The sequence below is a fragment of the uncultured Campylobacter sp. genome (assembly GCF_937980635.1).
Taxonomy (GTDB): Bacteria; Campylobacterota; Campylobacteria; order Campylobacterales; family Campylobacteraceae; genus Campylobacter_B.
In genome coordinates this window covers 1-56,177 of sequence record NZ_CALJPG010000023.1, presented here as the reverse complement: position 1 = coordinate 56,177, position 56,177 = coordinate 1, and the positions used below count along the sequence as shown (strand labels likewise).

The following is a 56,177-nucleotide window of genomic DNA, read 5'->3' as shown; positions in this document are numbered from 1 at the left end:
TTCTCCTGCGGAGCGGAGGAAATTTCTTCTTTTTGATTTTGAGATTTTTCGGTTTTTACCTCAAGCTCTTGCGTACGCGCTTTTTCATCGCTAGGCTCTTTGGCGCTCTGCAGGGACTCTTTGGATTCGGAAGCTTTTAGGCTTTCCGCCTTTTTAGGGCTCTCTTTTTTAGCGGTTTTTTTAGTTTCGCTCTGTTTTTTAGCGGGCTTATTCTCGTCTTCTTGCGCTTTTTCGGAGCTTTTCTTTGCGGGCTTTGACTTTTTCCCGGGTAAAGTTCCCGTCTGGATATAATCGTAAATAGCGGCAGCTTCCTCTTCGCTTACTTTATTCGACGCGGTTTTTACCTTTTTAAAGCCCATCTCCTGCGCTTTTTCGATTATCTCTTTGCTTGCGTATCCAAGCTCGTCCGCGATATCTTTAATCAGAACACCCATTTAAAACCCTCTCCTTGATATGTCCCAAATCTGCGCTAGACGCAAATTTAGATAGATATTTTGAAATTTTCTCTTTTTGATTTATGCAACCGTCGCAAATATAAAATTGTCTGTTTGAGCTTATATTTTTAAAATTTTGCAAAAAGGCGTGGAGCTCGCGCTTGGCAAAGCGCCCTTTGCAAATAACGCACATTCTAATCGGTTCGCTCATGCGATTATATCTTTATTTTTCTTAGTCAATATTAAAGCCGCCGTTGTCGATCTCTAAAATTTCGACGCGGAAGTTTTTAAAATTTTCGCTAAGGCAGGCTTTAAGCTTTGCGGCGTCGGATCTGTAGACTAAATTTAAAAAGCTTGAGCCGCTTCCCGAGAGCGAGCTCATAAGCGCGCCGTTATCATAGGCGATCTCGCGCACCCCAAAAAGCTGCGGAAGCACGCCCATGCGCATCTGTTCGTGCATCTTATCGATACAGGCATAGCGCAAGCTGTCGTAGTCGCGTCGCATAAAGCAAGCGGTCAGAAACGCCGCGTGCGAGAGATTGCTAACGCAATCTTTGATCGAAAAGCTCTTAGGCAGCTTGCCACGAGATTCGTTCGTAGGCATCGGCGTATCGGGGATGACGACGACCGCTTGCAGATCTTGCGAAATTTCGCATTTTTGCGTGCGAACCGTCTTGCCGTCCACGACGCTGCTGACAAAGCCACCGAGCGTTGCGGGCGCGATATTATCAGGGTGATTTTCATATTCCAGCGCCGTGTTTAAAATTTTAGCGCGATCGATCTCAAAGCCGCAAATTTTATAAGCGCTTGCGATGGCGCCTACGATCACGGCCGAGCTGCTGCCCAGCCCGCGCGAAAACGGGATGTTATTGTGAAAAGCGAATTTAAAATTTATCTCTTGCCCGCCGCCTAGTTTTCTGTAAATTTCATTGAAAATGTTCAAAAAAGCGTTGCCCTTCTTAAGCCATGCTCTGTCGCTACCCTCGCCGCTAAGCGATACGCAAAAAAACTTCTGCTCGGTAATCTCTACTTCGTTAAATAGCCCTAGGCTAAGGCCGAGCGCGTCGAAACCGGGGCCTAAATTTGCGCTCGTCGCAGGAATTCTTATAATCAAGCTCTCTCCTAAACCGCTTCTATGATGTAATTTGGAAGTATATCATCGCTTTTATTTAAAACCGATAAATCCTGCGGCAAAGATAGCGCGGCGGGGGCACATTTTTTCATTTTGATTTCTCCGTTCTCATAAACGTAGCTGAAGTTTTTATTCGCTCTGATCGGTCCGAAGCCGCTTAGATCAAAGCCGCTGATTGCGTATAGCGGCACATCAAGAGCGATGCTAAGCGTGCGCAATATCACGTAGCTTACCTTCATGCCCATAAAGCTGCCTGGAGTATTTGCATAGATAAGCTCTTTGATTTTATAAGTTTTCAGAATTTCGCTAAATTTGCGGATCAGAAATTTATCGGCTTTTTCGCCCTCAACGCTTGAAAATTCCGCTATCTTAGCGCCGTTTTCATACACACCGAGCAGGCACGGAGCGCTAAGGGCGGCAATTAGAATTTCAACCTCTTTGATTTTGCAGCCTTAAGCAAAGACTTTTTGATATTCGCGCACAACCTCGGCGGTAAGATCTACTAGCTCGAAATTTTTAGCGTCGGCAAGGACTGCCAAAGTGAGTTTATGATTTAGATCGTGGCTTCCCGCAAACGCTGTATAATCGCCCAAAATCGGAGCGCCCACGAGCGCAAGATCGCCGATAGCGTCTAAAATTTTATGGCGAACAAACTCGTTTTCAAAACGCAATCCCTCGGGGTTTAAAATTTTATTCTCATCGATTACGACGGCGTTTTCTAAACTGCCACCTAGAGCCAGCCCCATGGAGCGCAGCGCCTGTACGTCTTTCAAAAAACCAAAAGTTCTGGCGCGCGAAATTTCTTTAAGATAGGCTTTTTTGCTAAATTCAAAAACATGGTGCTGAGTGCCGATGAGCGGATGGCTAAATTTAATCGTATAATCAAATTTCGGGCTCTTGCTAGGACTTAGCCGTACGAGTTTATCGCCCTCGCGAATCTCCACGGCTCGCTTGATAATGAGGGCTTTTTTATTCGCGTCGAGCTCTCTTACTCCCGCTTCGTCCAAAAGCATACAAAAGCTCGCGGAGCTTCCGTCCATTACAGGAATTTCGTTGGCATCGACGATGATACGGATATTATCGATACCATAGGCATTAATGGCACTCATTAGATGCTCGATCGTAGATATATAGCCCTTCTCGCTTCCTACGACGGTTGCCATTTGCGTATTTATGACGTTTTTCGGCTCGGCTTTAAAACTAATGCCAAGATCACTTCTATAAAATACGATTCCACTACCCGCCTCTAAAGGCTCTAACGTAAGTCTGATAGGCTCACCTTTGTGCAGCCCGATGCCGACGTTATGGACTTTCTTAGCTATCGTTGTCTGTCTCATTTCTATCCTCGTTTTCATTAACCCGCGCATTATAGCGAAAATTTTAAAATTTACTTACCTTTTTCTATTACTTTTTTTGACGATTCTAAGACGTCGGTAATGTTATCTTTCATCCACTTAGGATCCATCCACTCCTCAGGCCTTACGTCCACGCCCTGAACTACGATGCCAAAATGCAGATGATCTCCAAAAGCAAAGCCGCTTGAGCCCGTCTGTGCTAGAATGTCGCCTGGCTTTACGTCGCCGCCCACACTTAACTGCGTCGCCGAGCAGTGTCCGTATATGCCGTATAATCCAAAGCCGTAATAAATTCCTAAATTTAATCCAAAAATTCCGTTTTCCTGCGCAAAAACTACCTTGCCGTAGTTGCTCTCTTTGATATCGGCGTTTGCGACGCTTGCTAGATCGAGCCCCATATGCCACGACTCGCTTACCTGTTCGTCATTCATAAAAAATATCCGATGATCGGCAAAGCTTGCTACCGCTGCGCCTTTAGCAAGCGGATAAAAAGGCTTTAGCTCAAATCCATTTATTTTATCCTCGTGCACCGCGCTAGTAGCGGCGTGCAGGTCATCTCCGTTTTTCTTACGCAAAGTTTCGTTTACGAATTTAAATTTTTCCAAATCGCTCATCGAGTTAAAATTCTGCGCGTATTGGCTAGCCAGATCACTTACTTTGCCGTTAATAAAACCCGGATTTAGCTTGATAGTAGAGACTTTATATTTTTTGTCCTGATAAAAATATTTGATCTGCGAAATGCTTTCATTGCCTGCACGATCGGTGGCGACCGCTTCTGCGCGAAATTCCTCTAAATTTGCAGGCCACGCTACGAGAGACGCATAATAGCCCTCTTTTACGAAAGGAATCGCTTTAAAAATTTTGCCATAGTTGGTTTTGACATAAACTTCGTTTAGGCGCTCGTCTTTAGCTGAGAATACAACCACGGCGCTACCGCCTTTGGTGATTTTATAGGATTGATTGATGATATTTATGACGGGCTTTTTGTCATCTATTATTATATTTGCCGTTTTTGTGCTCTTATTTCCTTGCGCAAAATTCCACGAGCTAATGTCGTTTGCAAAAACCTCGAGCTTGTAGTTTTTATCTTTATTAAGCATCAAATTTTTAGGAAATTGTACGGCAAGCTCTAGCGTCGTTTGCGGAACGTTCAGCTCCTCATTTAGCAGCGGTATCGTGCTAGCTCCGTCGTTTAAGTTTACGCGGACAACCTTAATGCCGGTATCGTCTGAAATTTTAATCTTTAAAGGCGAGGTTAAATTCCAATAAATTTCATTTTCCAGCGCAATTTGCGGAGGATTTTTTTCAAATTTAGGCGAGGTGAAAATTCTAAAAATTCCATAAACCAAAGCGCATATTATAATAAGAAATATTAAAATTTTAAGCTTCGTTCCATTGCCATTTCTACGCATAAAAGAGCCTTTGATATGATTTTAGAGCGCGATTTTACAAGCTTAACTTAAATTATCGGTAAAGCGAGGCAAAATTTAACGCAAATGTTTAGCGATTTACGAGGCAAATTTCAGATTTTAAATTCTAGCGATTTTAGAATATCAAAATTTATTAGCTTTAAAATTTGGTGGCGCGCTAAATACTAAGCAGTGAAATTCTGCGCGCGACAAAGCGACGTTTAATCGTTTATATCGTGATCTTTAAAATTTCAATATTAGAATTTCTTTAAATAAAGTATGCAAATGGCTTGTATTGATTTTTTAGAACTCTTGTACTTAAAATTTTACCATACGAATGAAATTTTAAACTATCTTGATAATTAAAATTCTAAAAAATCCAAAGCAAGCTACGCGTTTAAATTCATCCTAAGCCGAGCGGAATTTCAATTAAAATTTAGATCAAACCGCCTACAATAGCTGCAAATAAGCGCTACATAAAAAGCTAAAATTGCGAGCATTATTAAATTTAAGGCGTGCGGTAGAAAATTCTACGCACGCCACAGCGTTCGCAAGTCGCCGCGCTTAATTAAATCTAGCACCGATACTAAATTCGAAGCTATTTGTGTCGTCGTGCGGCTTTTTATTAAGCGGCTTTACGAAATATAACTGCAAAGGCCCCATCGGAGTCATCCACTCGATACCAGCACCCGTGCTGTAGCGCTCCTCCTCGTTCCAGTCATGATCGCCGATCATCCCGTAATCAAAAAACGTTACAAAGCGCATTTTAAGCCTATCAACTACCGGAAAGCTTAGCTCAAAGGAGTTATTGAAGCTCTGCATACCGCCCGTTTCTATATAGCGGCAATTATTTGCATTTAAGCAGATCTCCTTTTTCGGGATACTGCGACCTTCATAGCCTCTAATGCTTTTCATTCCACCCAGGAATAGCTTTTCGTTGATCGGGATTTTTTTATTACCTTCCCACATATAGCCAGTTGCAGCTTTGTATCTAAAGATAATGTCGTGATCGATATAATCTCGCAAGCCAAAGTAGTAGTTAAACGATCCTCGCGCCTTGGTATAGTCCATATCGCCGCCAAGACCCGCGTATTCTAAGCTAGCACTTGCGATCATACCGCTTCTTGGCAAGTAATAATCATCGGTGCTATTATATGTAATAGAGGGGATGATCGAGCTTTTTAAATTCTTACCATCCAGATAGCCCGCCTTGGCGTAATATTCGTTTAAGCCCTTAATCTCGCTTTTTTCAAGATAATACGTAAGGCTTACATCGGTATTGCGTCCGATTTTGCGACCGCCCGTGATTGAAAATCCGTAAGATTTCTCATCGTAATCGTCCCAGTCGTAATCGTTGGCAAAGATCGATCCACCCAAGCTATACTCAGAATCAAACACTCTAGGATTGGTTAAGCTCAAACGTCCGCTTAGCTGATCGTCGCTCTTTTCAACCGAGAACGCGCCGTGAAGGCCGGTGCCAAATACGTTTCTATCGCTGATACCGCCGCTAAGTAAAATTCCATCCTCACTGCCATATCCGATACCACCCGTGATAGAACCTGTAGGAGCTTCTTTAACTGCGACTTCAAGATCGATCTGATCATTAGAAACGCGGTTTTCTTTAATCTCCACCTCATCGAAATATCCCGTGCGTTTTAAAGAATTTAACGAATCGTTGTAGTCGGTCTTGCTATATAAATTTCCCTCGGTCAGATACATCTCGCGGCGGATGACCTTATCCTCGGTCTTATCGTTGCCTGAGATCGTTACGTTTCTAATATAGACTTTATCCTCTGGGATAACCTGATACGTGATAGCGACTGTACGAGCTTCTTTGTCCTGTTTAGTCTTAGGCACGATACGCACATAGGCGTATCCCTGATCCGCGACTAAAGTCTCTAGCGTATTCATATCGCGGCGCAAACGCTCGGAATTCATTGTATCGCCCTTTTGAAGCTTAAAATCGTCCAAAACTTTTTCTTTATCAAGCTTGATTATATCTGCAGGATACTCGATATCTACGGAGCTTACGGTATATTGCTCGCCCTCGCTGATATAGTATGTAAGATCGGCAGTGTAATTATCCATATCGGCATTAAGTAGTGGCGCCGAAACCTGCGCGTCTAAGTAGCCTTTTTTATAATATTCTTCTTGAATTCTATTTGCGTCGTTAGGAAGCTCGGCGGTTTTTACCTTACCATCATTAAAGCCCCACATCCAGCCCAGCATCTCGCGTTCTTTATTGGCAACGGATGGCTCTATATCGTCATAGTCGAGCTTGTCTGCGCCTACTAAATTTACCTTATCTATGATGATATTTTCGCCGCGATTTACCTCGATCGTTAGCAAGATGACCGATTTATCGTCGTTGATCGGCTTTGGATAAAATTCCACCACGGTGTCGAAAAAGCCCTTGACTTCGTAGTATTGCTTGATGCGGGTCTCCGCTTTTTTAGCAGCCACCTCATCGTAAACCTGACCCGGACGCAAACCGATGAGCTCATTGATCTTGTCGCGATCATTGGTAACTACGTTTTTGATCTCGACCTTAGCGATAGTCGGTTTTTCGGTTACGTTGATAGTGACCGCACCACCTTGTTCGCTGATATAAACGTCGCTGAAATAGCCCTGCTCAAATAGCTTCGAGATCGCAGCATTGGTGTTTTCGCCGTTAAGCTCATCGCCTACCTTAAGTCCTGAAATTTGCTGCGCGACCTGTGGAGAAAGATGCCTTAGCCCTTCAAATTTAATGGATTTGATCTGTGCGGCGCACGCCACGGAAATCCCGCCTACTAAGAGTAAAAAAACGCTTTTTTTCATAAAATTTTACCTAAAAACGAAAATAATTTGCGTATAATACCACATTAAAATTAAAACTTGCATATATCAAAAAGGAATTTTATGAAGATAGGAATTATCGGCCTGGGTCTCATCGGCGGCTCTCTTGGGCTATGTCTAAAAAGCACCAAAATCATCAGCGCCGTCTATGGCTGCGACATCAGCCGCGAAAACGAAAAGGAAGCTCTGCGACTTGGGCTCGTGCATGAAATTTTAAGCCTAGAGCAGATGAAGCAAAGCTGCGACGCGATCTTTCTTGCAATCCCCGTGGAAGCAATTATTGAGACGTTACAAAAACTAAGCGACTGCAGAAGTGAAACGACGATCATCGATCTGGGAAGCACGAAATTTAAAATTTTGCAAAACTGTCCTCCGCAGATCAGACGAAATTTCATCGCAGCTCACCCGATGGCGGGCACTGAAAATTCCGGCCCGCAAGCGGCGTTTAAAGAGCTTTTAAACGGCGCAGTAGTCGTTATCTGCGACGATCACGGCGCAGACGAAGTGCATATCAAACGAGCGGTCGAAATTTTTTCGTTCGCGGGGATGAAGATCGTATTTATGGACGCAAAAAGCCACGATCACCACGTGGCGCTCATCTCGCACCTACCGCATGCGATCAGCTATTCGCTCGTAAACAGCGTGCTAAAAGAGGAAAATCGCCGCAACATCATAAATTTAGCCGGCGGTAGCTTCTCGGGCATGAGCCGTATCGCCAAAAGCTCGCCGCAGATGTGGGTCGATATTTTCAAGCAAAACCGCACGAACCTACTGGGCGCGATCAACGCTTTTAAAAATGAGCTTGAAATTTGCGTGGGGATGATTCGTGATGAGCGCTGGGATGAGCTTGAGGCGTGGATGTATGAAGCGCGTAAGCTAAGGGATATTATTTAAAATTTCACGCGGTTTGGCTGCGCGACGGACGCTTTAGGAACGCGCCTTTAAATCCTAAAATTTCGCCTTCAAACAGCCCGCTTAAATTTAAATTTTAATCCGCGCTATCCCGATACAAACTCAAAAATCTATGCATTCTTGCGTAAAAATTTTCTTTGAGGGAAACTCCAGCGCGCAAAGCTTCGCCCTCTCGCCCCAATAATTTTTATAAACGCAGCCCAGATCGATATTTGCGCTAAATTCCGTAATGACGGGCTTTTTCACCGGCGTGTGTCCGTAGACGTTAAAAATCCCGTCATTCGCGCTATCGTCTCCGCGCCCGCTTAGCACGTGAGCTGCGAAGCTTTTTGCGCGCTCTGCATCGTGTCTGAGCCGCCACATACGCCCTACCGCGGAGTGCGATACGACGAGGGCGCGACCGCTTTCATCACGCAAATCATACTCTAGGTAAATCGGCAGCCGCGAGACAAACCGCAGATGCTCCTTGCATTGCTTCGCGCCTCCGTGACGATAATACGACGCTAGCGTCGCCTTGCCGCCATTGTTAAACAGCCAGCTTTCATCCAGGCTAAAAAACGCACAAGGGTCGTTTGAGCTCGTAAATTTGCCCGTTTTTGCGCACCTTAGGGCGGTTTTTGCATTGCGTATGAAGCGCCTTTCGTGATTGCCCATCACTGCGTCGTATCCGCGAGCGCGCACTAGCTCCACCACATCCGCGCTCGCAGGACCTCGGTCGATCAGATCGCCCGCAAAGCAAATTTTACTATCAAATTTACGCGGCAGCTGTTCTATTAACGCCAAAAGCGATCTGTAGCAGCCATGCACGTCGCCTATGATGTAGATATTTTCCATAATTTTTCCTTAAATTTTAACGCCATCGTCTTTTAATGCGCGGGCTATGATTGTCGTCCGAGCTCTAAATCCTCTAGGCTCTAGCGATAGATACTGAAATTCTGCTTACGCCGCCTTCCGCAAACGAAAGCGCTTCCGCTAAAACGATTACCGCGGCGGCTAGTAGAATTTCAAGACGAAATTCTACGCGAATTTTAAAATTTTGTGCGCTAGGTTTTAGGCGGATAAACTTGTTTTAAGACTTCGGCTACGACGATCAGAGCTAAAACATAAGCCGTGCAGATGCCGATTAGTATATCGCCTCCATGCAATTCAAATGCCGCAGCGATCGTTATCCCCAAAAACGGCGATATTATCCAAATCGCCACGGTCGGCAAAAACAGATTGACGAAAAAATTCACAAGCCTATCAAAATCCTTTAACTTTGCGGCAAGTATCACGCAAATTCCGCAGAAAAATATCCAAAGAACTACAAAATATATACACCTTTCCTGCAACCATTCTGAAAGATAGCCATATCTATCGCTAAAGGCGGCGAAAAATAGCTCTACTGACAAATCTGCTAAAATTAAAACGCTTGTGAAGCAAAAACCCATCGAAAACGCGCAGGCTATAATTTTTAAAATAATCATCAGAGTTCCTAAAATTCTAAATTTAGCTAAAAAATTCCTCGATCAGCCGAGTCATTTCGCTCTCGGCGGCGACGTGGTTGATCTGCTCGCGAAAGCTTGCGGCATTTTCGCGCCCCTTGGAGTATTCGTGTAGATGCTTGCGAAATATCGCTACGCCGTGGCTACTGTAATGGCTTAGCATTTGAGCGAAATGATAGAGCACGACCTCTCTTTTTAGCGCGTCGCTTGCCTGCTCGCCTGTTTTTATCTCGCGAAAGATCCACGGCCTGCCGATTACCGCGCGACCGATCATCAGCGCGTCTGCGCCACTAAGGTCTCGCACTGCTAGCGCATTGGCGGAGTTTATGTCGCCGTTTGCGATCACGGGGATTTGCAGCGCGCGCTTAGCTCTTGCGATCGCGCCGTAATCCACCGCCGCGCTGTATCCGCCCGCTCTGGTGCGGCCGTGAATCGCGATAAAATCGGCTCCTGCGCTTTGTACGGCGCGCGCGATATTTTCGATATCCACAGCACCAAAGCCCAGCCGCACCTTCGCGCTCGTAAATTTTTTATTCGAATACTTTTTGATAGTCTCAACCAGGCGCGATAGACGAGGTAGATCAAGCAGCAGCGCCGAGCCGGCGCCCTGCTTTACGACCTTGGGGACAGGGCAGCCGCAGTTTAGATCGATGCCGTCGATACCCTCAAATTTATTGATGAGCAAAACCGCCTTTTTGATAATTTCCGAATCGCTGCCTGCGATCTGCACGAAAAATGGGGTTTCGGCGGCATTTTTTTCAAGCATCTTTAGCGTTTTTTCGCCCTCAAAAACAAGGGCGTTTGCGCTTATCATCTCGCTTACGGTCGCGTCGCAGCCGAATTTTTTCACTACGCCCCGCAGCGGTGGATCTGAAAAGCCCGCCAAAGGCGCCAAAAATAAAGGGCCCCTTTTAAAAAAATCTTTCGTCATTTTAAATTTCTCATTTTGATTTCGTTTGAATTTAAACCTTTAAATTTAATACCGCAGCGCTTGCAGCGGCTTCTACAACGAGCTTTAAAATTTTAAATTTCATAGGCTACGTATTCGCATTTAGGCGCGAATTTTATTTTTAAGCTTAGCTAATTTGAGTGGTGGCAAAACGGCAGCAAGGATGATCACCACTAAATTTTATTTGCACGGCAAACCTGGCAAGCAGCTTGCAAAACGCCGCACGGATTTTAAAATTTCAGCACTTTATTCGGCTAGCAAGTCTTGCGCTTTATGTTTAAATTCTAAATTTCATCGCATAAATGCAAAACCCGTTTACACGCGCACTACGCAAGCAAATCTTTTAAATTTTACCGCTTGCGCGCATTAATTCTTTCGATAAATTCTAAAATTTTAAATTTGCGCGAGTTAGATTTTACCCGCACTTTAAATTTTATCGCGCAGGCTGTGTTTGATAGCCGCAAAGAGCGTAAAAAGCAGCCTCTCTTACCCGCACAAAACGAACTGGTAAAATTACCGAGCTAAAATAACAGCGACGCAGGGACGTTTTTGCCGTTGTCACGCAAAAATAGCAGAATTTTAAACTTCTCAAACTCGTCGCCGTCGGCAAGACTTAGCTGCTCTCTAAACTCGTCGATCATGCCAAGCTCATATAGCGCGTACAGATATGCCTCGGTCGCTTCTTGATTCTCGTTTTTGAGCCGCTCGAAAAAGGCTTTGTATTGCTCTGGAGCGAGATGATTTTTTAGCTTTTTAGCAAAGCCGATAAAATCCTGCTCGCTAAATTTTTCATTATTTACGAGATCGAAAAGTTCCTCGCTGCTGATCTCAAAGCTCGCGTCATTCACCGCGCGATCCACTAAAATATTTACCTCGGCTATATCTTGAGGAATTTTATAGGCTTTGATCTTATCGTAGCTTCCTTTGGCAAGCGCTACGGCATAGGCTTTTTTAGTGATATTTTCGCTATAAACGCCCTTGGTTTTTAAAATTTCATACGCATACGCAGGCTCAGCGTCGAGGCGGTTGAGCTCGTTTTGCAAAAATAGTCCGTTATCTTTAGGGAGTTTATATTTTCGTAGATCCGCAACTTCGCCGTTTTTAACCTTCTCGATAACGCCTATGACCTCTTTTAGATCCTCATTTTTGACATCTATTCCGGTGCTATCGTACCACGGAGATAAAATTTTAGTAAGCTCGCTCGGGTCTTTAAAATACTCGGTTTTAAAGTCTTTATTGGTGTCAAGACCCAGCAAAACCTCTTTACTCATCGCATCGTATGCGCTTAGATCCTTTGCGATCGCCCTTTTTGTGCGGTAAAACGCGAAGCTATGAAAAACAATATGAAAAATCGCTAAAATCATATATAAAATTAACGGCAGCACGATCCACACCGCCACAGGAAGCGTAAGCGTAAAACCGAAAAGCCCCAGCGTATAGCTACTGCTTTGCTGCGTAAAAACTAAAATCGCGACGATCGCGATATAGACGATCGAATATAAAAAGAATTGCTTGGTTTTCATAGCTAACTCCTATTTTGCTTTTCCGCCTGTTCCTTGCACGAAATGCACAATCTCGCCTCCGGATTTACCTTAAGACGCTCTAAGCTTATCTGCTCGCCGCAACTCTCGCAAAGCCCATAGGTTCCATTTTCGATGCGCTTAAGCGCGCTTTCGATCTCTAAAAATGCCTTTTGTTGATTAACATTGAGCGAGTATTCGATGCTTAAATCCGTATTCATGCTCGCTACGTCAAAATCATCCGCAGCTTTATTTTCGCGCAATTCCGAAATTTCATTTACAGAGCTATTAATATTGGCGATGAGTTGCTCTCTTTTTTCTTCTAAAATTTTCTTGTAAAATTTCAACTCGTTTTTCTTCATTACTTCCCTTTATTTGTGATATGGATGGTTTGCGTTAATGCACAGTGCGCGAAAAATTTGCTCAAAGAGCAAAAGTTTAGCGATTTTGTGCGCTAACGTAAGCCTGCTAAGACTAATTATTTTATCGGCTTTTGCCTTAAAATTTTCACTAAGCCCGTAAGCGCCGCCGATGAAAAATGACACGCTGCTTTTATCCTTTAGCATACTCGCAAATTCCACGCTATCTAGCTCCTGTCCGCGCTCATCCAAAGCTACGACGTATCCGCTAAGGCGTGGTAGATAAGCTTCATCGTACGCCATAAGTGCGAGCTCGCGAGACGCACTCTGGGCACGAGCGATATTAGCATTAAAAAACGTCTGCTCTCTCACCGCGGCAAATTTAGCCGCCATTTTTTTATAATCGCTTATCGCGCCTGCGAACTCGTCCGCGCCTTTTTGGATGGAATTTACCGTTATCTGCACTACTCTTCGCTTCCCTCTTCGTGCAGCGACTTATCGCTCGTGTCATCGATCTGCACGGCGTTTTTGCTAAGCACGTTGATTATATCGCTTAGATACTGCCTCATCTCGGCTCTAGGCACGATCGCATCAATTAATCCATGCTCGAGCAGAAATTCCGATCTCTGAAAGCCCTCCGGCAGATCTGCGCCTATAGTTTGCTTGATGACGCGCTGTCCGGCAAAGCCGATAAGAGCGCCGGGCTCTGCGATGATGATATCTCCCAGCCACGCAAATGACGCGCTTACGCCGCCCATCGTAGGATCGGTAAGAACGGAGATGAAAGGAATTTTATGCTCGGATAAAATTTTAAGCGCGGCGGAGGTTTTGCTCATCTGCATCAGTGAAAAGGTGCTTTCTTGCATCCTTGCGCCGCCACTTGCGCTTACGATGATTAGCGGCTCGTTTTTATCAAGGCTACGTTTTACGGCACGCACGATCTTTTCACCCTCCACAGAACCTAGGCTTCCGCCCATGAAGTTAAAATCAAACACCACGAGCTGAATTTTTTGGCGACTTATAGCGCCCTCGCCCGCGATCACCGCGCTAAACCTGCCTGTTTTTTCCTTGCTCTCGGAGATGCGCTTTTTGTAGGATTTTTTATCGACGAATTTTAGCGGATCGACGGGTTGTAAATTTTGATCGTACTCCACGAAAGAGCCTTCGTCGCAGATCAGATCGATACGAGCCTGCGCGTCAAAACGAAGGTGATAGTTACACTTGGGGCAAACGCTATGATTTTGCTCGACCTCTTTGCTATACATCAGTGCGCCACATCCCGGGCACTTTATCCAGTGCGTAGGTGCTTCGCTCGGCGCAGGTTGCGTCCTGCGTATTTTTGAAAATAGATCTCCAAAATTCATATGATTTCCTTTAAATTCTATGAAATGAAACTTCTGATTATAACCTAAAATTCTTTATTTAAATTTATATGTGAATTTCGCTAAAATAGGAAAATGCAAGGATTTATATTAAAAACGACCAAGGTTAGGGATGAGGACTGCATCGTAGATGTGCTAAGCGAAAGTGCGCTCATGCGTGCGTATCGCTTCTACGGCGCGCGCCACTCAAACATCATCCAGGGCTATAAAATCGACTTCGAGCTCTCGCAAAATCAAAACTTCCTGCCGCGCCTTAGCGGCGTGATGCATCTGGGATACGCGTGGCTCGGAAACCGCGAGAAGCTGCTATTTTGGCAGCAGTTCATGCGGCTTTTACACGCGCATCTAAAAGATGCCGAGCATCTGGATAAATTCTATTACGAGCTGCTAAACCGGGCTGCTGCGCACTTCGGCAAACAAAACCCGCGCCGCATAATCGTAGAAAGCTACGCCGAAATTTTAAAATTTGAGGGGCGGTTGCACGACGAGCCGTATTGTTTTTTATGCGACGAAGAAATTTCGGAAAATATCGCACTATGCCGCGGCTTTTTGCCTGCGCACGAGCATTGTGCACAAAGAGCGGGCTTTGCGCAGGATGAAATTTTAGAATTTTTACAAAGCAAAAAGACACTAAATTTAAACGATGAAACGGTAGAGAGGCTCTACGACATAACGCTTGAGGGGCTTTGATTCGCAACGCACTTGATGAAGACGTGAAATTTCAAAGTTCAAGAGCTAAATTTAAATTTCAAAATTTCATGAACGGGCGGTTTTGTACTTTATCTGCCTTTTCTCGCGCAAAGCCAAACAATCGCATTGCGCGGGGTTTGCATTAAATTTTAACTGAACTAGCTAAAAAGCTTTTTCATCGCCTTAAAAAACATTGCGGTAAGCGGATTTGATTTGCCCGATACTTTTGCTATCCAGCTCTCGTAGGTCTCGCCTTTGCTTTTTAAAAAGTCCACGAGCGCCTTTTGACTAGCCTGCATACCGCCGTTTCTTTCAGCATCCAGTAGTGCCCTATAAATTGGCTCTATAGTTTCGATCGCAGATCTTGGCGGAGCCTTACGAAATGCCGTGTATTCGGTGATCTGCCCTGTCACAGGATCTTTTTTAGAAGTAAATTCCGTAATGACCCAATAAAAGCGCCCATCTTTGGCTAAATTTTTTACCACGGCGGTAAAATCCTTGCCTTGCTGTATCGTATCCCACATAAGCTTAAACGCTATTCGCGGCATATCCGGATGTCGTATGATGTTGTGTGGCTGCCCCAAAAGCTCAAGCTCACTATAGCCGCAAATCATACAAAAATACGGATTTGCAAACGTGATAATGCCCTTCGGATCGGTTTTGGAAACGATATAGCGCTTCTCATCAAGTTTGATTTCCTGATTAATCGGAGTCGGTCTTTGCATTTTTAATCCTTTGCTTAAAAATTTATTGCAGAGTATATAAAATTTTTCTTTTCAGAAATATTAAATTTTCGTTAAATTTTTATAAATGTTAAATCTTTAAGTGAATTTTTAAAATTTAATGTATAATCTCAAATCAAAATTTCAAAAGGCAGCGCGTTGAAAAATCCCTTCCTATCGCTTAAATACTCAAATTTTAGAATTTATTGGATCGGGATGAACCTCTCGCTAATCGGTTCTTGGATGCAAAGCGTCGCGCTGCCGTGGCTAGTGCTAAGCATCACCGCAGACGCTTTTAAGGTCAGCCTTGTAGCCGCGGCACGGTTCTTGCCCGCGCTACTTTTCACGCCTTTTTCCGGTGTACTGCTCGATAAGTTTAATCGCAAAAAGATCCTTCTGCTTGCTCAAATAGGCATGGCGGTGACTGCCTCAATTTTCGCGGTTATGAGCTTTTGCGAGCTATATTCTTTCGGCAAAATTTTATTTTGTGCTTTTGCAAGCGGCATCTTTACCAGCATGGATGCCCCGAGCCGTCAGTCGATGGTAAAAGACCTCATCGACTCGCCCCGCGATCTAGCCAACGCCATAGCATTAAATTCTATGTCCTTCAACGTCGCTCGTATCGCAGGACCCGCACTTGCGGGGATCGTGATGGCGCTATGGGGCGTGGGTTTTTGCTTTTTATTCAATGCACTTAGCTTTTTAGGCATCATCGTTTCGCTGTTTTTCATAAAAATTCCGCCATCCGTTACTATGCTATCTAGCAGGAGCGGAGGCGTTTTCGCCTCGATCGGTGCTGGAATTTCGTATGTATCGCACAAAAAAACTCTAAGCGAGCTAATGATAATAGTGCTTATCGTAGCGACGCTGGTGCCAAATTATAATGTAACGATCTCGGCACTTGTTAAGCTTAGCCTGGGTGCGGATGAGCGAAGCTTTGGATATTTGATGTCGGCTCTAGGCGCGGGGGCCTTTTGCGGCGCGCTTTTCGTAGCGGTTTTTGATAAACTCGGCATCCGCAAAATCAGATCGTGCGCGATCGCTATGGGGGTAAGCTTAGCTCTTACTGGGGTTGCGAATTCCTTCGCATGGGCTGCGGCAGGGCTTGCCGTAACTGGATTTCTTTTCGTAATCACAAACTCAAGCATCAACTCCACCGTGCAAATGCACGTAAGCAACGAATTCCGTGGGCGCGTGCTTAGTTTATACGCGCTATTTCTAATAGGTAGTACGCCATTTGGAGCGCTCATATCGGGCTTTTTTACCGAGCTACTGGGCGCTCGCGTAGCCCTTGCGATCTGCGGTACAATTAGCATTTTGCTACTGCTGGCGCTATTTTACGGCTTTAAAATACGGCGCAGGACGCATTTTATCTTTTGAGATAAAGTCTAAGCCAAAAGCTGCATTATCAAAATTAACCTTATTTTTACGATGAAGCCTTAGAATTCCTACCGAAATTTAAAGGTAAGGAGTTTTTATGGATAGACGAAATTTCCTAAAAAGTAGCGCCGCGATCGGCACGCTAGCGACATTAAATCTAAATTTAAACGCTAGCGCGGTCACCGGCGGGACGGAAAAGAAAGTCGCCAGCGTCTGCGAGATGTGCTCCTCGCGCTGTCCTATCGAAGTGACCGTCAAAAACGGTCGCGGCGCTCTCATCGAGGGCAACCATCGCTTTTCAAACAAAACCTCGGTCTGCGCTCGTGGAGGCGCGGGCATAAATCAGCTCTACGACGATCAAAGGCTCATTAAGCCGCTCATTCGCGTGGGCGAGCGCGGCGAGGGTAAATTTAAAGAGGCGAGCTGGGACGAGGCTCTTAAAATTTGCGCGCAGAAGCTTGGCGAGATTTCGCAAAAATACGGCCCGCAAAGCGTAGTTTTCACCTCTAAAACGGGCGAGCACCACACTCAGATGATGAATTTCGCCTGTGCCTACGGCAGCCCGAACATCTACTCGCACTGGTCCTGTTGCCCAGTCACCTACAATATCGCCGTGCCGCACACCTTCGGCGCCAATATGCAAAGAGACTACGGCGACGCAAAATACATCGTAAATTTCGGCCACAATCTCTTTGAGGGTATCGATATCTCAAAAACCAAAAAGCTCGCAAAAGCCGCAAGTAGAGAGGATGTAAAGCTTTTGGTCCTCGATCCGCGCTTTAGCGTCGTAGCTTCCAAAGCCGACGAGTGGCTACCGATAAAGCCGGGAACCGATGCGGCGTTTTTGATGGCGCTGATTCACGTCTGGTTGCGCGATAACAAATACGACAAAAAATTTATCAAACAATACGCCGTGGGGCTAGAGGAGCTAAGGCAGTCCGTGAAGGATACGACGCCGCTTTGGCAAGAGGGTATCACGGGAATTAAAGCGGACAAGGTCGAGCGCATCGCAAATGAAATTTACGCCGCGGCTCCCGCAGTCATAATCGATTGGGGCCATAAAACCACGACCGCTAAGGCCGAATACGTCCGCACGCGCGCCATCGCAATCGCAAACGCGCTGATGGGAAACGTCGAGAAAAAGGGCGGAATTTACTTCTCTAAAGATTCCAAAACCTTCAACGCGCTTTGCAAAGAGGATCTATTCCCTACCATCTCAAACCCAGATAAGGAGTTTAAAATTCCAAAGACCGCGCGTATCGACGGCTGCGGCGAAGAAGGTAGCGAAAATTTCTTCGTGCCACGCAAACACGGCGTTTTAATGCAGATCGCGCCTACGATTTTAAGCGAAAAGCCTTACCCTGTAAAAGGCTGGGTCAGCACGCGCTTTAACCACCTCATCAACGTTGCGGGCGTGGATAAGAGCGTAGAGGCGATCAAAAAGCTAGACTTCGTGCTCGCAATCGACGTGTATATGAGCGACTTCGCGTGCCTAGCCGACGTGATCTTACCCGAATCCACGTATTTGGAGCGCGACGAGTCGATTCAAAACAAAGGCGGCACCGCGCCTGGATTTGTGATGCGAAACAAAGCCGTCGAGCCGGTGGGCGATACGAAGTGCGGCTATGAAATTTTTAGAGAACTTGCGAGAGTGATGAAGATCGATCAGGACTACACCTGGAACAACATCGACGAATACCGCATGCAGCAAGCCAAAGGCAACGCTGAGCTGATCGCAAATTTAATCAAAAACGGCTACGTAAGCTACAAGGTGCCGAAGCTATACTACCGAGAGCCGAAGCTCGTGGCTAAATTTATCGATAAATATCCTGCCGCGGCGGAGTTCGTGGACGAAAACGGCGAGATGAGCTCTCAGATGAAATTTAAAACCCCGAGCGGCAAGATCGAGCTTTTCGCGCCGAAAGTGGAGGAGCTTTTCGCGGGATACGGCTGCTTAAACACCGAGGGTATGGATGTATTCGGCGGGCACAAATACTGCCTGATGACCGGTAAGACCGCGCTTCACACCAACGGTCACACTCAAAATGTCAAAATTTTAAACGATATGATGAGCGAATCGCCGGTTTGGATCAGCCCTACTTCTGCAAAAGCGGAGGGACTAAAGACGGGCGATATCGTGAAGCTTAAAAATAAATTCGGCGAGCAAAAGGCTAAAATTTTCGTCACGCAAGGCATCAGAGACGACTGCCTGTTTTTATACCACGGCTTTGGGCACGTAAGCCCGGGGCTAAAGCGCACGAACGGCATAGGCACGAACCAAAGCGTCCTTCTCGATCCGGCTGCGGGTCCTGTGGTAAGCACGATGGTAACCAACGTCGGCGTCGATATAGTTAAAATTTGAAAGGGGCGGTTATGAAAAAACTCATAATGATTCACGACGAAAATTTATGTATAGGTTGCCAAGCCTGTTCGGTTGCGTGCAGGAACGAAAACGGCGTGCCGAGCGGCGTTTATAGGCTGCAAGTGCACGGCAAAACAAGCGGCGTTTTTCCAAATTTAAAGCTTGATTACTCGCGCGCTAGCTGCGTTATGTGCGAGGATAGCCCCTGCGTGGACGTCTGCCCTACGGGAGCGAGCTTTAAAACCAAAGACGGCGTAACGCTCATAGACGAGAGGCTTTGCGTCAGCTGCAAATACTGCATCCTAGCCTGTCCTTACGACGCGAGGTTTGTAGATCCTATCACGCACGCTATCGGCAAATGTACCTTTTGCTACACGAACCGCACTAGCAAAGGTTTGCAGCCCGCCTGCGTAAGTGTGTGTCCGACGGATGCTTTAACTTTCGGCGACGTAAATGACGTAAATTCCGAGGTAAGCAAGCTGCTAGCCAAAACAAGCGTAGAATATCCAAAAGCGTATCTAAACACCAAGCCGCGCCTAGCGAATATCAAAAACAAAAAAGGAGGACGCTATGAATAATATGTGGGGCGATATGAGCCAATACTCTGAAATTTACTGGCCTTGGCCGATTGCGATTTATCTATTTTTGGCGGGTCTTAGCGCGGGAGCGACGATGGTGGCGCTTTTAGTTAAATGGAATCGCCACGAAAGCGAGCAAAATTCCATCTGGGATGCGATGATTAGAGCGGGTGCGATCACGGCGCCGCTTACGATCTGCGCGGGGCTTTTGCTTTTGATCTTTGATCTAGGCAAGCCGCTAAGCTTTTATCTTTTACTGATCAAATTTAACTTCGGCTCGGTGATGAGTCTCGGCGTTTTGGCGCTTTTAATCTACGTGCCGTTTAGCTTTGTATTTGCGCTATGCGTATTCGGCGAGGAAATTTGTAAATTTAAACTGCTCGCCTTTCTGCGACCTATCGTAAATTTACTAAGCTCGTTCGCCAAAGCTTCCAAAGCTTTCGAGCGAGTTTTATTTATCCTTGCTCTTTGCGTGGGCGCATATACGGGCTTTTTGTTAAGCGCGGTGATGAAAATTCCGCTTTGGAATACGCCTGTGCTGCCGATTTTATTTTTGCTGTCGGGCTTTTCCAGCGGCATCGCGGCGAGCATTTTAGTTGGACTTCTGTTTTTTAAAGGCTCGTTAAACAAAGATAGCATAAAATACCTTTTGGTGCTTGATCTGCGCGCGATACTCTTTGAAATTCCGCTTTTATTCATTCTATTTGTCGGGATGTATTTTGAGGGCGGCATTAGCGCGCTTGCGGCACAGCAGGCTTTGACGCACGAGGTTTACGGTAAAATTTTCTGGATCGGCGTTTTAGGCACGGGGCTCATCGCTCCGATCATCATCGCCTTTACGGCGCTGAAAAACCACGCCTACAAGCCTGCGTTTATAGTTTTAAATTCTTTCGTCGTGCTTTGCGGCGTCATTCTGCTTCGTTACTACATCGTATATGCGGGGCAAATTTGCACGGGAGCGTAGTTTCGCTCCCGATCTAGGGAGTGAGTTTGAAAATTTTACTTTTAGAAGACGATTTTGAATATAGAAGCAGCGTAAGCGAGTATCTGCAGGAGCTAGGCTACGAGGTGGACGAATGCGCTAGCGGCGACGCGGCCTGCGATAAGATCGCCGGGGGCGCCTACCATCTGCTGATTTTAGACATTAAAGTGCCGGAGGTTTCAGGCGAAGAGGTGCTCAAATACGCGCGCAGCCTCGGTCTTAACACCCCCGTGATGATGATGACCTCGCTCGGCGACATCGACGATTTAAGCCAGTGCTACGAGCTTGGTTGCAACGAATACCTAAAAAAGCCCTTCCACCTAGCCGAGCTTAAATTTAGAGTAAGCGAGCTGATGCGAAAGTACTTCGGCGATGAAAAGGGCGCCGTCAAGATCGCGGATAAATTTCACTACTTCGCAAATTTAAAAATTTTAAAGCGTGCAGACGAAGAGATATCGCTAAGCGCCAAAGAGATTAAAATCATAGAATTTCTGCTCGCCAATATCAAAAGATTCGTTAGCGTCGATGAGCTCATCGCCGACGTGTGGGACGGCGAGGCTGGCAGCGTCGATGTGCGCGTACATATCAGCAACCTCCGCTCCAAAACGAGCAACGATTTCATCCTCTCCAGCCGCGGACTCGGATATAAGATCAATGCTTAAAGGGTTTAAATTTACGCTTTTTAGCGCGATTTTTATCATCGGCGCCTTTATAAGCGAGAGCCTTTATATCATCTATTTAAACTCTAAAATCGAGGAGAGCGCCGACGTCGCCGAGCTGATACAAAAAAGTGGCGAAGCTCTAAGCGAAGCGTATCCCGATCTAAAAGACGAGCTCATCTACGACTACGCGATCCTAAACGCAAACGGCGAAATTTTAAGATCAAACCTAAGCGTCCAGCCGCCGGATTTTGCATTTATTACGCTGAAATTCGGCGGGCGGGTATTTTTTAAGCGCCATTTTCTACATGAGGGCAAGCTATATTTTTTCGTCATTTCAAAAAAGATAAGCTACGCCAAGATAGAATTTATCGCGATCTGCTCGATCTTTATCACGATTTTTGTAGCGCTCATCATCGCGCTGTTTAACTACAAAATCATTAAAAATTTCTACGCGCAGCAAAGCAACCTCATCAAGGCGTTTTTCAACGACGCGATGCACGAGCTAAAGACCCCTCTAGGCGTCGCGCTCATCAACACCGAGATGCTTGGGCTGCGCGACAAACACACCGCGCGCATAAAATCCGCGCTAAAGCAGATGATCATTACTTACGAGGACGTGGAGTATTTCATCAAAAGCGGCAAGATGAGCCTAAAAAGCCGCCGCATCGATATGAGCGAGTTTTTGGGCGCTAGGATAAATTTTATCTACCTGGTCGCAAAAAGCAAAAACATAAGTCTGCAATCGCGAATAGCGCCCGATGTGAGCGTTTTTATGGACGAAACCTCACTGATGCGCCTCATCGATAACACGCTAAGCAACGCCATAAAATACTCACGCCCCGGCGGCAAGATCATCATCGCGCTAGAAATTGGGGTGAGCATAGCGGTCTTTAGCGTGCAGGACTTCGGCATCGGAATAAAAGATACGAGCGCGATCTGGGAGAGATACTCGCGCGAAAACGCGGCTCTTGGCGGATTCGGCCTCGGGTTAAACATAATCGATAAAATTTGCAAGCGCTACGGAATCGCAAAAAGCGTCAGCTCAAAGCCGAATGAAGGCAGCACCTTTTGCTATAAAATCCCGCTGTTTAAGCAGAAGCTTTTAGATTAAGAAGGCGCGCGAAATTTAGGCGCTAATTTTAAAATTTAGAAAGTAGAATTCGCGCGGCTAGAGTTTAAAATTTTGTTTTAGCGTGGCTTTTCAGCCGCCTTTTGCTTCCCTGCTGCGTAAATAATATTCTTCCAATGGATAATTTAAATTTCCGCAGTTGTCTAGCTCAAAACCCTGTTTTATATCAAACGACGCCTTGTTTCTCTCCTGGTAATATTCTTTGATCTTTTCAGAAAAATTCATTCTATCAAATAAGTATTCGGAATGATTGCGTTGTATATAATTTTTATAAATTAAAACAAACTTATCTAACAATATATGAATATTTGGTCCTTTATAAGCGCCGTCTAGAATAATTATCGGTCTATCAAATCCAGCACTCATATCTTTCAAATTTATTTTTAAATATTTCTTTGGGTCGGTTTTTTTAGCTTTTAGTTTATTCATAAAAATTTCCTCAAACGTCTCATTATTATCATGATGCTTTTTTAATACTTCAAACCAATTAGATAAATTTATGTTCTCTAGTTCATAGTATGCAATTTCATATGAGCTACGCCAAGAACTACCATAGGCATAGGTCCTATAATCATTGATCATTTGTTCTAGTTTCAACTCATAATCCAAATACTGTCCTATCGCTCTTTTATACAGCTCCTCTTTCGGTAAAATTCTATCCTCTTTGAGGCAGTATCCTTGCTTGTATTTGTTGTAGTCGGAGAGAGAAACTACGGCGAAGCCTCGTGAGGTAGAGTAATCGGGGATTATACGGATAAATGCGGCGCAAAGTATCGCCGCCAGAAGCAGCGCACCAGATAGCGCTTTAAATTTAACGGATTTATAAAATTTCATACCGACGTTCCTTTTAAAATTTAAAATTTCAGCACACATTGCCGCGATCATGCGATTAAATTTAAAACGCTGCGCCGCTGCGACAAAGCAAACAAGAGACAGGCGCCTAAATTTAAATCTCGCCGCTAGCCTTCGCGGTGCAAAATTATATAGCCCAGCTTCGTGCCGTTTTCGTCCGAAAATGCCCGCACGTAAAAATAATGCCCGTCCTTTTTGATAAAGCTCTGCGCCCCAAAATCAAGCGTCGCCAAAATCGACAAAACATCGTAATCCGGCGCGCTGTTTACGACGATAAAGTCCTTGATAACGCCTATTTTATCGTAGAAGCAGTCGGTTTCAAACCTCTTATCTACGAGGATAAAAATATCGTTTCCCATGCGGTTGATCTGCGCGATGACGTGCTCGAAATCGAGCATTATCTCGGCGCTTCCGATAAATTTACCGTCGCTAAAAACGGGCGAAATTCCGCGCATAAAAACCCCGCATCGCCCCATCTCCACAAGCGCTTTAGGAAGCAGGCTCTGGCGGATCTGCAAAAGCGAATGGCGAAAGGAACTCAGATCGTCGTTATAAAATTCGTCGCTCCAGCTTCTAGCCAGGCTTCTAGTGCTTTGCGTGTGAAAATGTATCTTAACGCCCGTATAGAAGGGCACTGCACTCAAAATGTCTTTGTATTTTTTCGTCACGTCCATGCACTCGCCGTGTTTGCCGCTCTCAAAACAGCGCACCACGTCGCTGTTCTGCGATAAAATCAGCGAGATCGCAAAGGCGTTTAGCTTCTCTTCATCGACGATCTTTTCAAACAGGCTCGCGCTAAAATCGAACTGCTGCTTGATTTTTATCTCGTTTTCCTCGCTTTTAAAGCGCAGATAAAACGCAAAGGTGGCGACGCAGCAAGCAAGCGCGAAAAGGCTTAGGTATTTTTTGGAGCGCGCGCCTATCATCTGAATTCCATCTTTAAATTTGCCGCTAAAACCTCTGCAAATTCGCTAAATTCCGGCAGATCGAGTTTGCCGTTTCGCATCTTTTTTCCCCAGACGGACTCCGGGAAAAAGCTGTCGTTTTTAAAGCGCGCCTGGACGTGAAAATGCACGCGCGGCACGTAGTTGGCGAAGCTTGCGATGTTGATTTTATCGGGCGCGTAAAACTCCCGAAGGCTCTTTTCGCACTGAAGCACGGCGCGCCACAGATGCGCCAGCGTCGCTTCGTCGCAGTCGCTAAGCTCTTTAAATTTCGCCTTCGTAAAGACCTTCACCCACGGCACTTCGTGCTCCTCGCGCTCCACGTAAATCATCTCGTCTTCGTAAATCATCGCGTTCTCCTTGAAAACGGAATTTTAATGCAAAGCCCATTAAAGCTAGGTAAATTCCTCTTACATAAATAATATACTAAAATACATTAATTAAATATATCTATAAAATATCGATATATTCGTGATTTTTATGCTATAATTCTATTTTTTAAAAGGAATATATATGAAATCAGTTTGGATAATGATCCTATGCGCCGCGGCGATTTTGATGATTACGATGGGCGTTCGTATGTCATTAGGTCTTTTCGTGCAACCTATAATGCAAGCAAATTCCCTATCCATCGCCCAAGTAAGCTTTGCGATGGCAACTACGCAGCTGGTATGGGGCTTTTCGCAACCGCTTAGCGGGATACTTGCAGACAAGCTCGGTGCCTACGTCGTGCTGTTTTGGGGCAGCGTGCTTTTGGCGATTAGTTGCACTCTTGTGCCGTTATTTAGTAGTGAAAGCGCGCTTGTATTAACGATGGGTTTTGGGCTTGCACTGGGGCTTGGCGCGGGTAGTTTTCCGATTCTAATGAGCCTAATGGCAAAGCGCCTGCCATTTTCTATCCGCTCGGTTGCTAGCGGAGTGCTAAATGCAGGCGGCTCGTTCGGACAATTTTTATTTGCGCCAATGATTGGGTTTTGTATCGCAACGCCTGCTTTGGGATACGGCGGCGCATTTTTTACGCTTGCAGGTCTTAGTTTGTTAATTCTGCCGCTTGCGAGACTCTTGGCAGGCGGCAAAATTCTATTTGGCGAGCAAACCAGCCTGCATGAAGAAGATAAGCGCAGCTTAGGCGAAGTGCTGCGTTTAGCGCTGCGCGATAAAAGCTATATTTTGATAAATTTAAGCTTTGCTACGTGCGGTTTTCACGTAGCGTTTTTAGTGACGCACCTACCTAGCGAAGTAGCGCTAAGCGGGCATGGTGCGCAGGTAGCGTCCTTTTCGCTCGCACTGATTGGCATCGCAAACATCGTAGGCAGCTTATTCGTAGGCTGGTGTGTTTCCAAAGTGCGCTGTAAAGTCATTTTATTTTGCATATATGCCCTGCGTATCGCTCTTATTGGTGCTTATGTGCTCTCGCCCAAAGACAGCCTTACGTTTTATATCTTCAGCGTGGGATTAGGATTTACCTGGCTAGCGACCGTACCGCCTACTGCGGCTGCCGTCGGTAAGCTGTTGGGAACGCGATATTTAGCAAGCCTATTTGGATTTACGATGCTTTCGCATCAAATCGGCGGATTTTTTGGCGCATACATCGGAGGCCTTGCGGTACGGGCATACAGCGCGTATGATTATATGTGGTATTTGGATATGACGCTAGCGGCTATTGCAGCTCTGCTAAGCCTGCCTGTGCGTGAAGCTAAGATGAAGCACGTGAAATTTTAAAAATTTATGGGATTTTGAAATTTACGGACGGAATTTTCGCGAAATTTTGCAAGCTAAATTACGACAGAATTTTGAAATTCTTAAAATTTTAAAATTTATCGGATTTTATGTTTCGCACTATGAAATTTTACTTTAGCTTTAAAATTCCGCTGCGATAAAATGCAAAATCCGCTTATGCTTTCAAATTTAGCCGAGACGAGCTTTTAAATTTTATAGAATTTTGAAATTTTAAAATTCCGGCTCGCGCAGCATTTTAAGAGCCGGTGCGAGAGCATCTGCAAAGCCTTTAAATTTTTCAAATTCCTCCGCGCTAAGCTCTGCGCTAAACTCCGCTCCCGCAGCACCAAAGCTTGCTTCATAAACAAAACCCGATTTTTTTAAAAAATGTTCAAATTTAGCCACCGCCGCAAACGGCACGAAAAACGCGCAATGCCTTTTAAGAAAAAAGTCGGTTAAAGCACCACTGCTTGCGGCAGCCTCGATAGCGAGATTTGCGCTACTAGCGTATGCGCGCACGAGCCCGCCCGTGCCTAGCTTGATGCCGCCAAAGTAGCGCACCACGAGCACCGCGGCGTTAATCAATTCGGCACCGCGAAGCGCGTTTAGACACGGTGCGCCCGCAGTCGATTTGGGCTCGCCGTCGTCGCTTGAGTTTTCTACGATCTGCCCGGGCTCATTCAGCGCGCGATACGCCCAGACGATATGCCGCGCCTTAGGATGCTGCTGCCGCAGCCGCGCACGCAGCGTCTCAAAGCTCGCTAGCGGCGCGAGATAGGCGATGAAGCTTGATTTTTTGATCTCCTGCGCGGCGCTGATCTCTTTTTCAATCGTTTTCAAGGCTTTCCTTTGCGGAATTTTATCTTTTTTGCATTATAATAAAAGTTCAAAAAAAGATCAAAGGAGCTTCATGATCCAGACTTGTTTATTTCCCGCGGCGGGCTACGGCACGCGCTTTTTGCCCGCGACCAAATCGCTACCTAAAGAGATGCTTCCGATCCTTACCAAGCCGCTCATTCATTACGGCGTGGACGAGGCACTGGAGGCGGGCATGGACAATATGGCTTTCGTCACGGGTCGCGGCAAGCGCGCGCTGGAGGATTATTTCGACCGCAGCTACGAGCTGGAGGATCAAATTTCAGGCAGCAGTAAGGAGTATCTGCTCGACGAGATCAGAGCGCTTATGAAGCGCTGCACCTTCTCTTTTACGCGCCAAGAGCAGATGAAGGGGCTTGGTAACGCAATTTATACGGGTAAAATTTTAATCCGCGACGAGCCTTTCGGCGTAGTGCTTGCAGACGATCTGTGCGTGAACGAAAACGGCGAGGGCGTGCTAGCGCAGATGGTTAAAATTTACGAAAAATACCGCTGCAGTGTCGTTGCAGTAATGGAAGTGCCGCCGCAGGACGTAAATAAATACGGTATCATCGCAGGAAAAAGCATCAGCGACGATCTGATAATGGTCTCGGATATGATTGAAAAGCCTGAACCTAGCGAGGCTCCGTCGAGCTTAGCCATCATCGGGCGCTACATCCTAACACCTAATATTTTCGATCTCATCGAGCAGACGGCACCCGGTAAAAACGGCGAGGTGCAGATCACCGACGCGCTTTTGAAACAAGCTCAAAACGGCGTGGTGATCGCGTATAAATTTAAAGGCACTCGCTTCGACTGCGGCTCGGTAAAAGGCTACGTGGAGGCAATCAAATATTTCTACGAGCGAGAATTCGGCGATGGTAAAAAATGAGCTGTTTTTCCCGCTGGCAAAAGAGGGCGCGCTAGAGGAGGTAGCGGCAAAGATCCACGCCGAATACGAAAGCGGCGAGATAGGCTACTACCGCCTGCCACAGCAAGGCGCAGACGAAATAGCGCGGGCGAAGGAATTTTTTAGCGCGCGAAACTACGATGCGATCGTGCTTATAGGTATCGGCGGCTCCAGCGTGGGCGTGCGGGCGCTTTATGAGATGCTGCGTCCGCGCGTAAGAAAGAATTTGCGCTTTGAAATTTTGGATAATTTAGACGCGCTTAGCGTGCGTCGCGCGCTCGAAGGGTTAAATTTCGCTCGCACGATCTTCATCATATCGTCCAAATCGGGCGGTACGATCGAGACGATCTCGCTTTTTAAGGTCGTTTTGCAGCGTTTTGGAAATTCAGATTTAAAAGCGCTAGCAAAAAATTTCATCTTTATCACCGATGCAGGCTCGCCGCTGGATGTCTTCGCGCGCGAGCATGGCGCCTGCGTGATAAATATGCCCGCTAACGTAGGCGGCCGTTTTAGCGTGTTAAGTGCGGTAGGGCTAGTGCCCGCAGTTGGGCTAGGCCTTGATGCAAGCGCGATGCTACGCGGAGCTGCCGCCGCAAAAGAGCGGTATCTGGATGAAATTTTAGCATGCGATCCCGCTAAAATCGCGGAGAATAAAATTCTACGAAAAGCCCATCACTACGCCACACACAAAAGTGCGAAAATCAACGTCCTTTTTAGCTATGGCGACGCGTTGCGCGCATTGGGCGAGTGGTACGTACAGCTATGGGCGGAAAGCCTAGGTAAAAAGATCGGCTTTAGCCGCGAGGGACTTACTCCTGTAGGGCTTGTAGGCTCGCGCGATCAGCACAGCTTCCTTCAGCTCATCATGGACGGCGTAAAGGATAAGACCGTGACTTTCTTAAAGCTCACGGACAACGGCACTACGGACGCGGTGCCCGGTATCAGTCTGCAAGGTCTTGAGGGCTGCGACTTCGTAAACGGCATGCGACTGGATGAGGTGCTAAATCTTCAGTGCGATGCTACGCTGCAAGCCGTACTAAATGAGGGTATTAGCGTCGATCTAATCGAGGTTTCGCGGCTTTGTGAACAGAGCGTGGGTGAGCTATTTTACTACTTTGAGCTGCTAACCAGCGCCACCGGAGCGATACTGGGCGTCACCACTTACGATCAGCCGGGCGTCGAGGTAGGCAAGAGAATTTTAAAATCGTTAGTTTTAAAATCGCGAGATTAGAATTTGCGGCGCTAGCTAGACGGAATTTCGTCGGGTCAAATTTTACTAAAGTCAGACTCTACTCGCGCTCCATTTTTACTTAGGCTAAATTTTAGAATTTTAAAATTTACGCCGCGGAATTTTGATTTCTCGCTACGAGCATTTGAAATTTTGCCGCAAAATTTCACGGTAAAATTCCAAAATTCCACCGCGAGACGTAAAAATTTTGCGACTCGCGAGCGCGCAAGGAGATAAAATGAAAATCACAGAAATCGATCACTTTGTACTAGTTACGGGCGATCTGCAAAAATGCGTGAAATTTTACGAAGGAATTTGGGGCTAGAGCATGTTTGCGAGGGCGGCAAACACAGCCTGCGCTTCGGCTCCTCAAAGATCAATATCCACACCCGCGCGGGCGAGTTTGAGCCGTTTGCGGCGCGTCCTGGCGCGGGCTCGGCGGATTTTTGCCTCATCTGTGAAGGGCAAAGCGCACAGCAGCTCAAAGAGGAGCTGGAAAGCAAGGGGGCGCAAATAGAGCTTGGCGTCGTGCCTCGAATGGGCGCGCGCGGCGTTATACAAAGTATCTATCTGCACGATCCTGACGGCAATCTCGTAGAGCTCGGCGTATATGAAAGAAACGAGGACTAGCATATAAATTTAAAGGCAAAATTTCAAGCGGAACGTTAGAATTTAAATTTTCTAAATTCTATCTTTGTTATTGAAAATGAGCATCGTGCGGATTAAATTATTTATCCCTCGACATGTTAATTATGTGCCGTTTATATATTTTTTAAACCTTATCTTTTGTTTTTAGAATTTCATAAATTTGTTCATTTTATTCACTATTATTTTTGCAATATCATAAGGCGGTTTCCAAAATAAATATCCCTCTGTAATATCTATATTTAGCGTATCCAAGAAATATTTTTGCAGCTCGCCAAACTCCTTTTTATTATTGATCGTAAATACTTCTGAATCGAAACCGTTGCATATCAATAATTTATCACAAATCAAGAACCTAACGGTTTTCTCAAATAGAATATAGTAGATAAATTTAATAATGGGCATCAGCAATAAGCCCATAATTATAAAAATAAACATATAAAATTTAAAGTTGTATAATGCCACGACGATCATTATAAATAAAACTAAAACACAAAATTTAATTTTCACATCAAAGGGCGCAAAATTGGGAATCATATAAGCATATCTGTAAACGGAGATATTGTTTAGAGCTATCTCTTTTTCGCATTTTGTTTTATTTTTAAATTCTATTTTGTCCTTCATAAAGGTTATCGTTTTTTTGCTATTTATAAAGCTCGCTGCGTATATAAAGAAAAATGCGGTGCCATAACCTAGCAATATTTTCATATAAAACCTAAATTTATACTCACTGCTAAAATGATAGGTCAAAGAACAAATTAACAAAATTCCAAGAGCTATCAGCCAAAACAGATCATCCATCTTTTTTACGACTATCGGCTCTTTGTCGTAATCTCTGGCTTTTTGTTTATTATAATTTTCCATTATTTCAAGCACCTTTTTAAAAATAGATATAAATTTATAATAGCTTAATTTGACAAAAGACTTTTATACGCGTTGCCTGGCTTCTTTCTTAGCGACCTCTTCCCTCATCATTTTATCCTCCTCATTAGATAAATAAATAATCTTTCTTAACGTTATTTATATTTACGCTTTTTCGTAAAAAATATTCTTTAATTTCATCATAAATTTTTTGATTATAGAGATAAACGAGATAATATCTTGGATAAATGGGCTTGTTCCTAAACCATCTGCCATATGATGGGCGTGCGATCCTAATAAACGGCAGAGCCCTAAACCCTTTTAAATTCCTATTTATAAACAGATAAAGTATGAAATTTAATAAAAACCCGAATAAATATGTAAAGAATATCGCTATAAAAAATATATTCCACCATGTTACGCACATAAAAATAGCGATAAAGTACAAAAATATCTTTTCAGATTTTCCTATCTCATATAAACTTGCCAAAATTCCGATAGAGAAATTTAAAGATAAAGTGTTTTCGTCAATTTTGCAGCGTTTTTCAACTAAGTCGTCGCTAATAAATTCTATATAATTGTTTGTAAATTTTATCTTTTGTCTAGGGCGGATTACGGTAAATATGGATATTATAACTGTAGATAGTAAAATAATGAATAAAATAGCGAAATACTGAACTATATCAATATCTTCATGATTTATAAAATCTATAATTAAAAATGCATGTAGTGTAGAGATCGGCAATAATAGGACTAAAGACGAATATACAAAAAATTTTTCATAATTTTTGATAACTATCGGCTCTTTGTCGTAATCCCTGGCTTTGGAATTCTGCAGCAAAGAGCCGCTGTCATCCAAGATAAAATTTTGCTGCTCTGCGCTGTTTTCACAGGCAGAATTCTGAGCCGCTTCGGCTTCTAAATTTAAAGCGCCAGGGTCGGAATTTAGGGTTTCAAAATTTGAAGCTTCGGAATTTGAAGATTTATAATTCAGGGATTTAGAATTTAAGATTTCGGAATTCAGGGATTCAAAATTCAGGAATTCGGAATTCGAAACTTCAAAATTTGAGGCTTCGGAATTCTGGATTTCAGAATTTGGGGCTTTAAAATTTTCGCCGTTAGAATTTTGTTCCAACCCCTGCTTCGGCTCTTGATGCCGCTTTTGTAGTAGCTTTTTTAATTCATCTAGCCTGCTTTGATCCATTTGCCGCCTTTAAATTTGATGGATGCGCCATTTTATACCTCCACTACTTAAAGCTCATTAAATTTTACCGCTCGCACGCTGCGCGCCGTTTGATCAAAATTTAGCTCTCGTATCTTTGCAGCGATTTTTTATATGTTTTCGCCGCAGCGCAGTCCGCGCTCAGATATGCCTCAAACTCCTCGCTAGTAAGCCTGCGCGGCTCATTCACAAGCTTCGTCGCGCCCGCTGCGCCGTTTGGCGTATTTGCGTCCAGATTCGCTTCATTTACGATCTCGCCCCGTCGGATTCGGTTGCTAAAGCCCGCTGCACGCGCTATTTTCGGCGCATACTTTAAAGAAAAGCTTAAATTTTGCGTTTGCAGATTTAAAATTTTACCCATGCACTTGCGCGGACCCGCGATAAAATCGCCATTTTGTATAAGCGTGGCGACGCCAGAGCCGAGCGGACCGCTGTCCGCCAAGCCGTGCAAGCCGCCTGCCGAATCTGGTAAGCCTCCCGCCAAAAGCTCTGCGCCGCTTAGGACGCGCAGACTTCGCACCAAAATCCCGCCGCCGCTTTGCGGGACGCTGCGAAACGAAATGTCAAAGCCGAAATTGTGAAAAAATATCTCGCCCGCCCGCGACGTGCGCTTGTAGGTGTTTCGATCCGCGCCCGTGAAATACGCCTCAATCTCTGCAAAGGCGAATTCCGCGCCGCTTACGCAAAGCACATAGTTTTGCAGCAGATCGCGCATGAAATTTTCGATTTTTGCCTGCGCTCGCTCGGCGTCAAACTGCGCCTGCGGTAGCTCGGCACCGAACACAAGCGCTTGTCTGACGCTCGGCTCCAGCTGCAATGGACGGACGTTAAATTCTAAGTGTGCTTGCTCCGTATCAAGAAACGCTTTCTCAACATCAAACGGCGGCTCGGCATTAAATTTTAAAATTTCATCTTGCTGCGCGCCGCTAAAATATGACTGTCCGCCGCAAAATTCCGCGCCGCCTTGTGATTTTAAGGGCTTGTCGCCGCTCCCATCTCTAGTGCTTCCTGCAAGTTTGGGATTTTTTGAAGCAAGCTTTGAGCCCACAGAAATCCCAAACTCCGCCGCGTCGATTTTTGAGAAAAATTTTTCTAAATTTTTATCGCCTAGCATTTTGCTCTTCCGTAGAATTTCCTTCGCGCTTTGTCGTGTCCGTCTTGTTGCCCGTAGTGCCAGATTTGCCGTTATTTGCCTCGGCGCGCGTTAAATTTCCACCGTCCGTTGCGTTTGCATCGCCTTGCGCTAAATTACCGCTGCCACTCGTCGTGTTTGCTTCGTTATCTTTAAAATTCGAAGCTTCACAACGATCTACACCTAAACGCTCGAAATAATATCTCTCTCGCTCGCCTAAGTTTTCCACTCCTCTTTCGCATACGCGCTTGATATACGCCTTGCTAGGGTATCTAAGCCGATTGAGCGCCAATTCACTACCCGCGTCTGCGCGCTTTATCAGCTTGGCAATGCAGGCGTCATCCTCTTCACTATTTGCGATATAATCCCATATGCCACAGTATCTATCACCGCTCAGCGCCGTAATCAAAAAATAAACCCAAAGCAGGATTATGGCAATCGATATGCTTCCTTTTATTTTTAAAGATCTCTTTTTTACCATGTTTTTCCTTGAGTAATAAATTTTAACTCATTTTTTCATAGATTTGACCAACGGCATAAAATTTACGATATCGCCTTCAAGGCTAATCTTATCGCCCAGCATTTTGTTCTTCCGTAGAATTTCCTTCGCGCTTCGTTTTGTCCGTCTTGTTGCCTGTAGTGTCGGCTTCACCGTTGTTTGCCTCGGCGCGCGTTAAATTTCCCTCGCCGCTCGTTGTGTTCGCATCGCCTTGCGCTAAATTACCGCCGCCGCTCATCGTATTTGCTTCGCCGCCCTTTGATTTGGGCATTTTAAAGCCCCAAATCTCGCAGCGATCCCCGCTAAAGCCTTGGAAATAATATCTCTCGCGCTCGCTCAAGTTTTCTACCCCCTTTTCGCATGTGCGCTTGATATATGCCTGACTCGGATACATTAGCCGATTTAACGCGTGATCGTCGCCAGCATCCGCGCGCTTTATCAGCTTGGCTATACAGGCATCATCCTCTTCGCCCTTGTTGTTTAAAAAAGATTCCCAAATGTTGCAATACGCGCCACTGCTGCTTATATATAGGGCGCATAGAATAACAACCCCCACGATTAACAAAAAAATTTGACTTTTACTAGTTTTCAATTTAGCTTTATCGCCCGACATCTAATCCTCCCGTAGAATTCATATCGCGTTTGATCGCGCCTGCTTCATTGCGGATCGTATTCGTACCTTTGCGCGTTAAATTTCCCTCGTCGCTCGTTGCGTTTGCTTCGCCTCGTGCTAAATTACCGTCGCCGCTCATTGTACCTGCTTTTCCGCCCTTTGATTTGGGCGTTTCAAAGCCCCAAGCTTCGCAGCGATTTTGGATGTAGAGCTCAAAATAATATCTTTCGCGCTCGCCCAAGCTCTCCACTTCCTTTTTGCATGTGCGCTTGATATACGCCTCGTGCGGATATCTTAGCCGATTTGCCGCATATATATTACCCGCGTCCGCTCGCTTTATCAGCTTAGCGATGCAGGCGTCATCCTCTTCGTCGTGCCTGCCTGAAAAAAATTCTCTCGCGCTACAATACCCGCCGCTACCGCTTACAAACGCGGCATAAATAATAATAAGCGCCACAGCTAGCACAAAAACATGACTTTTACCGATTTTCAAGCTCGCCTCCTTCGCGATTAAATTTTGATTTTTTCCGCAGATTTACGATTTGCGGACGGATCGTAAACTCGCTTACATTGGACTTCGTGCGCAGAATTTGCAGCGTAAAATTTGCGATCTCCCCCGCGTCCACGAAGCTCGCCTCATCATCTGCGGGCTCGAAGCTCAAATCCTCGTAAAACGGCGTTTTGGTGATGTCAGGGTTGATGCAGCTTACTCTGATCTGCTTGCGCGCCTCCTCGAAAAGGCAGAGCAGAAACGCCCGCAGCCCCGCCTTGCTCGCGCTATAAACCGCGCTAAAGCGGCTCGCCCGCAGCGCCTCGATCGAGCTGATGCCGATGATATGGGCGTGGTTGCGCTTTAAATTCGGCAAAAGCGCGCGCGTGATGATGATGTTTGCGGCAAGATTTACGTTTAAAATTTTTAAAATTTCACTCTCGCTCATCGCCTCAAGCGGCGCAAATTTCGCCGTACCCGCGCACAAAATCAGCGCGTCAATCTCACACGCCGCAGCCAGCGCGCGGCACTCCTTCGCTAGCGCGTCCGTATCCTCGAAGCGCGAGGCTAGCGTTAAAATTTCATAGCCGTTTTGTCGCAAAAGCTCCGCAACCGCGCTGCCGATACCGCCGCTTGCGCCCGTGATCAATGCTTTCATCTTTTCTCCTTTAAATTTTCATGCCGCTTCGGCGCGTTAAATTTCGCGCGCCGAGTAAATTTTACTGCACTAAATTTTCTCCGCTCGCCGTATCCGCCGCTAAATTTGCGCGATTTAAACATTTCGCGCCGCCGACCTGCGCTGGGTAAAATTTTAAATTTAGCCCGCAGACTTCCTGCTGCGCCGCCGCTTTGTAAAATTTCATCGACGCTCGCTGTGCCCGCCCCGCACGATTTATAAAATTCAATTTTATAGAGCCGGGTGTGCCGCTAAATTTTAACCGCTAGCTCGCTGCAAATTTCGCGCCGTGTCTTTGACGTCGCATACGAGCCGGCACAGACTGCGACATCTGCGACAAACAGTGCGTCTAGCGCCGCCGTATCTTTGCGAAATACGCCGCTTTCATCGCCTCCTCAAACGCGTCGTTGCTTTCGTATTCGCGCCCCAAAACCTCGCGCCACAGGCTTGCATCCTCCATGCAGAGGTAGAAAAACACCCGCTCGCGCCACGGCGAAAGCGCGTCCGCGGCAAATTTAAAAAGCTCGCGCTTGATCTGCGGCGGGTAGGACAGCTTGCCGTTCGCGTCCGCAAGGGGCATCTGTAGAATTTTGCTCCGCAGCCCGCGAGAGCGCAGCTTTTTTACGACGGGTTTGATGAAGGTAAGCGTGCCGAGCGAAACCATCGCAACGCCGCTTGGATCGAAGCGGCGCAGCAGCTGCTCAAAAAGCGCGCCGTAATCGTTTTGCCACCCCTCGTACCAAACCATCGGGTGGAGGTGAAAGCCCACCAAAATGCCGCGCGCCGCGAGCGCTTCGGCTGCCGCCAGCCGCGCATCCAGGCTCGCGCTTAAATGCTCCTCGTTCGCTATGATCGCGGGGGTATTGAGCGAGAAGGTGACGATGAGATTGCGCGGGATCTCGCGCTGCAGGAAAAACCGGATATTGTTCGACTTGCTTTTAAGCTCCAAAATCACGTTTTCATGCCGCGCCGCAAAATCGCATAATGCGCTTAAAATGCCGAAGCGATCGCCCCACATGAGCGAATCGGAGCTCTGCCCCGTGCCGATATGATAGCTGCGCGCGGGATCGAGCCGCAGGCGCGCTAAATTTGCCGCGAAATTCTCGTCAAAGCCGATTTTCCCCTGCTTGTAAAAGGAGCCGATCGCGCAATAGGAGCAGTCAAAGCCGCACGAATTGACCGCATCGAGCGTCAGCAGATTGCAGCAGCGCGTGTTTTCGCTCGCCACCGGACAGCGACCCAAAGCTATGCGATCCGCGCGAAAGGATGAAATTTCAAATTTTTTCGGCGCGTAATCGCTTGTGAAGCTCGCGTATGAATGCGGGCGCGACTTTAGCTCAAGCCAGGCTTCGCGCACGAAATTAAAAATTTGCTCGCCGTTTGGGACTTTCCCTGCTTTATTAAATTTGGCTTTATTAAAATTTAGCTCGCACTGCCCGTCCGCAAGCAGCTCATAAACGGGCATCTCGTCCCACGCCTCAAAATCGCTCGCAAACTCGGCAAGCTGCTTTTTTTGCTGAAATGAAAAGTGAAATTTCTCAAATAACGCGCCTAAAAACGCGCTCGATCGCTCGCCCAGATTCACGCCAAACTGCGCGCCCGGCTCTTTTTTCGCCTCCGTCATCTTGCTCCGCTTCGTTTAAATTTTGCAAATTATACTTAAATTTCGCGCGCCGTCACTGAAAATCGTTGAAATTTCAGATCGCGCTATAGAATAGTCGCTCGAAATAGAAGGCGTAAGCTAGCGTAATAGCGACGTTTAGGATCAAAATTCCGCCTAGTATGAGCTTTTGCGGGATTTTTTTGACGCCCGTTCGGTAGTAATACGGCAGAGCGCAGAAAAACGCGGGCAACACGAGTAGAGCGATACTTAGCGGTATGCCCGCGCCGCCGACGCCTATCTCAGCGCTGCGCACAAACTGCGCCATGGCGGGGAATTTATGAACGGCAAATATAGCCGCTGCAAAAAGTAGCTGCACGCAGACGCAGTAAAATAGGTAGCGCGCGCCTATTAGAGCGTCTTTTAGCCATAGCCCGATGCAGGCAAATGCGAGCAAAAGAGCCAAAAAGACCAAAGAAGGCAGATCCGCGAGCAAATCTACCACGGCATACGCGCAAGCCGCGACGCACGCGCACGCCAAGAGGGCGAAATACAGATAAGAGCCTTTTATTTTCATCGTTTCTCCTGCAACTCCGCAATACCTTCAAATTTCACGACTTATTTGGCGTATGAAGCCAAAATTTCATCTCTCGGCTCGGTTTTTTTGCATACGCTCTAGTAGTTAAATTTTGCCCTTTATTGCGGCGCGGATTTGCGGCAGACGCGCCTTTACGAGCTCATAGACGAAGCTTTTGCAAAGCCGCTCGCCGCCCAAATGATCGCTTACGATCTTCATCATCGCCCACGGCACGCCCGCGCGCTCGCAAGCACTAATAAAAAGCGCGCTCTCCATATCGTAAAGCATAACGCCGCGATTTGCGCGCCTGCGGGTAGCGTCTTTTGCCGTACACGGCGTATTTTGTGTTGCTCGTACTGCGGTATTCGTCGCGACACTGTGCCCGCCTACCGCGATTTGTGAGGGTTTTACGCTCGCTAAATTTTGTGCCTCGACCTGCGTTAAGCTTTGTGTTGCGGCCCGCGTCGCATCGCGCGTGAAATTTTTTGTATTTGCCGCATCGTTCGTTCCTTGCGTTGGGGCTTGTGCGTTTATCTCGCCGCACGCCTTGATCGCTGCGGCATTTGCCCCACGGGTCCGCTCCGCTGCGTTTAAAATTTTAGGCTCGCTTACGCAGATCAAATTTGCTCGCAGCTTGCCGTCTAAACTCGCGCCATAAAATTCCCGCTCGCAAACGTATCGAAATTTTAGAGCTTGCTCGCTGTGCCTCCCAACATGCGAGCGATAAAATTTCGATCCGTCCTCGCCGTAAAATTCCTGCGCTGCCGTGCCGCCAAAGTAAAAGACCTCGCCGATTTGCACGCCTTTATCCGCGCAGCCGCAGACGCCTATGTTTAGCGCAAAGTCCACGCGCCGCGAAAGTAAAATTTCACCGAAGCGCTCTGAATTTCGCGCGGAGTTAAAATTTAAAATTTCAAAATTTTTGGTCGCATTTTTCGCAGAGCCGATCTCTGCATCGCCGTCGCAGAGTGCGTCCGCGTCCGAAGAATGCTTAAATTTTGCGCCCGAGCCGTGTTGGTTCTTGCGGAGCTCACGCCCGAATTCTGCGTCTGTATCGGCACGGCGAATAAATTCTGCGCCGGGTTCGCTCTTAAATTCTATTTCTATACCGCCTGCAGCGCCCGCTTCAAATTTAGCCCCGAACCTCACGCCGCATATGTATAGAAGCATCTGCTCGCCTGCGAACAGATCGCCGCTACGAGTAAGTTTAAAACTCTCGATTATCGCTTGGGCTTCGCAGCGCAAAGCCGTACAGATTAGTATCATCGCCGCCCCTTCCAAAAGCGCAATTTTAACAATTTGAGCTATAATGTAAGATTAATTTGGCACAAAAGGGCGAAAATGAACGATCTCATCACCATCACGGGCGCGCGCGAGCACAATCTGAAAAATATAAATTTACAAATTCCAAAGGACAAACTCGTCGTTTTTACCGGTCTTAGCGGCAGCGGCAAGAGCACGCTGGCGTTTGATACGCTATATGCCGAGGGACAGCGCAGATACGTCGAGAGCCTAAGCAGCTACGCGAGGCAGTTTTTAGACCGCGTAGGCAAGCCCGACGTCGATAAGATCGACGGTCTGACGCCTGCGATCGCGATCGATCAAAAAACGACGTCGAAAAACCCGCGCTCGACGGTCGGCACGATCACCGAAATTTACGACTATCTGCGCCTCTTATATGCGCGCGTGGGGGTGCAGCACTGCCACAAATGCGGCAAGCCAATCTCAAAGATGAGCTCCAGCGACATCATCGCCGAGATTATGAAGCTGCCGCGCGGCGCGAAGGTGATCTTAGGCGCGCCCTTGGTACGCGAGAAAAAGGGTAGCTTCGCCGATATGCTACAGAGCCTACGCGAGCAGGGCTACGTGCGCGCTCAGATCGACGGCGTGCTGGTGCGGCTGGATGAAGAGATCGAGCTAAGCAAGACGAAAAAGCACTCGATCAAGGTCATCATCGACCGCACGATCATCGACGAGGAAAATTCCATCCGTATCGCAAGCGACGTCGAAAAGGCGCTCAAGCTCAGCTTCGGCGAGCTTGAGGTGGAGATCGCAAATGCCGCCGAGCTGGGGCTTGTGCAGAGCCTGATCCACTACAGCGAGCATATGGCATGCTTTGATTGTAAAATTTCATTCAAGCCGCTCGAGCCGCTTGCGTTTAGTTTCAACTCCCCAAAGGGCGCGTGCGAGAGCTGCGACGGGCTGGGAATAAAATTTAGCCTCGATCTAGGCAAGATCATCAACGAAAACGCCTCGATCGAGGGCGGCGCGATTAAAGTGATGTCGGGCTTCAACAAGAGCTATTATTATAAATTTCTGCTCGGATTTTGCGAAGCAAACGGCATAAACATCAAAATCCCGTATGCAAATTTAAGTGAGGAGCAAAAAAAGCTGATCCTCTACGGCAGCGTCAAAGAGATCGATTTTTACTGGAAAAAACATAAGCTCGTGCGAAAATTTGAGGGCGCGATCAAATACGCCTACGATCTGCTCAAGAACGAAAGCGATCTGGACGATTATATGAGCGAAAAAATTTGCCCCGACTGCGGCGGGTTGCGCCTGCGCCCCGAAAGTCTAGCCGTAAAGGTCGCAGATAAGGGCATCGGCGATGTGATAAATATGAGTATCGCAGACTGCGTGGAATTTTTCAGCGACGAGAAGTGGTTTTCAAATTTAAGCGAAAAGGACGCGCAGATCGCGGCACCGATCCTAAAAGAGATCAACGAGAGGCTGTTCTTCTTAAAGGACGTGGGGCTTGGATACCTCACGCTTGGGCGCGATGCGCGCACCATCAGCGGCGGCGAGGCGCAGCGTATCCGTATCGCAAGCCAGATCGGTTCGGGTCTTAGCGGCGTGATGTACGTGCTCGATGAGCCTAGCATCGGGCTTCACGAGCGCGATACGCAAAAGCTCATCAAGACGCTGCGAAGCTTGCAAGAAAAGGGAAATTCTGTAATCGTCGTCGAGCACGATAAAAAGACGATCGAGGCGGCAGACTTCGTCGTAGATATCGGTCCCGGAGCAGGAAATCTAGGCGGCGAGGTCGTATTCGCAGGAGACGTCGCGCATCTGCTTAAAAGCAATACGCAAACCGCGCTGTATCTGAACAACCAAAAGGAGATAAACTACCAAAAGCATCGCAAGCAGGAGATTTGGCTCAGTATCAAAAACGTAAATATCAATAACATCCACGGTCTTTGCGCAAAATTTCCGCTGCGAAATTTAGTCGGCATCACGGGCGTTAGCGGCAGCGGCAAGAGCTCCTTGGTGCTGCAAACCATACTGCCTACCGCGCTTGAGGAGCTAAATCGCGCTAGAAAGGTGCACGCGGTAAAGGACGCTAAAATTTCGGGGCTTGAGAGCCTGGATAAAGTGATCTATCTGGATCAAACCCCGATCGGACGCACCCCGCGCAGCAATCCCGCGACCTACACGGGGGTGATGGACGAGATCCGCGCGCTTTTTGCCGCGACGAAGGAAGCGCAACTGCGCGGATACAAGATTGGCCGCTTCAGCTTCAACGTCAAGGGCGGGCGCTGCGAAAAATGCGCGGGCGAGGGCGAGATCACGATTGAGATGCACTTCCTACCCGATATTAGCGTCGTTTGCGACGTTTGCCACGGCACGAGATACAACGCGCAGACGCTTGAAATTTTATACAAAAACAAAAGCATAGCCGACGTTTTGGCGATGAGTATCGACGAGGCGCTCGAGTTTTTCAAAGCCGTGCCTAAAATTTATCAAAAGCTAAAGACGCTAGCGGACGTCGGGCTCGGCTACGTTTCGCTAGGCCAGCCCGCCACGACGCTTAGCGGCGGCGAGGCACAGCGCGTCAAGCTCGCCAAGGAGCTAAGCCGCACCGACACGGGCAACACGCTATATATCCTAGACGAGCCCACGACGGGGCTTCATTTTGCAGACGTAGATCGCCTGGTGGCGGTGCTGCACCATCTGGTCGATCTGGGAAATTCCGTCTTTGTGATTGAGCACAATCTGGACGTCATCAAAAACTGCGATTACATCATCGATATGGGGCCAGAAGGCGGCGAGGGCGGCGGACAGATCGTCGCTTGCGGCACCCCAGAAAAGCTAGCAAAAGATTTCAAAAAGACCGGTAGCTATACGGGGGAATTTTTGGCGCAGGAGCTAGGGGCGATGAAAAGCGCAAGCAAAAATAATCGAGTTTGAAAGCGCCTTATCGGGGGCAAGAATGGATCAAAGCAGGCTAGATGAATTAAGAAAGCTACTACAAAAGCGACATCAGGAGCCAAAGCGGGGCTTGGAACAAAATTTTAACGGCGAAAATTCTAAAGCCTCGAATTTTGAAACCAAAAATTCCGAAGTCTCAAATTTTGAAGTTTCGAATTCTGAAGTTTTAAATTCTGAATCCCTGAATTCTGAACCTCCGAATTTCGAATCTCTGAATTCCAAAGCACCGAATTTCGCTACTGACGCTTTAAATTTAGAAACCGAAGCGGCTCAGAATTCTGCCTTTGAAAACAATGCAGAGCCGCAAAATTTTATCTCGGATGATAGCGGCTCTTTACAGCAAAATTCCAAAGCCAGAGATTACGACAAAAATCCGTTAATCATAAAAGATCATACTTATTATGACTATATGAAATATTCTATAGTTCCTACTATGGTAGGCTTGTTAGTAGCGCTTGCATTTGCCACTATCGTAAATCCCATAAACATTAAAATGTTTCGCCTCCTTCCTTTGGTCTTGGTAATATTCGTAACAAATTTTATGAATAGAGACGGCGCGTACTTCGTGTTTTATAACGATAAAATTTTATATTACAATAAAAATAAGATTCGTAAAACGTTCGAGATAAATACAATCGGCGCTATGGCTTTAAGCTTTGATTGGAGATGGAGCTGGAAACAAAAAATACCTATTTATATAAAGGCCTTTCTTGTTCTTTGGTTTTTGCTCGGCTGCTATACGACGGGAGAGCCGATCAATGGCGTGGCGATAATTTTTACTTTTTGCTTTTCCATTTTAACTACCAAAGCCTATATGCATCTACTTAACGGCAGTCTTAGCTTTTTCGGTCTTCACGATCAGCTCGTGCTTTATAAGGAAAACGCTGAGGTCGAGATACTAAATATCTTGATGGCAAATAAAGAGGAGTATCTGCAGCTGAGAGATTATTTTATGCAGACGATGCAAAAAGATATAAGCAATCTAGCTCGCACGATGTCAATTTTTAACGAAAAAATAGAATTTAGAAAATTTAAATTTTAAAGGCGTATGTTATGGAAGGAAATTGAGAAGGCAAGGAAAATTTTAGCTATTGCGGCTAGATAACAGAATTTCATGCAACAAATTCCATCCCGCGATACGGCGGAATGGAATTTGAAAGCAGCTCATTGGTAGCGAGTAAATCTAAAATAGAATTTTAAAATTTAAATACCAAAGCCTTAGCCATTATATCCTAAACGGCGCATATTTGCGCACGCGTCCTTGTAGCCGTAATAGCACGAGATGCGGTATAGATCAATGGCGTTAAATTTGTTTTGCTCCACACCCTCACCTTTTTCAAACATCGCTGCGAGCTTCTGGCAAGCAGGGAAGTTTTGAGAGAGCGTGCACGCAGCGTTGTAGGCGTTAGCAGCGGAAGCATAGTCGTGCTTGGAATACATAGAATCCGCAAAATTTAGACACATTGCGCCATTGCCGTTTTTGCATGCATCGCTTTGCACGACGCTGCCTTGTAGGTTCATCGCACGGATACCGTCTTGAACGTCGGCGAAAGAATATTTGCCGCTCTTTGGCGCATCGACTGCGCTCTTTGGCGCATTGCTAACGCAGCCTGCCAAAAATACTCCGGCGGCGATCAAAGCTAGAATTTTTTTCATATTTTGCTCCTTAATTTTTTGAAATTTGGCGACCCAAAACGTAATAGGTCTCTTTGCCCGCGACCTTTTGCAGCTTGAGCTTAAATTTTTCCGACCAAGAGCGGATAATCTGCTCCGCAGCGGTCTTGCGCTCCTCATTTGTAGCATCGTTTTTGATCTTAAAATACGGGTTTGAATTCGACATCGCCACGTGCGCACCGTAAATTTTAAGCTTATCGTTCAGCCCCACGATGCGATCAAGCTCGTTATCCTCAAAATCGCACTTCGATAAAATTCCTCGCAGCTGTGCGACCGTCGCGTCGTTTACGCTATATCCTAGCGCTAGCAAAATTCCATCTTCACTCATTCTCATCCTTTCGAAAAAAATTTATCTGTTCGCTTGTGAAATCAAAACGCCTTCGATTATGCTTTTTATATCGCCGTCTAAAATCGCATCGGTTTGGCTATACGCCTCGCCGCTGCGGTTATCCTTAACCTGTTGATACGGGAAAAGTACGTAGGAGCGGATCTGGTGCCCCCAGCCAATCTCGCTTTTAGGCGTGTTCTCGTCCTTTTCGCGCTGTTTCATCAGCTCAAGCTCGTAAAGGCGCGACTTTAGCACCTTCATCGCCGTTTCTTTGTTTTTGTGTTGGCTTCTGTCGTTTTGGCAGTTTACTACGATGCCCGTCGGGATGTGCGTGATGCGCACGGCACTTTCGGTTTTATTGATATGCTGCCCGCCTGCGCCGCTTGCGCGAAACACATCGATGCGGATATCCTTCTCTTCGATATTTATCTCGATATCATCATTTAGCTCGGGGCTTACCATCACGCTTGAAAAGCTCGTGTGTCTGCGCCCTGCACTATCGAATGGGCTTACGCGCACCAGGCGATGGATACCGTTTTCGGCTTTCAGATATCCGTAGGCGTTCTCGCCGCGCACGATGAAGCTAACGTCCTTAAGACCCGCTTCCTCGCCCTCTTGAAAGTCTAAAACCTCGATCTTAAAGCCCTCTCGCTCGCAAAAGCGCAGATACATGCGGTATAGCATACTCGCCCAGTCGTTGCTCTCCGTACCGCCCGCGCCCGGATGAATGCTGACGATAGCGTTTTTATCGTCGTTTTCGCCGCTAAGCATCATAGAAATTTCTAAATTTATGATCTTGTCCTCTAGCTCGTCCGCCTCAGCAAAAAGCGAGTTTATCGTCTCCTCATCGTTTTCCGAGTTTGCCAGCTCATATAAGCCCTTCGCGTCGTCTACGGCGTTTTTAGCGTTTAGAAATTTATTTAAGATATTTGAAATTTTAGTTTTTTCCTTGCCGATAGCGCCTGCTTTTGCGACGTCCTGCCAGAGATTTTGATCGTTTTCAAGCTCCTCGATCTCTTTTAGGCGCGCTTTAATGTTCTCCGGTTTTACGACGCCTGCAATATTTTCGACTTTAGTATTTAGGGTTTTTAAAAGTTCCGTGTATTCGTAATTATCCAAAATTTAAGACCTTTTTATGCTTTTGGCGTGATTATAACATATTTTGGATTAAGGTTGTTTATAAAATTTTATTTAAGGCGGGCATTATTAAGCATTTATCTATTATGGATATCAAAACCTGCTTAATATTACCGTGATTAATCAGTTTAAGCTCCGTCGAGAGATCGGGCAAAGGGTCGTTCAATAGCAGTTTTAGCTTTGCTTCTTCTAGCTTTAACTTTTTACAATCGGCTTTTTTGTCTTCAAGCATAGACACCACTACTCTTAGCTTTTCTTTTGTTATATCACTTTGCACGGAATACCTTGTATACGATAATTGAAGATAAAAAAGCTACAGCAGAGCAGGCAAAATACGCCCAAATTTCTCCGATAGTTTTTTCAAGAAGCACATACAGCCCTAGCAAAAAGAAAACTAAGCCTATAATGCAAATTACGCCCGTAATTATATTTAATAAAACCGAATTGGCGCTCTTTAAAAAAGAACGCCTAATATCACTAGCTTGAGCGTCTACGAGCTCTACTACCGAAACTATAAATTCAGATATGCCAGCCATTATTTTTTAAGCAGCCAAGCGAGCAAAAATCCGACGCCCGCAGCGATAGCGATGCTTTTTATCGGATCTTGTTTTATCGTGTCATTTACGCTTTCTATGCCATCTTTGCCTTTGAGCCTTAGATCATCTATATATTTTTTGATCTCATTGCTATTTAGCTGATCTAGAATTTTATCTTTAGCAGACTCCGCACGCTCTGCGCCTATGTTTTTGATGGACTTCATAATCTCCTTAAAATCCGCTTTCAAAGAGTCTATATCCTTTTTCAAAGACTCTAAATTTATCTCTTGAGTAGCCATTTTCGCTCCTTTTCAAGTTTATTTTAAAGCTAAAGCTCGTGATAGATTTTAGTACTCATTGATTAACGCTCGCTAAATAGACCGCCCTTTCGCGCTTAATTTATACCTTTAATATTTTTTGATATAATTGCCAGCCTTAATATTTTATATTGAAAAGAGAGAACAATGCAAATTATTAGAAGCATAGAGGAGCTAAAAAGCTTCAGAGCATCAGCAAGCGGCAGCGTGGGCTTCGTACCTACGATGGGGGCTTTGCACGCAGGGCATGCGAGCCTCATAAAAAGAGCGCGGAACGAAAACGACATCGTAATCGTCTCCGCATTCCTCAATCCGGCGCAGTTTTTGCCCGGCGAGGATCTAAACAGCTACCCAAAAAACGAAGCGGGCGATATTAAAATTTGCGAAAGCCTCGATGTGAACGCGCTTTTTATCCCAAGCACGGATGAAATTTACGGCACGGAGGAGCCAGCGATAATAGCACCTAAGCCGATAAGTGAAATTTTAGAAGGCAAAACGCGCCCTGGGCACTTCGACGGCGTGCTTAAGGTATTAAATAAGCTTTTTAATCTAACTCGTCCTAGCAACGTTTATATGGGCAAAAAGGACACCCAGCAGCTTTTCATCGTGCAGAAGATGGTAAAGAGCTTTTTTATGCCTATAAATATCATCCCTTGTGAAATCGTGCGCGAGAGCGATGGGCTCGCGCTTAGCTCGCGCAACGCCTATTTGGATGAGGAGGGAAAGCTTATGGCGCTTAAGCTTTCGCGCTCCTTGCTAAACGCCAGCTCGCTTATTAAAAAAGGCGAGATCAGCCTAAATATCATCCGCGAAAAGATGCTTAGCGTGCTTGAGCCGCTGGCGGTTGATTACATAGCGTTCGTAGATTATAAATTTAATGAAATTTCGCAGATCAAGCAAGGCGATACGATAATCCTGCTTGCCGCAAAGGTCGGCACAACCCGCCTGATCGATAATATCTGGCTGTAAAATGGCAAAACTCCATCTCGTCTCGCTGGGCTGTAATAAGAATTTAGTTGATAGCGAGATCATGCTTGGGCGCTTGCAAAACTATGAGCTCACGGATGAGCCTGCGAGTGCAGACGTGATGATCGTAAATACCTGCGGCTTCATCGCAAGCGCCAAGCAGGAGAGTATCCGCACGATTTTGAAACTTAGCGAGCAGAAAAAAAGCGGCGCGCTGCTGATCGTCACGGGCTGCCTTATGCAGCGCTACAAGGACGAGCTTATGCGCGAACTGCCCGAGGTCGATATTTTTAGCGGCGTCGGCGACTACGATAAAATCGATGAGATGATTTTAAAAAAGCAGAATTTATTTAGCCCGCAAACCTATCTGCAAAGTCCCGCGCTTACCTCTTCACGCGTGATAACGGGCTCAAACTACCACGCTTACGTTAAAATTTCGGAAGGCTGTAATCAAAAATGCTCTTTCTGCGCCATTCCGAGCTTCAAAGGCCGCCTAAAAAGCCGCAGTATAGACGACATCGAAGCGGAGGTGCGCGGCTTGGTAGCGCGCGGATTTTACGATTTCAGCTTTATCGCGCAGGATTCCAGCAGCTACGGCCGCGATCTAAGGCGCGGCAAAAACGGCGGATCAAATTTTAAAGGCTCTCGCGATAAGTTAAATTCCGCATTCTTTCGCGACGGGCAGAATTCCGATGGCTCAAGCGGCGGCGCGGCAGATAGAATTTCCACTCAAAGTAGACTCGTCTGCGATAAGGGCTCTGGCGGCGAGAGTGCGGACGACGAAAGAGCCCACGAGCAGGACATAGATCTTGTCACACTGATAAAACGCGTCGAAAAAATAAAGGGCGTCAAGGTCGCGCGCGTGCTGTATCTTTACCCCACCAGCACCGACGAGCGGCTCATCCGCGCGATCGTGGACTCACCCGTTTTCGCAAACTACTTCGACATGCCGATCCAACACATAAACGACAAAATGCTAAGCCTGATGAAGCGCGGCGCAGGCGCGGCGCGGATCAAAGAGCTTTTAAGCTTAATGCGTGCAGCGCCAAACTCGTTCCTCCGCACGGGCGTCATAGTGGGGCACCCTGGCGAGGGTGAAGCCGAATTTGACGAGCTTTGCGACTTTTTGCAGGAGTTTAAATTTGATAGAATTTCGGCTTTTGCTTACAGCAAGGAGGAGGATACGGCGAGCTTTACGATGCCGCAGATCCCTGCGCGGACAATTAGCCGCCGCCTAAATAAAATCGAAAAAATCACGCGCGAGGCGATAGATAATAGCATGCGCGCGCTCGTAGGCAAAAAGATGCCCCTAATAATCGAAGGCGCCAGCAGCGAGGGCGAGTTTTTTTACGGCGCTAAGCCTCTTGCATGGGACAAGGACATCGACGGCGAAATTTTAATCAACGAAAGCTACGTGCAAAATCTAAAAGTAGGCGGTCTATACGAGTGCGAAATCACGGAATTCGCAGGCGATAGGCTACTCGCGCGAGTACTAAAAAGCTCGCAAGGACAATGAAAAACTCGCCCGAAATTCCAAGCAAAATTCTAGCCTTGCTGCGGACCGGCAAAAACCTACTTGCCTTTTCACACGGCGTCGATAGTACGGCGCTTTTTTACCTTCTGGACGAGGCGGGCGTGAAATTTGACCTTACGATCGTGGATTATAACGTCCGCGCGCAGAGCAAGGACGAGGTCGCCTCGGCAAGACAGCTTGCGCTTAAATTTAACAAACAAATCTACGTAAAAAGCGTGCGTCTGGGCGCGTCAAATTTCGAGCACGAGGCACGCGCGGCAAGATACGAGTTTTTCGCCGATATTTGCCGCGAGCATGGATATGAAAATTTGATCTTAGCGCATCAGTTTGACGATAAATTCGAGTGGTTTTTGATGCAGCTTGGGCGCGGTGCTGGGCTTAGCGAGCTGCTTGGCATGCAGGAGATCGAAGCCCGCGAGGACTACGTGATCGCTCGTCCGCTTCTAGGCGTTCGAAAGTGCGAGCTGGAGCAGTTTTTGTGTGAGCGAAACCTAAAATACTTCACCGACGAGACGAATTTAACGGACCTGTTTAAACGTGGATTTGTTCGCGCTAAATTCAGCGAGCCGTTTTTAAACGAGTACTTTAGCGGCGTAAAAAAGAGCTTTGAGTTTTTGGAGACCGACGCGTTAAATTTAACTCCCGAAATTTCTAATCCGGCGCCTAAAATTTATCTCGTAAAACGTGGTGCAAACGAGATTCGCGGCGTGGGTCTTGCCTGCAAGCGGCTAGAGCTCGTGCTAAGCTCGGCGCAGCGAAACGAATGCGCGCGCTGCCTGGAAAGCGGCGCTGACTGCGTGCTAGGCGGCAAGGTAGCCGTCGGAGCTGGCGCAAATTTTATCTTTGTGACGCCTTACGTTAAGCCAGCGATGGACAAGAAATTTAAAGAAGCGTGCCGCACCCTAAAAATCCCGCCGATAAACCGCGGATTTTTATTTGCCGTGGGAGCGGATCTTGCGCTATTTGAGGAGCTTTTATGAGCGTTTATTTTACCTCCGATCTGCACTTCGGCCACGAGCTGGTGCTGAAAAAATATCCGAATTTTAGAAAAGGCGCAAACGTAGCCGAAATGGATGAAAATCTCATTGCCGCTTGGAATGCGCTCGTTACGCCAGAGGATCTCGTCTATAATCTCGGCGATGTCTCCTTTCACAAGGATGTTGCGCACACTTGCGAGTTACTTCGCAGACTAAACGGGCGACATTTTTTGGTGCTCGGTAACCACGACGGGCGCATCGCTGCGATGAAAAACGAACTGCTAAGCGGACGCAAGGCGGACGGCAATTTTATGTTTGAGCAGATCGTGGGCTACGCCTTTGTACGCCTATCGCATAAGAGAGCGGCTCTGTCTCACTACCCGATGATCGAGTGGGCAAACTGCCATTATGGCGCGCTGATGCTCTACGGTCACCTGCACGCAGATATGGCTGAAGTTTCGGGCAGGGCGCTAAACGTGGGCTTTGATCTGCACGGCAAAATTTTAAGCGAAGACGAGGTGTGGTCGTATCTGAAAGATATCCCGCCCAAGGCCCATCACGCAAGCGAGCTAGAGGGCATTAGCGAAAGCGACGACGTGGAGCAAAGGCGAGCTTTGATAGAAAATTTTTTACGCAAAATTAATCTGGATTCGTGAAAAAGATAAAATTTACGGCGCAAGACGGGCCCTTTGCGGCAAATAAGCTTAAATTTAAAAGCGAGCCGTTTAAAATGCCGATGATTTTGCCCAGTCAAAATTCCATTCTGCAACGCAAAATAAATTTAACAAAACGCAACCGCGAACAAGCAACCAAATCGTACCGAGCAAGCGCAATACTGCAAAGATAAAATTTTAAAATTCTGCCTAGGTACGGAGCGAAAAATTTGATCTAGCGGGCTTCCAGCATTGCGATTTTGTTGATGTAATCGGCGAAATTTAGATTTATCAGATTTGTTTTGATGAAGATGCGCGTAAAAATCACATAACCGATCTCGTTGCTAAGCGTGCCATCTGAGTAGATGAAAACATTGGTGAGAAACTCGCTATTTTCGGATTTATAGAAGGTCTCGATTTGAAAATTTAAAAGCTCGTAAAATAGCTCGTCAGTATCGCTCATCGCTGCCTGCATCTCCTCGTCGATACGCATTATGTCGGCGTAGAGCACGCGCTCTTGGTTGGCGACGACGAAACATGCGCGGTTATTAAATTTCAGCGCAAACATCGCCATGTTTTCAAAATCGCTTTGATTTTTTAGCAAGAAGTATAAAATTTTAAATAAACTAGCGTGCGAGTTAAATTCTATTCCAAAAGTCTCATCCGCCGCCTGTGCACTTGCGCGAGGAAATTCCACTATGAAGCTATCATCGACTTTTTGATAAATGCTATTTTCTTTAATCATATAATCTTCGTTAAAATGCACTCTTTGATTTTCGTCGTCTATCAGCACACAAGAGATTAAATTTTTATCACTCAGATCCGCAAAGCCCGCCAGCGAGGTAGCCAGATCATTTTCTTGCGCGATGGGAAAACGATCGGATTTCTCATCCAAAATTCTTTTACCAAAGCCCAATTTTCTATAAAAAAACTCGCATGCGTCGGCACTTTTAGCGACGCCGAGGAATGATTTTGCTTTAAATAGTGCCATTTTTTCTCCTAAAATTGTAATTATATCGAAACACTATTATTTCAAACTAAAATTTAGCGTCCTTCTCGGCGCTTGCAAAAAGCAGTTGCCTGATCGCCTCTTTGCCCGCATCAAGGTCAAGCCCTGCTAAGCTTAGCGGTGCGCTGAGGCTGTAATTTATGCGCGAAAACGGCTTTGGCAACACCATCTCGTCCCAGCTGCGAAATTTCCAAAAACTGCTCGCTTCGTAATTTAGCGCGTAAATATCTAAGTTTAGCCGCTGCGCAAGGATCACGGCACCGTCGGCGACGCTGTGAAGCGGACCCCGCGGACCGTCGGGAGTGATGACGATGTCGGTGCCGCTTTTTATCTCTTTGATCGCACCCATAAGTGCGCGCGCGCCGCCCTTAAAGCTACTGCCGCGGATCGCGCCGATGCCAAAATGCGAGATCACGCGCGTGATTATCTCGCCGTCTTTGTGATCCGAGATGATGACCTTGGCGCGTCGCTTGCTGCCGAAATCCCGCAGCCACCAGCGCCTATAAGCAAAGCTCATCATCGCCAGTCTTCCATGCCAAAATACGACGACGCAGGGCTTTTCAGGCAGCTTCGTGGAGGTAAATTTAACCCTGCACGTTAAAAAAATACACCAAATCAGGATAAAAATGAGATATTCGGCGACGCGGAAAAATAGCCGCTTTTTAAGCGATAACTTTTCCATAAAGCGCCATTCTGGCGGTCTTTTCGATACGTACTCTGCGCGTTTTGCCTAGCAGCTCCTCGCCGCCTTGCGCGCAGATTAAAAAATTTGAAAAGCTTCTACCGCACGCGGTGCCGTCCTCGCGCAGTTCCTCGAAATATACGTCGAAAATTTTATCTTTTTGCGCCCCTGCGATCTCGTCTAAAATTTTAGCGTGAGCGCTTTGCAGCCTGCTTAGCCTTTCGCTTGAAATTTCATCATCCAGCGGCTTTAAATTTGCTGCGGGCGTGAGCGGTCTCGGGCTAAATTTAAAGGAAAAAACCTGCTCGAATTTCACCGCCTCTAATACCTCCATCGTCTCAGCAAAATCATCCTCGCTCTCGCTCGGATAGCCCACGATGATGTCGGTGCTAATCGCCGCGTCCGGGCAGCTCTTGCGCAGTTTAAGCGCGCGATCTAGATACCACTGCTTGGTATATCCGCGCTTCATATCGCGCAAAACCTTACTCGAGCCGCTTTGCAGCGGCATATGCATCGATTTGCAAATTTTAGGATTATTGCAAAAAACGTCCAAAAATTTATCGTCCATATGCAGCGGATGCGGGCTGGTAAAGCGGATGCGCTCGATGCCCTCTATCTTGCTAAGCCGCACGAGCAGGTCGCTGAAGTCAATTTTTTCGTGGGCATTAGAAAAGCGCTTGCCGTAATTATTGACGTTTTGGCCGAGCAGAAATATCTCTTTGGCGCCGCGAGCTGCGGATCTTTCGGCTTCGCGCAAGATGATTTGAGCAGGGATCGAAATTTCATCGCCTCTAGTCTGCGGCACGATGCAGTAGGAGCACTTTTTGTCACAGCCGATCATTATGTTTATGAATGATTTATATGGCGAGCTCGCGAAATCGCCGAATGCAAACTCGCTCTCGTCGTAGTTTATGTCCGTGCTGATAAATTTTGGCGTACGTACGGCTTGTGAAATTTTAGATACGTTTCTAGCACCCAGTACGAAATCCACGAATGGCGCGCGTTTAAAAATCTCTCCGCCCAGATGGCTTGCGGTGCAGCCGCAAACGCCGATTTTGGAGCCTCTTTTCCGCGCTTTATCGAATGCGCCGATCTCGCTAAAAAGCTTATGCACGGGCTTTTCGCGCACGGAGCAGGTATTTATTAAGATCAGATCCGCAATATTTACGTCATCGGTAATCTCGTAATCTTGCTCTTTTAGCTGCGCGATAATATGCTCGCTATCGCGCACGTTCATCGCGCAACCTAGGGTCTGGATGAAGAGGAGTTTGCTCAAAGGATATGCACCTCGTACATATACTCGTTTTCGTTCAGCCCGTATCGCACTATGCGTTGATACACGCTAAAACCCTTAGTATCGAAAAAATCCACCAAAGCGGCTAAATCTTTTTGAGAATTTTCTCTATCCAGATAAAATATTTTCTGTCCGCTCTTTTCTACTTGGGCTTGCAAATCCTCGATCTTAACGCTTTTTGGCTTAGAGGCAAGCTCCGTTCTGGCAAGTTTTAGCTGCATGATCTATCCTTTCATTTATCTTTTTAAACCCGCGAGTTTAGCGAAATTTAGATAATAATTCGTTTAAATAAAAATAAAGTCAAAATTCCATATAATACCGCACTTCAAAATTTAAAATCCAAATTTAGTAGCACGAAATCAAATCTTAAGGAAAATTTATGGAAAAAATCACCGACATCATCGAGTCGATTGCAAATGAAAAGGGGCTTGAGCCCGCAGACGTCAAAGAGCGCGTCAAAACGGCGTTCATCCAGACCGCAAAAAGACTTTTCGGCGAGGAGTATCTCTACGACAGCGAAGTCGATCCACAGACCAAACGCGTTAAGCTTTACCAAAAGGTCCACGTCGTCGCGGATGATGATGAGCGGCTCGGCGATCACAACTTCATCGCGCTGAGCGAAGCCAAAAAAATAGGCGAAAACGCGGAGATCGGAGATGAGCTAAGCTACGAAATAAATATAGAAAACCTCGGCCACACGGCTTCCGGCGTGCTAGCCAGAGAGCTAAATTTTCACATCCAAAGGCTGCTTGAAGAGAAAATTTTTGAAAACTATAAAAGCAAGGTGGGCACCCTCACCCACGGCACGGTCACCAAGATCGATCACGACGGCACAACCTACGTAGAGATCGAGGATACGAAGGCTTTCATGCCGCAAAAAAATCGCATCAAGGGTGAAAATTTCAAAGTGGGCGACGTGCTGCAAGCCGTCATAAAAAACGTAGCCATCGACAAATCCCACGGTATCCGGCTGGAACTTTCGCGCACCAGCCCGAAATTCCTAGAAGCCCTACTCGCCGCCGAAGTTCCCGAGATCAAAGACGGCAGCGTCATCATCCAAGCCTGCGCAAGGATTCCGGGTAGGCGCGCTAAGATCGCACTTAGCGCCGTCTCGCCAAATGTCGATCCGGTAGGCGCTACCGTCGGCAAAGGAGGCGCTCGCATCGACGCGGTGAGTAGATTTTTAAGCAAAAATTTGCAAGACGGAAGCGGCGGCGAGAGCATTGACGCGTTCGAGTACTCCGCAAGCCCCGAAATTTTGATCACTCGCGCGATGGCGCCAGCGATCGTAAACTCGGTCAAAATAACGCAAGACGGCAAGGCGATCGTCTACGTAAACCCCGATCAAAAAAGCAAAGCGATCGGCAAAAATGGTCTAAATATCCGCCTCGCCTCGATGCTGTGCGGCTGCGAGATCGAGCTTATCGAAACCGGCTCAGCGAGTGAGAAAAAGGTTTCCAAGGAAGAAGGTCTTAAAAATCTCGAAGCGCTTTTCGGCGAGCTGTAGAGGCCAGGTGCGCTTTACTTTTTGAAATTTTGCAAGTTGCGCGCTCTATAAAATTCCACGCCAACCAAATTTTGCAAATTTAGTAATTAGTGGAATTTTGTAATTTAGTACTCCACGAAATTCTATATTACGTAAAATTTTACGCCGTTTCGGAATTTTAAAATTTAGCGTACAAATTTTGACCAAAATTTTACGGCGCAGAATTCTAAGCTTAAATTTTATTTATGCGCGGATTTAAATTGATGCGATATTTAAATTTACACAGCGCGCAAAATTCCGGTCCAAGCTAAGTCGCGCCTACCGCTCGTATAAAATTTCGACGCCGCCGTAGTGCCAAAATGCCTTCGGCGCGAGATATTCGCCGCCCAGGACGGCTAAGCTTAGCTTAAAATATTGCGGAGAAAATTCCGTGATTTTAGAGATTTCTTGCTCGAGCAACGTCGTGCAGTATAGGTTCGCTTCGCCGCGAGGTCTTAGCGCAAAGCCCTCGCCGACGCGCTTAAGTAAAGAGGCGGCTAGGCGCGCCTTTTGCTCCTCACTTAAAAAATTTATCCGCGCCGCGCCAAAGTCTCGTGCATGCGCCAAAAACTCCCGCATCGAAACGGTCGTGACGCCGTCTCGCTCGCCTTCACCCGTTACGGCGTGCACCACCAAAAGCGGGCGCTCGCGCACGATCATGCCTATATGCGAGTATTTAAAATCCGTCGTAGCCGCGATAATGCGGCTATCTGTAACGTCGCCCAGGCGAAAGACGAGATCGCCCGTGCGTAGATTTGATAAAATTTCATCCGGCACCCGCAGCGGCTCTTTCGCGGCCGGCGCGCGCGTGAGCGTCCAAAGCTCGCCGAGGCTGCCCAGAGCAAAGATCAGACAAACGAGAAGCTTTTTGGCTAAAGCGCAACCTTCCATTTGCCGTCTTTTTTGACGAGTTTAACGCTCTCGGTGCGGTTTGTGCCGTTTTTAAAAGACACGACGACTTTCACGAGCGCCGATTCCTCGTCGCTATTTTGCAGCTCGCCCGAGACGCCCTTTAGCCCCTCGCGCTTGGAGGCCTCCTCCTTGCCGGCACCTGCCATTTGCATCAGTTTGCCGTTTATCATCTGCATAGAGCCGTCGTCCGATCTGTCCTTATCGGGTATGTCTATAGCATCCACCAAAGTCTTAGAATCGCCCTCGTATAGGGCTCTGATGAAGTCCTCGGCTACACCTTTCGGGTCGCTGCCGCAGCCCGCTAAAACGAATATCGCAATGAGTGCGAGTAGAAATTTTTTCATAAGCTCTCCTCGTAGAAATCTTGAGACTCTATATACAAACGATAAATATTTTTTAAATTCAGATCTTTCTGCTCGGGGGAATTTATATAGCGTTTGGATTTGCGAAAGGCGTATTCGGTCGTGCTTTTGTTGAATTAAAATAAAATTTTGCATTCAGAGAAAAGCTCGTCTTGCCTCGATAAAATTTTATCTTGCCAAAGTGAAATTTTATAGCAACTCCTGCGAACCGTGTCTTGCGGCACACCACTTAAACGGCGCCCAAACTCATTCGGTAGCGCGCGAGGCGAGCTTTGCTTGTCGGAACTGAAATTTAGCCGTATTTTGCAGCTAAAATTTTAAAATTTCAATGCCGCCTTCGTAGGATTGCTCGCTCGCGATTTAGCTTTTTGCTGCGACACTCGCGAAATTATAAGGAAATTTTACCTAAATAGGGCTATAATCCAATAATTCATTTCATAAAGGAATATCATGGAGACATGGGCGGTTTGGGCACTTGCATCAGCACTCTTTGCAGCGCTGACTGCGATATTTGCAAAAATCGGACTCGAAGGGATCAACTCTCACTTTGCGACTTTTATCCGCACGATCATCATCGCCTTTTGCCTCGCCGTGTTCCTACGCTACGCTAAAGCCTGGCAGCCGTTATCGAGCCTAACCCCTCGCAACTGGGTATTTTTGATACTAAGTGGGCTGGCGACGGGTGCATCGTGGCTAGCATATTTCAAAGCCCTGCAAATCGGCAAAGCCTATCAAGTAGCACCGATCGATAAGCTAAGCGTGGTGCTCGTTGTAATCATCGCTGTGATCTTTTTAGGCGAGCGCCCGAGTCTTCGCGAATGGCTCGCGTTAGCACTCATCGGCGCAGGCATAATAATGCTGGCGTTTAAATAGGGTGAAATTTGCTTTAAATCTATCTCTTGTGCTCTTTTTAGCCGCTACGCCATACGCTTTGCGGTCAGATAAACCCACTGCCGCTTC

62 protein-coding genes (1 of these 62 running past the window's edge) are annotated in these 56,177 nt (G+C 46.5%); 21 read left to right on the top strand and 41 right to left on the bottom strand.

Going from position 1 to position 56,177, the window contains the following annotated elements; genetic code table 11:
- The 7 genes from infB to bamA all read right to left on the bottom strand — a co-directional run.
- On the bottom strand, positions 1-434 hold the beginning of the coding sequence (gene infB / locus Q0460_RS06755) for a translation initiation factor IF-2 (RefSeq protein WP_299086058.1). 2,275 nt of this gene lie to the left of the window's left edge; 434 of the gene's 2,709 nt are visible here — the first part of the coding sequence; the start codon lies at positions 432-434; the stop codon falls past the left edge of the window.
- Positions 418-645, bottom strand: coding sequence for a hypothetical protein (locus Q0460_RS06750; RefSeq protein WP_040304108.1), 228 nt, complete (start codon positions 643-645; stop codon positions 418-420). The genes infB and Q0460_RS06750 overlap by 17 nt, the downstream gene beginning before the upstream one ends.
- 21 nt (positions 646-666) lie before the next feature.
- A complete protein-coding gene (gene thrB, locus Q0460_RS06745; RefSeq protein WP_299086057.1) occupies positions 667-1,548 on the bottom strand; it encodes a homoserine kinase in 882 nt (293 codons plus the stop codon).
- 8 nt (positions 1,549-1,556) lie between these two features.
- The gene (locus Q0460_RS06740; RefSeq protein ID WP_299086056.1) at positions 1,557-1,955 is read right to left on the bottom strand and encodes a glycoprotease; all 399 of its coding nucleotides are present in this window, start codon (positions 1,953-1,955) and stop codon (positions 1,557-1,559) included.
- 63 nt (positions 1,956-2,018) lie between these two features.
- A complete protein-coding gene (gene lpxC / locus Q0460_RS06735; protein WP_299086055.1) occupies positions 2,019-2,903 on the bottom strand; it encodes a UDP-3-O-acyl-N-acetylglucosamine deacetylase in 885 nt (294 codons plus the stop codon).
- A gap of 50 nt (positions 2,904-2,953) precedes the next feature.
- Positions 2,954-4,333: a M23 family metallopeptidase gene (locus tag Q0460_RS06730; protein WP_299086054.1), complete on the bottom strand. Its 1,380-nt coding sequence runs from the start codon at positions 4,331-4,333 to the stop codon at positions 2,954-2,956.
- 561 nt (positions 4,334-4,894) lie between these two features.
- A complete protein-coding gene (gene bamA / locus Q0460_RS06725; RefSeq protein ID WP_291935735.1) occupies positions 4,895-7,150 on the bottom strand; it encodes an outer membrane protein assembly factor BamA in 2,256 nt (751 codons plus the stop codon).
- A gap of 81 nt (positions 7,151-7,231) precedes the next feature.
- Between bamA and Q0460_RS06720 the strand changes: the two genes are divergently transcribed.
- Entirely contained in the window at positions 7,232-8,062 is an 831-nt protein-coding gene (locus Q0460_RS06720; protein ID WP_299086053.1) for a prephenate dehydrogenase, read from the top strand.
- Positions 8,063-8,182: 120 nt separating this feature from the next.
- Here Q0460_RS06720 and Q0460_RS06715 read toward each other — a convergent pair whose 3' ends face one another.
- The 3 genes from Q0460_RS06715 to Q0460_RS06705 form a co-directional block, all read right to left on the bottom strand.
- Entirely contained in the window at positions 8,183-8,914 is a 732-nt protein-coding gene (locus Q0460_RS06715; protein ID WP_299086052.1) for a metallophosphoesterase, read from the bottom strand.
- Between the two features lie 209 nt (positions 8,915-9,123).
- Positions 9,124-9,546, bottom strand: a complete 423-nt coding sequence (locus Q0460_RS06710) for a hypothetical protein (protein ID WP_299086051.1) — start codon at positions 9,544-9,546, stop codon at positions 9,124-9,126.
- A 22-nt stretch (positions 9,547-9,568) separates the two neighbouring features.
- Positions 9,569-10,495 carry a tRNA-dihydrouridine synthase gene (locus Q0460_RS06705; RefSeq protein ID WP_299086050.1) on the bottom strand — a complete coding sequence of 309 codons (927 nt, stop codon included), beginning with the start codon at positions 10,493-10,495 and terminating at the stop codon, positions 9,569-9,571.
- Positions 10,496-10,676: 181 nt separating this feature from the next.
- On the opposite strand from Q0460_RS06705, the gene Q0460_RS06700 reads away from it, so the two are divergent.
- Complete coding sequence (locus Q0460_RS06700) at positions 10,677-10,883, top strand: hypothetical protein (protein WP_299086049.1); 207 nt, start codon at positions 10,677-10,679, stop codon at positions 10,881-10,883.
- 151 nt (positions 10,884-11,034) lie between these two features.
- On the opposite strand, the gene Q0460_RS06695 is transcribed toward Q0460_RS06700, so the two are convergent.
- Genes Q0460_RS06695 through accD form a run of 4 tightly spaced genes read right to left on the bottom strand, consistent with a single transcriptional unit; the run spans position 11,035 to position 13,756 of the window.
- Positions 11,035-12,036: a LapA family protein gene (locus Q0460_RS06695; RefSeq protein ID WP_291935720.1), complete on the bottom strand. Its 1,002-nt coding sequence runs from the start codon at positions 12,034-12,036 to the stop codon at positions 11,035-11,037.
- A 2-nt stretch (positions 12,037-12,038) separates the two neighbouring features.
- Positions 12,039-12,395, bottom strand: coding sequence for an RNA polymerase-binding protein DksA (gene dksA / locus Q0460_RS06690; protein WP_005872423.1), 357 nt, complete (start codon positions 12,393-12,395; stop codon positions 12,039-12,041).
- A gap of 9 nt (positions 12,396-12,404) precedes the next feature.
- Positions 12,405-12,857 carry a 23S rRNA (pseudouridine(1915)-N(3))-methyltransferase RlmH gene (locus Q0460_RS06685; protein WP_299086048.1) on the bottom strand — a complete coding sequence of 151 codons (453 nt, stop codon included), beginning with the start codon at positions 12,855-12,857 and terminating at the stop codon, positions 12,405-12,407.
- Positions 12,857-13,756 carry an acetyl-CoA carboxylase, carboxyltransferase subunit beta gene (gene accD, locus Q0460_RS06680; protein ID WP_005872426.1) on the bottom strand — a complete coding sequence of 300 codons (900 nt, stop codon included), beginning with the start codon at positions 13,754-13,756 and terminating at the stop codon, positions 12,857-12,859. The genes Q0460_RS06685 and accD overlap by 1 nt, the downstream gene beginning before the upstream one ends.
- Before the next feature lie 93 nt (positions 13,757-13,849).
- Between accD and recO the strand changes: the two genes are divergently transcribed.
- Positions 13,850-14,464, top strand: a complete 615-nt coding sequence (recO, locus tag Q0460_RS06675) for a recombination protein RecO (protein ID WP_299086047.1) — start codon at positions 13,850-13,852, stop codon at positions 14,462-14,464.
- 158 nt (positions 14,465-14,622) lie between these two features.
- On the opposite strand, the gene Q0460_RS06670 is transcribed toward recO, so the two are convergent.
- Complete coding sequence (locus Q0460_RS06670; RefSeq protein ID WP_005870765.1) at positions 14,623-15,189, bottom strand: PAS domain-containing protein; 567 nt, start codon at positions 15,187-15,189, stop codon at positions 14,623-14,625.
- 156 nt (positions 15,190-15,345) lie between these two features.
- Here Q0460_RS06670 and Q0460_RS06665 point away from each other — a divergent pair, with 156 nt between their 5' ends.
- The 6 genes from Q0460_RS06665 to Q0460_RS06640 all read left to right on the top strand — a co-directional run bounded on the left by Q0460_RS06665 (position 15,346) and on the right by Q0460_RS06640 (position 22,261).
- A complete protein-coding gene (locus Q0460_RS06665; RefSeq protein WP_299086046.1) occupies positions 15,346-16,566 on the top strand; it encodes an MFS transporter in 1,221 nt (406 codons plus the stop codon).
- Positions 16,567-16,663: 97 nt separating this feature from the next.
- On the top strand, positions 16,664-18,928 hold the full coding sequence (phsA, locus tag Q0460_RS06660; RefSeq protein WP_299086045.1) for a thiosulfate reductase PhsA: 2,265 nt from the start codon (positions 16,664-16,666) through the stop codon (positions 18,926-18,928).
- A gap of 11 nt (positions 18,929-18,939) precedes the next feature.
- Positions 18,940-19,506: a 4Fe-4S dicluster domain-containing protein gene (locus Q0460_RS06655; RefSeq protein ID WP_297881003.1), complete on the top strand. Its 567-nt coding sequence runs from the start codon at positions 18,940-18,942 to the stop codon at positions 19,504-19,506.
- Positions 19,499-20,470, top strand: a complete 972-nt coding sequence (gene nrfD / locus Q0460_RS06650) for an NrfD/PsrC family molybdoenzyme membrane anchor subunit (RefSeq protein WP_299086044.1) — start codon at positions 19,499-19,501, stop codon at positions 20,468-20,470. The genes Q0460_RS06655 and nrfD overlap by 8 nt, the downstream gene beginning before the upstream one ends.
- 26 nt (positions 20,471-20,496) lie before the next feature.
- Positions 20,497-21,150 carry a response regulator transcription factor gene (locus tag Q0460_RS06645; RefSeq protein ID WP_299086043.1) on the top strand — a complete coding sequence of 218 codons (654 nt, stop codon included), beginning with the start codon at positions 20,497-20,499 and terminating at the stop codon, positions 21,148-21,150.
- Complete coding sequence (locus Q0460_RS06640) at positions 21,143-22,261, top strand: HAMP domain-containing sensor histidine kinase (RefSeq protein ID WP_299086042.1); 1,119 nt, start codon at positions 21,143-21,145, stop codon at positions 22,259-22,261. The genes Q0460_RS06645 and Q0460_RS06640 overlap by 8 nt, the downstream gene beginning before the upstream one ends.
- Before the next feature lie 90 nt (positions 22,262-22,351).
- On the opposite strand, the gene Q0460_RS06635 is transcribed toward Q0460_RS06640, so the two are convergent.
- The 3 genes from Q0460_RS06635 to Q0460_RS06625 all read right to left on the bottom strand — a co-directional run bounded on the left by Q0460_RS06635 (position 22,352) and on the right by Q0460_RS06625 (position 24,425).
- Entirely contained in the window at positions 22,352-23,113 is a 762-nt protein-coding gene (locus Q0460_RS06635) for a hypothetical protein (protein ID WP_299086041.1), read from the bottom strand.
- Positions 23,114-23,238: 125 nt separating this feature from the next.
- Positions 23,239-24,057, bottom strand: coding sequence for a cache domain-containing protein (locus Q0460_RS06630; RefSeq protein WP_299086040.1), 819 nt, complete (start codon positions 24,055-24,057; stop codon positions 23,239-23,241).
- Positions 24,054-24,425, bottom strand: a complete 372-nt coding sequence (locus Q0460_RS06625; RefSeq protein ID WP_005870777.1) for an HIT family protein — start codon at positions 24,423-24,425, stop codon at positions 24,054-24,056. The genes Q0460_RS06630 and Q0460_RS06625 overlap by 4 nt, the downstream gene beginning before the upstream one ends.
- A 163-nt stretch (positions 24,426-24,588) precedes the next feature.
- Between Q0460_RS06625 and Q0460_RS06620 the strand changes: the two genes are divergently transcribed.
- Entirely contained in the window at positions 24,589-25,797 is a 1,209-nt protein-coding gene (locus Q0460_RS06620) for an MFS transporter (RefSeq protein WP_299086039.1), read from the top strand.
- Between the two features lie 228 nt (positions 25,798-26,025).
- Here the strand turns inward: Q0460_RS06620 and Q0460_RS06615 are convergent, their stop codons facing one another.
- Positions 26,026-26,634 carry a YigZ family protein gene (locus Q0460_RS06615; RefSeq protein ID WP_299086038.1) on the bottom strand — a complete coding sequence of 203 codons (609 nt, stop codon included), beginning with the start codon at positions 26,632-26,634 and terminating at the stop codon, positions 26,026-26,028.
- Between the two features lie 70 nt (positions 26,635-26,704).
- Between Q0460_RS06615 and galU the strand changes: the two genes are divergently transcribed.
- The 3 genes from galU to Q0460_RS06600 all read left to right on the top strand — a co-directional run bounded on the left by galU (position 26,705) and on the right by Q0460_RS06600 (position 29,417).
- Positions 26,705-27,541 (top strand): UTP--glucose-1-phosphate uridylyltransferase GalU, encoded by an 837-nt coding sequence (galU, locus tag Q0460_RS06610; protein ID WP_297881144.1) that lies wholly within the window; start codon positions 26,705-26,707, stop codon positions 27,539-27,541.
- Positions 27,528-28,790 (top strand): glucose-6-phosphate isomerase, encoded by a 1,263-nt coding sequence (locus Q0460_RS06605; protein WP_299086037.1) that lies wholly within the window; start codon positions 27,528-27,530, stop codon positions 28,788-28,790. The genes galU and Q0460_RS06605 overlap by 14 nt, the downstream gene beginning before the upstream one ends.
- 312 nt (positions 28,791-29,102) lie before the next feature.
- Positions 29,103-29,417: a VOC family protein gene (locus Q0460_RS06600; protein ID WP_299086036.1), complete on the top strand. Its 315-nt coding sequence runs from the start codon at positions 29,103-29,105 to the stop codon at positions 29,415-29,417.
- A 162-nt stretch (positions 29,418-29,579) separates the two neighbouring features.
- On the opposite strand, the gene Q0460_RS06595 is transcribed toward Q0460_RS06600, so the two are convergent.
- The 11 genes from Q0460_RS06595 to Q0460_RS06545 form a co-directional block, all read right to left on the bottom strand.
- Positions 29,580-30,296 carry a hypothetical protein gene (locus Q0460_RS06595; RefSeq protein ID WP_299086035.1) on the bottom strand — a complete coding sequence of 239 codons (717 nt, stop codon included), beginning with the start codon at positions 30,294-30,296 and terminating at the stop codon, positions 29,580-29,582.
- A gap of 124 nt (positions 30,297-30,420) precedes the next feature.
- On the bottom strand, positions 30,421-31,497 hold the full coding sequence (locus Q0460_RS06590; RefSeq protein WP_299086034.1) for a hypothetical protein: 1,077 nt from the start codon (positions 31,495-31,497) through the stop codon (positions 30,421-30,423).
- A 100-nt stretch (positions 31,498-31,597) separates the two neighbouring features.
- Positions 31,598-32,629, bottom strand: a complete 1,032-nt coding sequence (locus Q0460_RS06585) for a hypothetical protein (protein ID WP_299086033.1) — start codon at positions 32,627-32,629, stop codon at positions 31,598-31,600.
- The gene (locus tag Q0460_RS06580; RefSeq protein WP_299086032.1) at positions 32,616-33,128 is read right to left on the bottom strand and encodes a hypothetical protein; all 513 of its coding nucleotides are present in this window, start codon (positions 33,126-33,128) and stop codon (positions 32,616-32,618) included. Before Q0460_RS06580 ends, Q0460_RS06585 begins: the two co-directional genes overlap by 14 nt.
- Before the next feature lie 88 nt (positions 33,129-33,216).
- On the bottom strand, positions 33,217-33,738 hold the full coding sequence (locus Q0460_RS06575; RefSeq protein WP_299086031.1) for a hypothetical protein: 522 nt from the start codon (positions 33,736-33,738) through the stop codon (positions 33,217-33,219).
- 7 nt (positions 33,739-33,745) lie between these two features.
- Positions 33,746-34,252 carry a hypothetical protein gene (locus Q0460_RS06570; RefSeq protein WP_299086030.1) on the bottom strand — a complete coding sequence of 169 codons (507 nt, stop codon included), beginning with the start codon at positions 34,250-34,252 and terminating at the stop codon, positions 33,746-33,748.
- Positions 34,239-34,907 (bottom strand): SDR family oxidoreductase, encoded by a 669-nt coding sequence (locus tag Q0460_RS06565; RefSeq protein WP_299086029.1) that lies wholly within the window; start codon positions 34,905-34,907, stop codon positions 34,239-34,241. The genes Q0460_RS06570 and Q0460_RS06565 overlap by 14 nt, the downstream gene beginning before the upstream one ends.
- Before the next feature lie 61 nt (positions 34,908-34,968).
- Positions 34,969-35,112, bottom strand: a complete 144-nt coding sequence (locus Q0460_RS06560) for a hypothetical protein (protein ID WP_299086028.1) — start codon at positions 35,110-35,112, stop codon at positions 34,969-34,971.
- Positions 35,113-35,274: 162 nt separating this feature from the next.
- Complete coding sequence (locus tag Q0460_RS06555) at positions 35,275-36,549, bottom strand: spore photoproduct lyase family protein (protein ID WP_299086027.1); 1,275 nt, start codon at positions 36,547-36,549, stop codon at positions 35,275-35,277.
- A gap of 73 nt (positions 36,550-36,622) precedes the next feature.
- Positions 36,623-37,102, bottom strand: a complete 480-nt coding sequence (locus Q0460_RS06550; protein WP_299086026.1) for a hypothetical protein — start codon at positions 37,100-37,102, stop codon at positions 36,623-36,625.
- Positions 37,103-37,207: 105 nt separating this feature from the next.
- Entirely contained in the window at positions 37,208-38,368 is a 1,161-nt protein-coding gene (locus tag Q0460_RS06545) for a hypothetical protein (RefSeq protein WP_299086025.1), read from the bottom strand.
- 75 nt (positions 38,369-38,443) lie between these two features.
- Between Q0460_RS06545 and uvrA the strand changes: the two genes are divergently transcribed.
- Entirely contained in the window at positions 38,444-41,290 is a 2,847-nt protein-coding gene (uvrA, locus tag Q0460_RS06540; RefSeq protein ID WP_299086024.1) for an excinuclease ABC subunit UvrA, read from the top strand.
- Positions 41,291-41,312: 22 nt separating this feature from the next.
- A complete protein-coding gene (locus Q0460_RS06535; protein WP_299086023.1) occupies positions 41,313-42,353 on the top strand; it encodes a hypothetical protein in 1,041 nt (346 codons plus the stop codon).
- A gap of 176 nt (positions 42,354-42,529) precedes the next feature.
- Here the strand turns inward: Q0460_RS06535 and Q0460_RS06530 are convergent, their stop codons facing one another.
- The 5 genes from Q0460_RS06530 to Q0460_RS06510 form a co-directional block, all read right to left on the bottom strand.
- Positions 42,530-42,967 (bottom strand): hypothetical protein, encoded by a 438-nt coding sequence (locus Q0460_RS06530; RefSeq protein WP_005870060.1) that lies wholly within the window; start codon positions 42,965-42,967, stop codon positions 42,530-42,532.
- Positions 42,968-42,977: 10 nt separating this feature from the next.
- The gene (locus Q0460_RS06525) at positions 42,978-43,313 is read right to left on the bottom strand and encodes a type II secretion system protein (RefSeq protein ID WP_297961307.1); all 336 of its coding nucleotides are present in this window, start codon (positions 43,311-43,313) and stop codon (positions 42,978-42,980) included.
- 21 nt (positions 43,314-43,334) lie between these two features.
- On the bottom strand, positions 43,335-44,432 hold the full coding sequence (gene prfB, locus Q0460_RS06520; RefSeq protein ID WP_298026962.1) for a peptide chain release factor 2: 1,098 nt from the start codon (positions 44,430-44,432) through the stop codon (positions 43,335-43,337).
- A 58-nt stretch (positions 44,433-44,490) separates the two neighbouring features.
- The gene (locus tag Q0460_RS06515; RefSeq protein ID WP_299086022.1) at positions 44,491-44,727 is read right to left on the bottom strand and encodes a hypothetical protein; all 237 of its coding nucleotides are present in this window, start codon (positions 44,725-44,727) and stop codon (positions 44,491-44,493) included.
- Positions 44,728-44,985: 258 nt separating this feature from the next.
- Positions 44,986-45,285: a DUF883 domain-containing protein gene (locus Q0460_RS06510; protein ID WP_299086021.1), complete on the bottom strand. Its 300-nt coding sequence runs from the start codon at positions 45,283-45,285 to the stop codon at positions 44,986-44,988.
- Between the two features lie 165 nt (positions 45,286-45,450).
- Here Q0460_RS06510 and panC point away from each other — a divergent pair, with 165 nt between their 5' ends.
- Genes panC through Q0460_RS06490 form a run of 4 tightly spaced genes read left to right on the top strand, consistent with a single transcriptional unit; the run spans position 45,451 to position 49,436 of the window.
- The gene (gene panC, locus Q0460_RS06505) at positions 45,451-46,272 is read left to right on the top strand and encodes a pantoate--beta-alanine ligase (RefSeq protein WP_299086020.1); all 822 of its coding nucleotides are present in this window, start codon (positions 45,451-45,453) and stop codon (positions 46,270-46,272) included.
- 1 nt (position 46,273) lies between these two features.
- Positions 46,274-47,785, top strand: coding sequence for a MiaB/RimO family radical SAM methylthiotransferase (locus Q0460_RS06500; protein WP_299086019.1), 1,512 nt, complete (start codon positions 46,274-46,276; stop codon positions 47,783-47,785).
- Positions 47,782-48,783, top strand: a complete 1,002-nt coding sequence (gene tilS, locus Q0460_RS06495; RefSeq protein ID WP_299086018.1) for a tRNA lysidine(34) synthetase TilS — start codon at positions 47,782-47,784, stop codon at positions 48,781-48,783. The genes Q0460_RS06500 and tilS overlap by 4 nt, the downstream gene beginning before the upstream one ends.
- Entirely contained in the window at positions 48,780-49,436 is a 657-nt protein-coding gene (locus Q0460_RS06490) for a metallophosphoesterase (protein ID WP_299086017.1), read from the top strand. The genes tilS and Q0460_RS06490 overlap by 4 nt, the downstream gene beginning before the upstream one ends.
- A gap of 232 nt (positions 49,437-49,668) precedes the next feature.
- Here Q0460_RS06490 and Q0460_RS06485 read toward each other — a convergent pair whose 3' ends face one another.
- Genes Q0460_RS06485 through Q0460_RS06470 form a run of 4 tightly spaced genes read right to left on the bottom strand, consistent with a single transcriptional unit; the run spans position 49,669 to position 52,639 of the window.
- Entirely contained in the window at positions 49,669-50,424 is a 756-nt protein-coding gene (locus Q0460_RS06485; protein WP_299086016.1) for a hypothetical protein, read from the bottom strand.
- Between the two features lie 46 nt (positions 50,425-50,470).
- Positions 50,471-51,124, bottom strand: a complete 654-nt coding sequence (locus tag Q0460_RS06480) for a lysophospholipid acyltransferase family protein (protein WP_299086015.1) — start codon at positions 51,122-51,124, stop codon at positions 50,471-50,473.
- Complete coding sequence (gene miaB, locus Q0460_RS06475; protein ID WP_299086014.1) at positions 51,105-52,400, bottom strand: tRNA (N6-isopentenyl adenosine(37)-C2)-methylthiotransferase MiaB; 1,296 nt, start codon at positions 52,398-52,400, stop codon at positions 51,105-51,107. The genes Q0460_RS06480 and miaB overlap by 20 nt, the downstream gene beginning before the upstream one ends.
- Entirely contained in the window at positions 52,397-52,639 is a 243-nt protein-coding gene (locus tag Q0460_RS06470; protein ID WP_005870077.1) for an HP0268 family nuclease, read from the bottom strand. Before Q0460_RS06470 ends, miaB begins: the two co-directional genes overlap by 4 nt.
- A gap of 158 nt (positions 52,640-52,797) precedes the next feature.
- Between Q0460_RS06470 and nusA the strand changes: the two genes are divergently transcribed.
- On the top strand, positions 52,798-53,925 hold the full coding sequence (gene nusA, locus Q0460_RS06465) for a transcription termination factor NusA (protein WP_299086013.1): 1,128 nt from the start codon (positions 52,798-52,800) through the stop codon (positions 53,923-53,925).
- A 297-nt stretch (positions 53,926-54,222) separates the two neighbouring features.
- Here nusA and Q0460_RS06460 read toward each other — a convergent pair whose 3' ends face one another.
- A complete protein-coding gene (locus Q0460_RS06460) occupies positions 54,223-54,834 on the bottom strand; it encodes a YiiX/YebB-like N1pC/P60 family cysteine hydrolase (RefSeq protein WP_299086012.1) in 612 nt (203 codons plus the stop codon).
- The gene (locus Q0460_RS06455; RefSeq protein WP_299086011.1) at positions 54,816-55,199 is read right to left on the bottom strand and encodes a DUF4878 domain-containing protein; all 384 of its coding nucleotides are present in this window, start codon (positions 55,197-55,199) and stop codon (positions 54,816-54,818) included. The genes Q0460_RS06460 and Q0460_RS06455 overlap by 19 nt, the downstream gene beginning before the upstream one ends.
- Before the next feature lie 468 nt (positions 55,200-55,667).
- Between Q0460_RS06455 and Q0460_RS06450 the strand changes: the two genes are divergently transcribed.
- On the top strand, positions 55,668-56,090 hold the full coding sequence (locus Q0460_RS06450; protein WP_299086010.1) for an EamA family transporter: 423 nt from the start codon (positions 55,668-55,670) through the stop codon (positions 56,088-56,090).
- The last annotated feature ends 87 nt before the right edge of the window (positions 56,091-56,177 follow it).

Bases quoted from the DNA above. Each gene is read 5' to 3' on its own strand.
- Q0460_RS06490 (WP_299086017.1), top strand. From the start codon at position 48,780: ATGAGCGTTTATTTTACCTCCGATCTGCACTTCGGCCACGAGCTGGTG.
- Q0460_RS06525 (WP_297961307.1), bottom strand. From the start codon at position 43,313: ATGAGTGAAGATGGAATTTTGCTAGCGCTAGGATATAGCGTAAACGAC.
- Q0460_RS06590 (WP_299086034.1), bottom strand. From the start codon at position 31,497: ATGGATCAAAGCAGGCTAGATGAATTAAAAAAGCTACTACAAAAGCGG.
- Q0460_RS06500 (WP_299086019.1), top strand. From the start codon at position 46,274: ATGGCAAAACTCCATCTCGTCTCGCTGGGCTGTAATAAGAATTTAGTT.
- bamA (WP_291935735.1), bottom strand. From the start codon at position 7,150: ATGAAAAAAAGCGTTTTTTTACTCTTAGTAGGCGGGATTTCCGTGGCG.
- tilS (WP_299086018.1), top strand. From the start codon at position 47,782: ATGAAAAACTCGCCCGAAATTCCAAGCAAAATTCTAGCCTTGCTGCGG.
- Q0460_RS06485 (WP_299086016.1), bottom strand. From the start codon at position 50,424: ATGGCACTATTTAAAGCAAAATCATTCCTCGGCGTCGCTAAAAGTGCC.
- Q0460_RS06560 (WP_299086028.1), bottom strand. From the start codon at position 35,112: ATGAAATTTTACAAAGCGGCGGCGCAGCAGGAAGTCTGCGGGCTAAAT.
- panC (WP_299086020.1), top strand. From the start codon at position 45,451: ATGCAAATTATTAGAAGCATAGAGGAGCTAAAAAGCTTCAGAGCATCA.
- Q0460_RS06550 (WP_299086026.1), bottom strand. From the start codon at position 37,102: ATGAAAATAAAAGGCTCTTATCTGTATTTCGCCCTCTTGGCGTGCGCG.
- Q0460_RS06460 (WP_299086012.1), bottom strand. From the start codon at position 54,834: ATGGAAGGTTGCGCTTTAGCCAAAAAGCTTCTCGTTTGTCTGATCTTT.
- Q0460_RS06720 (WP_299086053.1), top strand. From the start codon at position 7,232: ATGAAGATAGGAATTATCGGCCTGGGTCTCATCGGCGGCTCTCTTGGG.
- Q0460_RS06455 (WP_299086011.1), bottom strand. From the start codon at position 55,199: ATGAAAAAATTTCTACTCGCACTCATTGCGATATTCGTTTTAGCGGGC.
- Q0460_RS06565 (WP_299086029.1), bottom strand. From the start codon at position 34,907: ATGAAAGCATTGATCACGGGCGCAAGCGGCGGTATCGGCAGCGCGGTT.
- Q0460_RS06620 (WP_299086039.1), top strand. From the start codon at position 24,589: ATGAAATCAGTTTGGATAATGATCCTATGCGCCGCGGCGATTTTGATG.
- Q0460_RS06625 (WP_005870777.1), bottom strand. From the start codon at position 24,425: ATGATTTACGAAGACGAGATGATTTACGTGGAGCGCGAGGAGCACGAA.
- Q0460_RS06605 (WP_299086037.1), top strand. From the start codon at position 27,528: ATGGTAAAAAATGAGCTGTTTTTCCCGCTGGCAAAAGAGGGCGCGCTA.
- recO (WP_299086047.1), top strand. From the start codon at position 13,850: ATGCAAGGATTTATATTAAAAACGACCAAGGTTAGGGATGAGGACTGC.
- Q0460_RS06640 (WP_299086042.1), top strand. From the start codon at position 21,143: ATGCTTAAAGGGTTTAAATTTACGCTTTTTAGCGCGATTTTTATCATC.
- Q0460_RS06510 (WP_299086021.1), bottom strand. From the start codon at position 45,285: ATGGCTACTCAAGAGATAAATTTAGAGTCTTTGAAAAAGGATATAGAC.
- Q0460_RS06715 (WP_299086052.1), bottom strand. From the start codon at position 8,914: ATGGAAAATATCTACATCATAGGCGACGTGCATGGCTGCTACAGATCG.
- nrfD (WP_299086044.1), top strand. From the start codon at position 19,499: ATGAATAATATGTGGGGCGATATGAGCCAATACTCTGAAATTTACTGG.
- Q0460_RS06635 (WP_299086041.1), bottom strand. From the start codon at position 23,113: ATGAAATTTTATAAATCCGTTAAATTTAAAGCGCTATCTGGTGCGCTG.
- Q0460_RS06450 (WP_299086010.1), top strand. From the start codon at position 55,668: ATGGAGACATGGGCGGTTTGGGCACTTGCATCAGCACTCTTTGCAGCG.
- Q0460_RS06750 (WP_040304108.1), bottom strand. From the start codon at position 645: ATGAGCGAACCGATTAGAATGTGCGTTATTTGCAAAGGGCGCTTTGCC.
- Q0460_RS06555 (WP_299086027.1), bottom strand. From the start codon at position 36,549: ATGACGGAGGCGAAAAAAGAGCCGGGCGCGCAGTTTGGCGTGAATCTG.
- Q0460_RS06595 (WP_299086035.1), bottom strand. From the start codon at position 30,296: ATGGAAAATTATAATAAACAAAAAGCCAGAGATTACGACAAAGAGCCG.
- Q0460_RS06655 (WP_297881003.1), top strand. From the start codon at position 18,940: ATGAAAAAACTCATAATGATTCACGACGAAAATTTATGTATAGGTTGC.
- dksA (WP_005872423.1), bottom strand. From the start codon at position 12,395: ATGAAGAAAAACGAGTTGAAATTTTACAAGAAAATTTTAGAAGAAAAA.
- Q0460_RS06630 (WP_299086040.1), bottom strand. From the start codon at position 24,057: ATGATAGGCGCGCGCTCCAAAAAATACCTAAGCCTTTTCGCGCTTGCT.
- Q0460_RS06580 (WP_299086032.1), bottom strand. From the start codon at position 33,128: ATGGTAAAAAAGAGATCTTTAAAAATAAAAGGAAGCATATCGATTGCC.
- Q0460_RS06545 (WP_299086025.1), bottom strand. From the start codon at position 38,368: ATGATACTAATCTGTACGGCTTTGCGCTGCGAAGCCCAAGCGATAATC.
- Q0460_RS06710 (WP_299086051.1), bottom strand. From the start codon at position 9,546: ATGATTATTTTAAAAATTATAGCCTGCGCGTTTTCGATGGGTTTTTGC.
- nusA (WP_299086013.1), top strand. From the start codon at position 52,798: ATGGAAAAAATCACCGACATCATCGAGTCGATTGCAAATGAAAAGGGG.
- Q0460_RS06730 (WP_299086054.1), bottom strand. From the start codon at position 4,333: ATGCGTAGAAATGGCAATGGAACGAAGCTTAAAATTTTAATATTTCTT.
- Q0460_RS06480 (WP_299086015.1), bottom strand. From the start codon at position 51,124: ATGGAAAAGTTATCGCTTAAAAAGCGGCTATTTTTCCGCGTCGCCGAA.
- Q0460_RS06670 (WP_005870765.1), bottom strand. From the start codon at position 15,189: ATGCAAAGACCGACTCCGATTAATCAGGAAATCAAACTTGATGAGAAG.
- galU (WP_297881144.1), top strand. From the start codon at position 26,705: ATGATCCAGACTTGTTTATTTCCCGCGGCGGGCTACGGCACGCGCTTT.
- Q0460_RS06585 (WP_299086033.1), bottom strand. From the start codon at position 32,629: ATGCTAGGCGATAAAAATTTAGAAAAATTTTTCTCAAAAATCGACGCG.
- Q0460_RS06535 (WP_299086023.1), top strand. From the start codon at position 41,313: ATGGATCAAAGCAGGCTAGATGAATTAAGAAAGCTACTACAAAAGCGA.
- Q0460_RS06695 (WP_291935720.1), bottom strand. From the start codon at position 12,036: ATGAAAACCAAGCAATTCTTTTTATATTCGATCGTCTATATCGCGATC.
- Q0460_RS06700 (WP_299086049.1), top strand. From the start codon at position 10,677: ATGATCACCACTAAATTTTATTTGCACGGCAAACCTGGCAAGCAGCTT.
- uvrA (WP_299086024.1), top strand. From the start codon at position 38,444: ATGAACGATCTCATCACCATCACGGGCGCGCGCGAGCACAATCTGAAA.
- lpxC (WP_299086055.1), bottom strand. From the start codon at position 2,903: ATGAGACAGACAACGATAGCTAAGAAAGTCCATAACGTCGGCATCGGG.
- Q0460_RS06530 (WP_005870060.1), bottom strand. From the start codon at position 42,967: ATGAAAAAAATTCTAGCTTTGATCGCCGCCGGAGTATTTTTGGCAGGC.
- Q0460_RS06705 (WP_299086050.1), bottom strand. From the start codon at position 10,495: ATGACGAAAGATTTTTTTAAAAGGGGCCCTTTATTTTTGGCGCCTTTG.
- phsA (WP_299086045.1), top strand. From the start codon at position 16,664: ATGGATAGACGAAATTTCCTAAAAAGTAGCGCCGCGATCGGCACGCTA.
- Q0460_RS06470 (WP_005870077.1), bottom strand. From the start codon at position 52,639: ATGCAGCTAAAACTTGCCAGAACGGAGCTTGCCTCTAAGCCAAAAAGC.
- accD (WP_005872426.1), bottom strand. From the start codon at position 13,756: ATGAATTTTGGAGATCTATTTTCAAAAATACGCAGGACGCAACCTGCG.